Origin of the sequence: Phenylobacterium sp. (genome assembly GCF_036264965.1) — a bacterium.
Lineage (GTDB): Bacteria > Pseudomonadota > Alphaproteobacteria > Caulobacterales > Caulobacteraceae > Phenylobacterium.
On record NZ_DATAPY010000060.1, the window covers coordinates 1 to 41,130 of the forward strand.

Here is a 41,130-nt window from a genome sequence, read left to right on the forward strand (position 1 = left end):
CAGGCGAAGGCATGTTCCGCCGCGCGGGTCAGCGCATCGTGAGTCGGCTTGTCGGTCGGCATTGGGCCCCTCCAGGCGCGCGGGAGTGCGCGGCCCCGCGCGATCCGTCAACCGGCCAGGGCGCGGAAATCGGCTCTCTCGCCCGTTGCCAAGCGCGCGGCGGCATGGTCGGTGAGGGCGACGCACGATGGCCTATCGGGAGGACGGCATGGCCCACTGGCTGGGGAAATCGGAACCCAACAAATACGCGTTCGCCGACCTGCAGCGGGACGGCAAGACCGTCTGGGACGGGGTGCGCAACAACGCCGCCGCCCTGCACCTGAAGGCCATGAAGGTTGGCGACGAGGTGCTCTACTACCACTCCCGGGAGGGCCTGGAGGTGGTGGGCGTCGCCAAGGTCGTGAAGGAGTCCTTCCTCGACCCCAGCGATCCCGCCGGCCGCTTCGTGGCCGTGGAACTGGCCGCCGTGCGCCCGCTGAAACAGCCGGTCAGTCTGCAGGCCATGAAGGCCAATCCGGCGCTGGCGGGCCTGGAGATGATCCGCCAGGGCCGGCTGTCGGTCTCGCCGGTCCGCGACGCGGAATGGGCGGCGATCCTTAAGATGGCCGGCGAATAGGCCGCCGCAGTCAGGCCTCGATCGTCATCTGGGTCTGGGTGACCAGGGCTAGCAGTTTGCCTTCGTCACTGGTGATACGGGTCTGCCAGACGCTGGAGCGGCGGCCGACATGCAAGGGCGTGGCCTCGCCGGTCACCGTCGAGCCGGCCGGCGCGCCGCGCAGGAAGTTGGTCTTGCTCTCCAAGGTGGTGGTCCGCGTCCCCGGCGCCAGGTTCAGAACCCCGCCGATGGCGCCCAACGCATCGGCGAAGGCCATATAGGCGCCGCCGTGCAGGATGCCGCCGGCCGTGCAGAGGTCCTCGCGGACCAGCATCCGGCCGACCACCCGGGTCTTCTCCCGCGCGACGATCTCGACGCCCATCAGGTCGGAGAAGGGCATGCCGGTGGTTGTCGGCGCGGCGTCAGGCATTCGAGGCTCCGGTCAGGGGTGCAGCTACCGGCAAGATAAGCCAGCTTCACCCGCCCGAGCCATTGCGTCCGCGCCACGGCCACGCCATCTCAGCGCTTCTGCAAGGCTTGCCAGCTATGCTCGCCTTGCGTCGGGGCGGTTCGAAGCGTAACGGAACGCTCCCTCAAGACTAGGAGATTTGCGATGGGTTACCGGGTCGCCGTCGTCGGCGCCACGGGCAACGTGGGCCGCGAAATGCTGAATATCCTCGAGGAAGTGAACTTCCCCGTGGAGAAGATTCACGCGATCGCCTCGCGCAAATCCATCGGCATGGAAGTGAACTTCGGCGACCAGATCCTCCGCTGCGAGGACATCGCCCAGTTCGACTTCTCCCGCGTTGACCTCGTGCTCATGAGCGTGTCCGGGACCTTCTCCAAGGAGTGGTCGCCGAAGATCGCCGCGGCCGGCCCCATCGTCATCGACAACTCGTCGGCCTGGCGCATGGACCCGGACGTCCCGCTGATCGTGCCGGAGGTCAATCCGGACGATGCGGAGTGGGCGAACCGCAAGAACATCATCGCCAACCCGAACTGCTCGACCGTCCAGCTGGTAGTCGCGCTGAAGCCCCTGCACGACCGCGCGCGGATCAAGCGGGTGGTGGTCTCGACCTACCAATCGGTGTCGGGCGCCGGCAAGGAAGGCATGGACGAACTGTTCGACCAGACGAAGAACGTCTTCGTCCTGGGCGCGACGCCGCCGAAGAAGTTCCCCAAGCAGATCGCCTTCAACGTCATCCCCTTCATCGGCAAGTTCGAGGACGACGGCTACACCGACGAAGAGCAGAAGATGTGGAACGAGACCCACAAGATGCTCGACCCGGCGATCAAGCTGACGGTGACCTGCGTACGGGTGCCGGTGATGGTCGGCCACTCCGAGGCGGTGAACATCGAGTTCCACGAGCCGCTGGACGAGGACGAGGCGCGCGACATCCTGCGCGAGAGCCCCGGCCTGATCGTCATCGATCAGCACAATGACACCGGCTACATGACGCCCAAAGAATCGCAGGGCGAGTTCCCGGTGTTCGTCAGCCGCATCCGCAACGACCCGACCGTCGAGAACGGGCTGAACATGTGGGTGGTCGCCGACAACCTGCGGAAAGGCGCGGCGCTGAACGCCGTACAGATCGCCGAGCTGCTCCACGAACGCGGCCTGATTCGCCAGAAAACCCTCGCCTGACGCCATGACCACCGCGGCTCCAGGCGGAGAGTCCCGTCTGGCGCTGACCGCGGGGATCGTCTGCTACGTTATCTGGGGTATCGTCCCCTTGGTGTTCCAGGCCATGGGACGCCTCGGGATCTCGCCGCTGGAGATCCTCGCCAACCGCACCGTCTGGGCGGTTCCCATGGCGCTGCTCTTCGTGCTCGTCGCGCGCCAAGGCGGCGAGGTGCTGGCGGCGTTCCGCAATCCGCGCTCGCTCGCCTGGCTGGCGCTGTCGGCGGTACTGATCTGCGCCAACTGGTCGATCTACATCTGGGCGGTGAACTCCGGTCGGGTGCTGGAAACCGCGCTCGGCTACTACATCAACCCGCTGATCGGCATGGCGGCCGGGGCGCTGATCTTCAACGAGAAGATCGACCGGCTGGGCTATGTCGCCATCGCGCTGGCCGTCATCGGTGTGGCCGTGCAGGCGGTGGCGGTGGGCGGCCTGCCGACGGTCTCTCTGGCGTTGGCGCTCAGCTTCGGCGGCTACGGCATCGTGCGCAAACGCGTCGCGGTCTCGGCCCAGGCGGGCCTGTTGGTGGAATGCCTGCTGCTGGCGGGACCCGGGCTCGCCTACGTCCTGTTCCTGCAGAAGACCGGCGCGGGCCACCTGACTGCCAACCTGCCGTCCACGCTGTGGCTGCTCGCCTGCGGGCCGTTCACCGCCGTGCCGCTGGTGCTGTTCTCCTGGGCGGCGCGGCGCATTCCGCTGTCGTCCCTGGGTTTCCTGCAATTCCTGGGGCCGACGACGGGCTTTGCGATCGGCGTCCTGGAGGGTGAGGCCTTCACCCCGCTGCGCGGCGTCTCCTTCCTGTTCATCTGGGGCGGCGCGGTGGTCTTCGCCTATGCGGCCTGGAAGCGGTCACGGCCCGAACTGCGCGCCATCGCGCTCACCGAGCCCGCCGAATGACCAAAGCTTAACTGGGGCGCTCGGCGCGGCGGGCTTAGCTTTCGCCGCAAGGCTGGAGGATTTTCGCCGATGGAGAAGCTGTTCGCCGGAGCCGCCGCGGCAGCTGTGCTGAGCGTCGCCGTCCCGGCCTGGGCCGTCGCGCCCGACGGGGTCCAGTCCCCGCAGGCCTTCGGGCCGCCGGCTGAGACCGTGACCGCCCGGGCGCATCTGGTCTTCACAAACGCGATCGATCCGCCGGTGGTGGGCGACGTGACGGTGATCCAGGAGAGCGCCGGCTTTGCGGTGGTGAAGACCAGCTTCACGACAGCCAGTCCGCTCCAGTCGGCGCCGAGCGCCGTCGTTCCCTGTCCGCCGGCCAAGGCCGGAACCTCCACGAAGACCAAGGGCTGAGCGCCCGCCGTCATCAAGACTTCGCAAGACGGACGCAGAGGTGACGCCAGCGATTCTGCGCCGCTTGACGGGGTCCTCCCAGGTGGGCCCACTTCGTCCAGCGGCCAAGGTCTCGGCTGAACACTTCTGGAGATGACGCATGCGCCCCATCCGCCCCCTGCTGCTGGCGGGCCTGTCCACCGCGCTGGCGACCGCCGCCCTGGGGGCCGCGCCCGTCTCCAAGCCGCGGCCGATCGGCGAGGCCACGACCCAGCTTCCCGGGGCCATCCCCGGCGGTGGTTTCGACCTGCCGAACGGCTGGCGGGTCACGCCGGCCGGCAAGGCGATCGCCGACCTCGGCGACCTGGTGCTGAAGATGGTCGTCTCGCCGGACGGCAAGGTGATCGTAGCCGGCCACGGCGGCTACCTGCCCAATGGGCTCAGCGTCATCGACGCAAAGACCCATAAGCTGATCCAGGAGGTTCCGCTGAAGACCGCGTGGCTGGGCCTGGCCTGGTCGGGCGACGGCCACACCCTCTATGTCTCCGGCGGCAACGCCAACGGCGAGAAGAAGATCGAGGCCTCGCTGGCGCCGATCTATGCGCTCGCCTACCGCAACGGCCGGCTCGATCCCAAGCCCGTCGCGGAGTTCAAGGACCTCACCGTCCCGACCGAGCAGACCTGGTGGTCCGGCGTCCATTCCGACCCGAAACGCGGCCTGATCTGGGCCGCCAACCGCGGCACCTCGATGAGCGCCACCGACATCGTCGCCTTCGACGCGAAGAGCGGCGAGATCAGGAAACGCGTCCGCGTGGGCGTCAGCCCCTACGAAATCGCCCTAGCCGCCGACGGCAGGCGGCTGTTCGTCTCCAACTGGGGCGAGAAGACCGTCAGCGTCGTCGACGTGGCGAGCCAGAAGGTCATCAAGACCATCCCCGTCGGCTTCAACCCGAACGACATGCTGCTGGCGGCGGACGGGCGGCTCTTCGTCGCCTGCTCCAATGAGAACACCGTCTATGTGATCGACACCCGGACCCTTGAGGTGATGCAGGTCATCTCCACGGCCCTCTATCCCAAGGCCCCTGAAGGCTCGACGCCCAATTCCCTGGCGCTCGACGCCCAGCGAAAGCTCCTGTTCGTCGCCAACGCCGACAATAACGACGTGGCCGTCGTCGACGTCCACAAGCGCGAGACCAGCCAGGTCGTGGGCTTCATCCCGGCCGGCTGGTATCCCTCGGCGCTGGTGCTGGGCGAGGCCGGCCAGGCGCTCTACATCGGCTCGACCAAGGGCGAGTCCGGCCACCCGGACCTCAAGGGCCCCACCAGTCCGCTGGCCTCCAAATTCAACGGCGACGAGACGATCAAGACCCTGCAGCGCAGCAGCGTCGAACGGCTGCCGCTGGCAAGCCTGAAGGGGCAGCTGGCCGGCTGGACGAAGAAGGTCTTCGCCAACACGCCCTACAACGACGCCCTGCTGGCCGAGGCCCGCCCGCCGGCCGGCCCGACGATCATGCCGAGCAAGGTCGGCGAGGGCTCGCCGATCAAGCACATCGTCTACATCATCAAGGAAAACCGCACCTACGATCAGGTCTACGGCGACTTGGCCCACACCAACGGCGACCCGCGGCTGGCGATCTTCGGCCGCCAGATCACGCCCAACCAGCACGCCATGGCCGAGCAGTTCGCCGCCTTCGACAACTGCTACGCTGACGGCGACGTGAGCCAGGACGGCCACTCCTGGGCCAACGCCGCCTACGCCACCGACCAGAACGAGAAGTCCTGGCCCGCCAACTACGGCGGCCACAGCCAGGCGCAGAACCGCTCCATGGCCTACATGCCCTCCAGCGGCTATCTGTGGGACTCGGCGAAACGTAAGGGCCTGACCTACCGCAGCTATGGCGAATATGCGGGTCGCGCCTCCACGGGCGAGCCGATGAGCAGCATCCCGGGCGCCAATGGCCTGATCGGCCACGTCTCGCCCAATTACCTGCAGAACCGGGTGCGCGACACCGAGAACGCCAAGGTCTTCCTCGAAGAGTTCAGCGAATACGAGAAGAACTTCGACTCCAAGGACCCGGAGAAGCGCCTGCCGAACTACATCGTCATGTCCATGCAGGAGAACCACACCCACGGCACCGACCCGAAGTCGTTCAGCCCGCGGGCGATGGTCGCAAATCAGGACGTCGCGCTGGGCCAGATGCTGGAGCGGCTGACCCACAGCCGCTATTGGCCGCAGATGGCCGTGTTCATCATGGAGGACGACGCGCAGGACGGCCCGGATCACGTGGACGCCCGGCGCACCGCCTGCCTGGTGATCAGCCCCTACATCAAGCGCGGGACCATCGACTCGACCCTCTACACAACGAGTTCGATGGTGCGCTCGATCGAGCTGCTGCTGGGGATGCCGCCGCTTAGCCAGTACGACGCCGCGGCGACGCCCCTCTATGCGGCCTTTGGGACCACGCCGGACCTGACGCCCTTCAAAGGCCTGCCGGCGCAGTACAATGTCAACGAGATGAACCCGCCGACCGCTTATGGCGCGCGGGAGAGCGCCAAGATGAACTTCGCCGACGCCGACGAGGCGCCGATGCACCGGCTGAACGAGATTATCTGGAAGAGCGTCAAGGGCGCAGCCTCGCCGATGCCGCCGCCGGTGCACCGCTACCGGGCGGTGACGGGTCCCGGAGACTAGAGCGCCGCATAGGTCGCCTCGATCAGGCGGCGCGGCCGCCGGTCGCCCAGCAGGTCGGTCGACTGCTTGTTCATGACGTAAGCCCCGGCGAGCTTCCGCTCAGGGTCGGCGAAAGCGCAGGAGCCGCCCCAGCCGGAGTGGCCGAAGGTCTGGTCGCCGGGTCCCCACGGATGCACGGCCTCGTTGCGCATGAAGCCCGCGCCCCAGCTCATCTCGAAGGGCAGCACCAGGTCCTGGCCGCGAATGCGCTGGCGCGCCGCCTCGGCGATCAGCGCCGGCGACAGGATGGTCTCACCGTCCAGCCAGCCATCGTTGGCGAGAGCGCCCATCAGCCGGGCCAGCGCGAGCGCCGTCGCCTGGCCGGTCGCTGACGGCAGCGCCAGCCGCCGCAGCGCGTCCGGGCCCTGGCCGCCCGGTTGCGCCCAGGGCGTCAGGAAGGCGGCCTTGGTGGCCTCGTTCTGGTGACCGAAGTCCGGCAGGGCGTTGGGGCGCTGCAGCTCGGCCACCCGGCCGAACTCGCTGTCGGGGATGCCGATCCACAGGTCCAGGCCGAAGGGCTCGGCCAGGTCCTGGCGCAGGGCGACGTCCATGGTCCGGCCATCCACGCGCCGGAAGATCTCGCCCGCCAGGTAGCCGAAGGTGATCGGGTGATAACCGCTGGCCGTGCCGGGCGGCCACAGCGGGGCCATGGCGGCCAGCTTGGCGCAGATCGCGTCCCAGTCGAACCACAGGGCCGGGTCCATCTGGTCGGGGAAGCCGGACAGGCCCTCCTGGTGCGACATCACCTGCTCGACGGTGATCGCGGCCTTCCCGGCCTGGCCGAACTCCGGCCACACGGAGGCGACGGTCTGGGCGTAGTCGAGCTTTCCGGCGTCCACCAGGCGGGCGATCAGCAGGGCCGCGAGGGCCTTGGTGGTCGAGAAGATCGGCGTCAGCGTCTCCTCGTCGAAGGCCCGGGTGCGGCCGCGGTCGGCGAAGCCCGCCCAGATGTCGAGCACCGTGTCGCCGGCCTCCACCAGGGTGAAGCGGGCGCCCAGCTCCTCGCCGGTCTCGAAGCTGGCGGCGAAGGCGTCTTTGACCACGGCGAAGCGGGCGGGCGCGAAGCCGGCGATTTCGACCATCAGAGCTCCGGAAAGCGGTTCAGACCCGCTCTATACGCAACGGCGCGGTCGGGCGCACCAGCCGCTCGCCGAGCGCGATGATCGGCAGCTCCGGCGAGGCCCAATCCTGGGCGGCGATGACGGTCTCGCTGGCCGCGCGCGCGGCGCGTTCGGCGGCGGCGTAGGGCGAGAGCCCCTCCACCAGCCCGGCCCCGAAGCTGGCGGTCACCAGATCGCCGGTTCCGTGGGGCGCGCCGGCCAGGCGCGGGTGGGCGAAGAGCGTGGCGGTCTCGGCCTCCACCAGCAGCAGGCCGATCTCGTCGGGTCCGGCGGGGCTTGAGGTCACCAGGGCGGGCTTGCCCAGCCGCCGTGCGGCGGCGGCCACGGCGGCGGCGTCCGTGGGCTCCACGCCGGTCAGATGCGCCAGCTCCCACAGGTTCGGCGTGATCCAGTCGGCGAGCGGGATCAGCCGCTCGGCCACGGCCTGGGCGACCTCGGGCTTCACGTAGAGTCCTTTCGGCGCGTCGCCGAGGATAGGATCGACCACCACCACCGGCGCGCGCGACGAAGCCGCCTGGATACGCGCCAGGGCGTCGGCGGCGATCTCCACCTGCTCGGGCAATGAGAAGTGGCCGGTGATCACCAGGTCGACCAACCCGAACAGGGCATCGGCCTCGACGTCGGCCAGCATCCGGGCGAACAGCTCCGGAGGGGTCGCCTGGCCGCCCGACCCGCGCGCCGGATTGCGGCCCAGCATCACGGTCGGCACCAGCACCGGATCGATGCGGTGGGCCGCCAGGACATACTGCTGCGCCGAGCCGCCGATCCGGCTGGCCGCCACGAACGAGGAAAGAATCAGAGCCAGCGGCACCATGGGTGTCTATCGCAACCCGCAGTTGGATGCAGCCCTCGGCGATGGTGAAGCTTGATACAACCAGTACGAAAGCTTCGCCATCTGATCCGCCGCCCCGCCGGCGCCTGTCCTAGTAGCGGTAGTGGTCCGGCTTGAACGGGCCTTCGGTGGGCACGCCGATGTAGTCGGCCTGATCCTTCGACAGCTTCGTCAGCTTCGCGCCCAACTTGCCCAGGTGCAGCATGGCGACCTTCTCGTCGAGGTGCTTGGGCAGGGTGTAGACCTTCGTCTGGTACTTCGCGCCCTGGGTCCAGAGTTCGATCTGGGCCAGGGTCTGGTTGGTGAAGCTGGCGCTCATCACGAAGCTCGGGTGGCCGGTGGCGTTGCCCAGGTTCACCAGGCGGCCTTCCGACAGGACGATGATCTTCTTGCCGTCCGGGAATTCCACATGGTGGACCTGCGGCTTGATCTCGTCCCACTTGAAGTTGCGCAGGCCGGCGATCTGAATCTCCGAGTCGAAGTGGCCGATGTTGCAGACGATGGCGTTGTTCTTCATCGCCCGCATGTGGTCGACGGTCAGCACGTCCTTGTTGCCGGTGGCGGTGACGAAGATGTCGGCCTTGTCGGCGACGTCTTCCATGGTCTGGACCTCGTAGCCCTCCATGGCCGCCTGCAGGGCGCAGATCGGATCGACTTCGGTGACGATCACGCGCGCGCCGCCGTTGCGCAGCGAAGCCGCCGAGCCCTTGCCCACGTCGCCGTAGCCCAGGACCACGGCCACCTTGCCGGCCAGCATCACGTCGGTGCCGCGGCGGATGGCGTCCACCAGGCTTTCGCGACAGCCGTAGAGGTTGTCGAACTTCGACTTGGTCACGCTGTCGTTGACGTTGATCGCCGGGAACGGCAACTCGCCGCGCTCGGCCATCTGATAGAGGCGGTGCACGCCCGTGGTGGTCTCTTCCGACACGCCCTTGATGGCGTCACGGATCGCGGAATAGAAGCCGGGCTTCTCCTTCAGGTAGCGCTTCATCACCGCGTAGAGGGCTTCTTCCTCCTCGTTCTGCGGATTGTTGAGGACGCTCGGGTCCGTCTCGGCCTTGGGGCCCAGCACGCAGAGCAGGGTGGCGTCGCCGCCGTCGTCGAGGATCAGGTTCGGATAGCCGCCGTCGGACCACTCGAAGATCTTGTGGGCGTATTCCCAGTACTCGACGAGGTTCTCGCCCTTGATTGCGAAGACCGGGGTGCCCTTCACCGCGATGGCGGCGGCGGCGTGGTCCTGGGTCGAGAAGATGTTGCACGAGGCCCAGCGCACGTCGGCGCCCAGGGCCTGCAGGGTCTCGATCAGCACGCCGGTCTGGATGGTCATGTGCAGGGAGCCGGCGATGCGGGCGCCCTTCAGCGGCTGGTCCTTGCCGAACTCGGCGCGCACGGCCATCAGGCCGGGCATCTCGGTCTCGGCGATGTCCAGTTCCTTGCGGCCCCAGTAAGCGAGCGCGATGTCCTTGACGACGTAGTCGGTCATGTCCGGTCCTTCGGGAGTGTGGCGCCCGCGATGACGCCGGGCGCGGCTTTGGCGGCTCTATAGCCGCGCGCCCCGCAGGGTGCAAGAAATCATATAAGGATTTCTTTATGTGCCAGAGCGGCCTAGCCTGGGCTGAGGGCGCGACTGACCGCGCCGTGCGAGACGGCAGTGCGTGGGAGGCGCCGGGCTCGATGGAACGGCGCCAGGGCTCCTACAGTCTTGCTGCGCTCGCCGTAATACGTCATCCCGGAAGCCTATGGCGAGCAGGCTTGGAGGGTCTCCATGAAGCGGCTCAAGATCGACCGGAGCTTCCTGTTGGAGGCCGCCTGGCGCGCCCTCGTCTTCATCGTGGCCCTGCTCATACTGATCATCGTCACCACCCGATGGAACGGCTGGCAGGGCCGCGCCGGCTGGCAGAGCACCGACGACGCCTACCTGCAGGCCGATATCACGCCGATCGCCGCCAAGGTGACCGGCTATGTGCGCGCCGTACCAGTCTCCGACTTCGAGCGGGTGCGGGCAGGGCAGTTGCTCGCCGAGATCACCGACGACGACTACCGCACCGCGCTCGCCCAGGCTGAGGCGGGCGTGGCCTCGGCCAAAGCCCAGGTCGCGGCGCTGACCGCTCAAGAATCCCTGCAAGGGGCCAATGTCGCGGCGGCCAACGCCCAGGTGGCGAGCGTGGCGGCGAACCTGACCCAGAACGGGCGTGACGTAGCTCGCCAGCGCCGGCTGGTGGCGGGCGGTTCTTCCTCGGCGGAGACCGGCGAGCGGCTGGACACCACCGGCCAGCAGCTCTCCGCCCAACTCGCCCAGACCCGCGCCCAGGCTGACGCCGCGCGCAAGCAGCGCGCCGTGCTCGCCGCCCAGCGCGAGCAGGCCGAGGCCGCCGTCGCGGCCCAGACGGCGAACCTGCAGCAGGCCCGCCTCAACCTCGGCTACACCCGCATCACAGCCCCCGTGGACGGAGTGCTCGGCCAGCGCCAGGTGCGGCCCGGCCAGTTCGTGGGCGTCGGCGGCCAGGTCGACACCCTCACGCCCCTGCCACACGTCTGGGTGATCGCCAACTACCGCGAGACCCAGCTAACCCACATGGCGGTGGGCCAAAAGGCCGAGGTTCGGGTCGACACCTTCCCCGGCCACGTCCTGCGTGGCCACGTGCTGGCCTTCGCGCCCGCGTCGGGCTCGCAATTCGCCCTGCTGCCGCCGGACAACGCGACGGGCAACTTCACCAAGGTCGTGCAGCGCGTCGCGGTGAAGATCGCCCTCGACGACACGGCAGGCCTGGGCGACCGGCTGCGGCCGGGCCTGTCGGTGGTCGCCCGCATCGACGCCGAGGATAGTGTCCGGTGAGCGACGCCCTGCCCCTCGATCCGCCGCCGCCCACAGCCGCGCCGGACCCGCCGATCCCCTGGCTGGGGCTGGCCGCCGTCCTGCTGGGCACCTTCATCTCGACCCTTAACGGGCGGCTCTCGACGTTTGGTCTGGCCGACATCCGCGGAGCCCTTCATGCCGGCTTTGACGACGGGGCGTGGATCACCACCGCCCAGACCGTGGCCCAGATGCTGATCGCCCCCGTGGCGATCTGGATCGGCGGCGTCTATGGCCCCCGCCGTGCGCTGCTTGAGGCCGCCCTGGCCTTCGCGGTGATCTCAGCGATCATTCCCTTTTCGGCGAACCTGCCGATGTTCCTGGGCCTGCAGTTCATCGGCGGCTTGGCCTCGGGCTTCTTCGTGCCCCTGACCCTTGGCTTCATCCTGCGCGCCCTGCCGCCGAAGTACTGGGCCTACGGCGTGGCGATTTATGCGCTCAATCTGGAGCTCTCCCTCAATATCTCCGCGTCGCTGGAAGGCTGGTACGTGGACCACATGAGCTGGCGGTGGATCTTCTGGCAGAACGTGCCGCTGGCGCTGGGCATGGCAGCCTGCCTGCACTTCGGCATCGCGCGGACGCCGCCTGCGCCAAACGCGCCGCGCCCCGACCTCTACGGCCTGGCGGCGGGCGGCATCGGGCTGGCCCTGATCTATGCCGGACTCGACCAGGGCAACCGTCTGGACTGGCTGCATTCCGGCGAGGTCGTCGCCCTGCTGGCGGCCGGCGGAGTCCTCGTGGCGGGCTTCCTGCTGCATGAAAGCCGCGCGCACCATCCGGCGGTCGACCTCAAGGTCCTGTTCGCTGCGCCCCTGCCGCGGCTGTTGATACTGATCGCCTTCCTGCGGCTGACCATCCTGTCGACGGCCTATCTGATCCCGCAGTACCTGCAGGCGGTCCGCGGCTACCGCGCGCTGGAGGTGGGTGAGACCCTGGTCTGGATCGCCGCGCCGCAACTGGTGTTCTGCCCGCTCGCGGCGCTTTTCCTGCGCCGCACCGACCCCCGGCTGGTCGCATCGATCGGCTTCATTTTCGTGAGCGTCGCCTGCCTCCTGGTGGCCCGAAACCTGACGCCGCTCTGGGGATCGGAGCAGTTCCTGCCGAGCCAGCTCCTGCAGGCGGTCGGCCAGAGCTTCGCGCTCTCCGGCATCCTGTTCTTCGCGGTGCTGCACCTGCGGCCGGAGGACGCGCTCACCTTTGGCGGCGCCGTCCAGACCGCCCGGCTGATGGGCGGCCAGCTCGGCCAGGCCTTCGTGGTCACCCTGACCCGCGTCCGGACCCAGACGGCCTCCAACCTCATCGGCCAGCACGTTCGGATTGGCGATGGCGCGGTCATGGATCGGCTGGGCGCCTATGCGGCGGTGTTCCGGCGCACCAGCGACCCTGCCGCCGCCGCCGGTAAGGCCGCGGCCGCGCTGGCCGGGATCATCCGCAGCGCCGCGGCCACCCAGGGCGTGATCGACAGCTTCGTGGCGGTCGGCGCCTTGACCGCCATCGCCCTGATGTTGGTGGTGGCCCACAAGCCCGCGCCGATCGGGCCGGCGTCGCATCTGCCGCTCTTCGCCTCCCAAAGGAGGGCCGTCCTATGAACGCCCGGCGTCGCCTTTCGCGCGCCCTGGCGGCGACGGCGCTGGCGATGACGGCGCTCACCGGATGCGTCGTGGGGCCGAAGTACGCCGTCCCCGCGCCGCCGGCTGGCGCCGCCGCGCCGCTGGCGACCGCCGCGCCCGCCGCCGCCGATCCTGCGGCCCCGCCGGATGCGTGGTGGCGCCTCTATGCCGACCCTCACCTGGACGCCTATGTCGCCGAGGCCTTCGCCGCCAACACCGACCTGAAGGCCGCCGAGGACAATCTGTCCGGAGCCCGCGCCGTGCTCCAGGCCGCCAAAGCCGGCCGCTACCCCGGCACGACCCTGAATTCCGAGAGCGTTTACGGCCGCGACCCGGCCACCGACGAGATTCTGGAGATCGGCGGACACAAGCCCGAGAGCACCTGGCTCTATGAGGACACCTTCCAGGTCTCCTACGAAATCGATCTGTTCGGCCGGGTCCGCCGCGCCGTGGAGGCGTCGCGCGCCGACGCCCAGGCGACCGCCGCCGCGCGCGATCTGGTGAAGACCACCGTGGCCGCCGAGACGGCGCGCGCCTATGGCGAGGTCTGCGCCCTGGGCGCCCAGCTCGCCGTGGCCCGCCGCGCTTTCGATCTCACCACCCGCGAGGCGCAGATCACCCACCAACGCCGCGAGGCAGGTTCCGGGACCCAGTTCGACGTGGCCCGCTCCGAAGGCCTGGCGGCCCAGGCGCGCGCCGCCATTCCGCCGCTGGAGGGCCAGCGCCGTGCGGCGCTGTTCCAGCTCGCCGCGGTGCTGGGCCGCACGCCGGCCAACGCGCCGGAGGAGGCGCTGGCTTGCGAAACTCCGCCCAGGCTCACCGCCTTGATCCCAGTGGGCGACGGCGCGGACCTGCTGCGCCGCCGTCCGGACGTCCGCGAGGCCGAGCGGCGGCTGGCGGCGGCCACGGCGCGAGTGGGCGTGGTCACCGCCGACCTCTATCCGCGCGTCGCGCTGCGCGGCTTCTACGGCGGTGCGGCGGTCACGCTCGCCGACCTCACCCGCAACGCCGGCCTGATCTGGGGCGTGGGCCCGTCGATCAGCTGGACCTTCCCCAACCAGGCCGGGCCGCGGGCCCGTGTGCGCCAGGCGCAGGCCGGCGCCTCGGCAGCCCTCGACGGCTTCGATTCCGTGGTGCTGCGGGCGCTAAAGGAGGCCGAGCAGACCCTGGCGATCTACAGCGCCGAACTGGACCGCAGGCAGGCGCTGGGCGAGGTCCAGGCCCGGGCCCAGGAAGCCTTCCGCCTGGTGCGCGGCGACCTGGAGGCCGGCGCCGTCAGCCCCCTGGATGTGCTGGTCGCCGAACAAACCCTGATCGGGGCCAACGCCGCGGTGGCGCAATCCGACGCCGCTCTGGTGCAGGACCAGATCGCGGTCTTCAAGGCGCTGGGCGGCGGCTGGCAGCGACAAACCTGAACGCGGCGGCGCGACGACCCGGCCTCGACGATCATCGCGCTTCAAACAGCCACGAAGCAGGTGGATTCCCGGCTGGCTCGCAGGCGATTTAAGCCCAGAACGGCTCGGCGGCCTCCAGCCGGTCCAGGGCCTTCTCGGCCTGGATGACCAGCTGGGGCTTGCGGGCCGCCTTCAGGCCGACCAGTTCGCCGGCCGCGAAGGCGGCGTCGGAGGGCAGGGACAGCGCTGCGATCAGCGGCTCGGCGGTCACCAGGTCGTTCAGCGCGCCCAGAGCCTCCTGCAGGTCCTTCACGTGGCGCAGGTAACGGCTCGCGCGCTTCTCGCCGAACAGGTCGGTCAGCGCCTCGGCGGCGTAGCGCAGCTTCTTGGCCTCGATGCGCAGGTGGTGGCGGGCCACATCGTCGCCGCCGCGCGCCGCGCGCCCGAGTTTCTCCAGCTTTTTCTGGTGGCGCTTCAGCGCATGGCGGGCGAAGGGCCGGATCGGCGCCTGCGCCTCATGCTGGCCGCGCCACTCACCGGTCTCGACCCAGGCCGCGGCGTCGATCATCAGGGCGCGGAACCGCTCGCAGGCCGCGGCGTCACCGGCCTGCGCCCAGGCCGCGCGGCGGGCCAGATCGACGGCGCCGCGCAGGGCGGCGAGGCCCGCCGGCTGGACATCCGCGGCCTCCGCGACCGCCAGGATCTCATCGGCGAAGACATCGAGGCTGCGCGCCCGCTCGCAGCCACGCGACAGCCATTTCAGGTCGGTCTTCAGGGTCTCCAGGCCCTCGCCGTCGAGGATCGACTTGAAGGTGGAGAGCGCGCTGCGCAACCGGCGCACGCCGATGCGCAGCTGATGCACCGCCTCGGGGCCCGGCGCCTCGCGCAGCACCGCAGCGTTGGCCGCGATCTGGGCCAGGCCGGCGCGGGCCGTCGCCTGGAAGGCCGCCGCGGCCGACACCACGCCGGAAAGCTCCACCGGCCGGCCCTTGCGGGTCGCCGGCGCCTCGCCCGCCACCAGGGCCTGACCGCGGGCGGCCTTGCTGTCGAAGGCCAGGTAGAGGGGGGCGGCGGCCGACAGTTCGCGGGCCAGGGCGAACAGGGCCGCCGGATCGCCGGATTTCAGCTCCAGCTCGACTTCGCAGATCGGGCTCTTCTGCTCGCCGCCGGAAACCTCGCCTTGGTCCAGCGCGATCTCGATCAGAGCGCCGCGATAGCGCAGCGTCCGCTGCCGGCGGCTGACGCGGACGTTGAAGGCCGGGCGCAGGTGCGCGCCCTGCGGCAGCAGCGAAGGCAGGGGCTCCAGCGCCGGGTCGGGGGCCAGGCCGTCGATCGGCGACTCATGTTCCTCGCGCACCCAGCCGCGGCCGCGCTTCAGGGTCTGGACGCGCCGGCCCTGGTCCTCGCGCACCCGCAGCGAAGCGCCGGCCTTCTGCAGCAACAGGTCGGCGGTGTCGAAATAGACGCTGATCAGCTCGCGGGTCTCGTCGTCGCCCGCCGGCGCGGCGGCCAGCACGGCGGCCAGGTCGTCCGCCGCACAGGCGAACTTCAGCTCGATCTCGCGATCCGGCTCCTCAGCCCCGTCGCTGGTCATCACCGTCACCTGTTGCCGCCTGTCCCAACGTCAAGCTATGTCGGCGGCCCGCCATCACCAGGAGCCCGCCGTGAACGCACTCATATCCAACACCACCGGGCCCCTCCTTGATCCAGCGCAACCGCGCCATGACTGGACGGTCGCCGAGGTCGAGGCGCTGTTCGAGGTCCCGTTCACAGAACTCGTCTTCCGCGCGGCCGAGGTCCACCGGCAGTGGTTCGACCCGGCGGAACTCCAGCTCTCTCAGCTGCTGTCCGTCAAGACCGGCGGCTGTCCAGAGAACTGCGGCTACTGCAGCCAGTCGCAGCATTTCAAGACGGCGACCACCGCGTCCAAGCTGATGGAGCCCGACGCCGTCATCGCCCAGGCCGCCGAGGCCCGGGCCGGCGGCGCGCAGCGGTTCTGCATGGGCGCCGCCTGGCGCGATGTGAAGGACCGTGACCTGCCGAAGCTCACCGCCATGATCGCCGGGGTGAAGGCGCTGGGCCTCGAGACCTGCGCCACGCTCGGCATGATGACCGTCGACCAGGCCAAGGCGCTGAAGGCCGCCGGCCTCGACTACTACAACCACAACCTCGACACCGGGCCGGACTACTACGACAAGGTCGTCACCACCCGGACCTACCAGGAGCGGCTGGACACCCTGGCCGCGGTGCGCGAGTCCGGCATGGCCACCTGCTGCGGCGGCATCGTCGGCATGGGCGAGACCCGGTCCGACCGCGCTGGGCTTCTCCACCAGTTGGCGATCCTGCCCGAACATCCGCAGAGCCTGCCGATCAACGACCTGATGCCTATTCCCGGAACGCCTTTGGGCGGGTCCGAGCCGGTGGACGGGCTGGAGTTCGTCCGGATGATCGCCGTGGCGCGCCTGGTCTGCCCGAAGTCGGTGGTGCGTATCGCCGCCGGCCGCGAGCACATGAGCCGCGAATTGCAGAGCCTCTGCTTCCTGGCCGGCGCCAATTCGGTCTTCGTCGGCGCACGCCTGCTGACCACCGACAACCCCGACCAGGACCAGGACGCAGCCTTCCTGGCCGAGCTGAAGATGGGGCCGATGACCGTGCGGCCCGCGGTCGACGCCTGATCCGGCCTAGCCCCACACCACCGAGCGCACCGCGCCGGTGAGCAGCGCCAGCTCGGCGTCCGAAGTGACGAACGCCGGGGTCAGGTAGACCACCTTGCCCATAGGCCGGATCCAGGCGCCGGCCTCGGCGAAGCGTTGACACCATGCTTGCACAGGCACGGCGCGCTCGAACTCCACGACGCCGATGGCGCCCAGCACGCGCACGTCGACGACGCCCGACGCGGCGCGGCAGGGCCTGAGGCCCGTCTCCAGCGCCTGGGCGATCCGTGCGATGTCCCCGCGCCAGGCCCCCGTCTCGAACAGGTCCAGCGAGGCGTTGGCCGCCGCGCAGGCCAGGGGATTGCCCATGTAGGTCGGCCCGTGCATCAGCGCCGCCCCGGGGTCATCGGACCAGAAGGCGTCGAACACCTTGCGCGTGGCGATCGCGGCGGAGAGCGGCAGGGTTCCGCCGGTCAGCGATTTGGAGAGGGTGACGATATCCGGGACCACGCCCGCGCCCTCGCAGGCGAAGAGGTCGCCGGTGCGTCCAAAGCCCACGAAGATCTCGTCGAACACCAGCAGCACGCCGTGGGCGTCGGCCAGCCGCCGCAGCCGCCGCAGGGTCTCGTCGTCGTGGAACAGCATGCCGCCCGCGCCCTGGACGCGCGGCTCGACCAGGATGGCGGCGATCTCGCGGCCCCGTTCGCCCAGCAGCCGGTCGAGGGCGGCTTCGGAGGCCTCGTCCTTCGGCAGGTCGGCGATCACCTGGGCGGGCATCACGCCGGCGAACAGGCTGTGCATGCCCTCGTCCGGATCGCAGACCGTCATGGTGGCGAGCGTGTCGCCGTGATAGCCGCCGCGGAACGCCAGGAACCGGGTGCGGCCGGCGACGCCGCGGTTGATCCAGTACTGGATCGCCATCTTCATCGCGATCTCCACCGAGACCGAGCCGGACTCGGCGAAGAAGACGTGGTCCAGGTCGCCGGGCAGCGCCTTCGCCAGCCGCGTCGCCAGCCGATAGGCCGGCGCGTGCGCCAGGCCCCCGAACATCACGTGCGGCGCGGCCTCCAGCTGGGCGTGCACGGCGGCGCGGATGTGCGGATGGTTGTAGCCGTGGCAGGCGGTCCACCACGAGGCGACGCCGTCCACCAGCTCGCGTCCGTCCTCCAGGATCAGCCGCGCGCCCTCGGTCCGGGCCACCGCCAGCGGCGGGGCGGCGGTCTTCATCTGGCAATAGGGCCGCCAGACGTGGGGCGCGCCCTCCTCCAGCCAGGCGGGCGCGAGCGCCATTGAAAGGGTCGCAGAACCGGCGTTGTCGTCCATCGCTTCCTCAACCTGCCGCGGTGGGGCATAGGGGCCGCCGTGAACGACACCCTTACCGGCTACGCGCAAGCGAAAATCGACCAGCTGAAGGCGCAGAGCCTCGACCGGACGCTGATACCGACGCGGCGGCTGGACGGCGTGTGGGTCGAGCGCCAGGGCCGGCCGCTGATGTCGTTCTCCTGTAACGACTACCTGGGCCTGTCGCACCATCCCGCGGTCAAGGCCGCGGCGCGGGACGCGGTGGAGGCCTTCGGCGTCGGGGCCGGCGCGTCGCGGGCGGTCACCGGCGACCATCCGCTGTTCGGCGAACTGGAACAGCGGCTGGCCGCGCTGAAGGGCGCCGAGGCGGCTTGCGTGTTCGGCTCCGGCTATCTCGCCAACCTGGGGACTATCCCGACCTTCGTCGGAGCGGGCGACCTGGTGCTGGTAGACGAACTGGCCCACGCCTGCATCTGGGCCGGGGCGCGGATCTCCGGCGCCGAGGTGATCGCCTTCCGCCACAACGACGCGGGCGACCTTGCCGAGCGCCTGGCCGCCGCACGGCCCCGGGCCCAGCGCGCCCTGGTGGCGACCGACGGGGTGTTCTCCATGGACGGCGATGTCGCGCCGCTGGACGCCATCAGCCGGGCCGCCCGGGCGCATGACGCCTGGCTGCTGGTGGACGACGCCCATGGCCTGGGCGTCCTGGGCGGCGGCGCGGGCACGGCGAAGCTGTTCCCGGACGCCCGGATCGACCTGCACATGGGGACGCTCTCCAAGGCCATCGGCGGCTATGGGGCCTATGTCTGCGCCAGCGCCGCGGCCATCGCCCTGATCAAGATGCGCGCGCGGACCATCGTCTACACCACCGGCCTGCCGCCGGCCTCCGTCGCCGGCGCCATCGCCGCCCTGGACGTGATCGCCGCCGAGCCGGAGCGCGTAGCCGCCGTGCTCGCCAAGGCCCGCTGGTTCACGGACGCGCTGGGCCGCCCGAAGGCGGAGAGCGCCATCGTCCCCATCGTACTGGGCGCGGCGGAGCGGGCCCTCGCCGCCGCCGCCGACCTGGAGGCGCAGGGCTTCCTCGTCGCCCCGATCCGGCCGCCCACCGTGCCGGCCGGCACGGCGCGCCTGCGCGTGGCCTTCACCGCCGGGCATCCGGACGAGGCCATCGACCGCCTCGCCGAGGCCATCCGTCCCTGGACCCAACCATGACCACCGCCCTGTTCATCGCCGGCGGCCACACCGATGTGGGCAAGACCCACGTCGCCTGCGCCCTGATCCGGGCCGCGCGCGCCGGGGCCTTAAGCGTCGAGGCCCTGAAGCCCATCGCCAGCGGCTTCGACGCCGCCGACTGGTCCGCCAGCGATCCCGGCCGGCTGCTGGGCGCCCTGGGCCTCCAACCGACCCTCGAAGCGCTGGACCGCATCACGCCCTGGCGTTTCGCCGCCCCGCTGGCGCCGCCCATGGCCGCGCGCCTGGAGAGCCGCGACCTGCCGCTGTCCGCCGTGGCTGAGCTTTGCGCCGCCCGGCTGGCGGCGACTCGGGCCGACCTCTTCGTGCTGGAGGGCGTCGGCGGGCTGATGTCGCCCCTGACCGATGACGCCACCGGCCTCGACCTCATGCTGCGGCTCGACCTGCCGGTCGTGCTGGTCGGCGGCGGCTATCTGGGCGCGATCAGCCACACCCTGACCGCCATCGAGGTCCTGCGGACCCGCTGGCAGGCCGTGGCCGCGGTGGTGGTGAGCCAGGACGCCGATCCGGACGCCCCGGACTTCGCCGGGACCGTGGCCCTGGTCGCGGCCCATGCGGGCTGCATCCCGGTGATCGCCGCGCCTCGCGGCGGGCCGACGGACTGGGCGAATGAGCTCCTGACCGCCGTAACCACGATCTGATGTCGGCGCCGGCCTAGCCGAAGCGTCCTTCGGGCCCTATCTGCGGGGTCCGGGGGACGAATGCCGCAACCGATCATTTCCGTCGAAGACCTGTCGAAGACCTACGCCGGCGGCTTCCAGGCGCTGAAGAACGTCAGCCTGACCATCGACAAGGGCGAGATCTTCGCCCTGCTGGGCCCCAATGGCGCCGGCAAGACCACGCTGATCGGTATCACCTGCGGGCTGGTGAATCCGACGCAGGGCCGCGTCCTGGCCGATGGCCACGACGTGGTGCGCGACTACCGCGCCGCTCGCCGCCAGATCGGCCTGGTGCCGCAGGAGCTCTCCACCGACGCCTTCGAGACCGTCTGGGCGACGGTCAACTTCAGCCGCGGGCTGTTTGGCAAGTCCCAGAACCACGCCTACGTCGAGAAGGTGCTGCGCGACCTCAGCCTCTGGGACAAGAAGGACGCCAAGATCATGGCGCTCTCCGGCGGCATGAAGCGCCGGGTGATGATCGCCAAGGCGCTCAGCCACGAACCGCAGATCCTGTTCCTCGACGAGCCGACCGCCGGCGTCGACGTCGAACTGCGCCGCGACATGTGGGAGATGGTCCGGGCGCTCCGCGACACCGGCGTCACCATCATCCTGACCACCCACTACATCGAAGAGGCCGAGGAGATGGCCGATCGCATCGGGGTGATCTCCAGGGGCGAGCTGATCCTGGTCGAGGAGAAGAGCGAGCTGATGCGCAAGCTCGGCAAGAAACAGCTGACGCTGCATCTGCAGGAGCCGCTCGGGGCCGTGCCGGAGGGCCTCTCCAACTATCAGCTGGCCCTGGAGAACGACGGCGCCGACCTCGTCTACACCTTCGACGCTCAAGCGGAGACCACCGGCATCGCAGAGCTGCTGCGCGAACTCTCCAAGCGCGGCGTCGACTTCAAGGACCTGCAGACCCAGCAAAGTTCGCTGGAAGAGATCTTCGTCAGCCTGGTGAGCACGCGGTCATGATCGGTCTGAACCTCTACGCCGTGAAGGCGATCTACCGCTTCGAGATGGCGCGGACCTTTCGCACGGTGGTGCAGTCGATCGCGGCGCCCGTGCTGACCACCTCGCTCTATTTCATCGTCTTCGGGGCGGCGATCGGGCGGCGGATGGCGGCCATCGACGGGGTGACCTACGCGGCCTTCATCGTGCCGGGCCTGATCATGCTGTCGATCCTCACCGAGAGCGTCTCCAACGGCTCCTTCGGCATCTACATGCCCAAGTGGTCGGGCACGATCTACGAGATGCTGTCGGCCCCGGTTTCGGCCTTCGAGGTGCTGATGGGATACGTCGGCGCGGCGGCGTCGAAGTCGATCATGCTGGGCGTGATCATCATGGCCACGGCGCGGCTCTTCGTGCCCTACAGCATCGCCCATCCGCTCTGGGCGGTGGCCTTCCTGGTGCTGACCTCGCTGACCTTCAGCCTGTTCGGCTTCATCCTGGGCGTCTGGGCCGACGGCTTCGAGAAGCTGCAGATCGTGCCCCTGATGGTGATCATGCCGCTCACCTATCTGGGGGGCAGCTTCTATTCGATCGCCATGCTGCCGGGCCTCTGGGCCAAGATCGCGCTGTTCAACCCGGTGGTCTATCTGGTGAGCGGCTTCCGCTGGAGCTTCTACGGGGTCTCCGACGTGGGCGTCGGCGCGAGCCTGGGCATGACCCTGGTCTTCATGCTGATCTGCCTGACCGCCGTCTGGCAGATCTTCCGCACCGGCTGGCGGCTGAAGACGTAGACCCAGTTCCTCCCCCGCAGGGGGAGGCGCTAGGGCCTATTCGTCCTCGTCGAACTTGGCGGTGACCAGCTGTTCCAGGGCGGTGACGGCGGCCTCGGCGTCCTTGCCCTCGGCTTCGATGTCGATGCAGCAGCCGGGACCGGCGGCCAGCATCATCAGGCCCATGATCGAGCGCGCATCGACGGTCTGGCCGTCCTTGGAGACCCGGACCTCGGCGTCGAAGCCCGCGGCGGTCTTGACGAACTTGGCGGACGCGCGGGCGTGCAGGCCCCGCTTGTTGACGATCTCGACGGTGCGGGTCGCCCCTTCGCTCACCGCGCGCTCACTTCTCGCCGGCGAGAACGTAGGACGCGACGGAGATGTACTTGCGGCCGGCCTCCTGGGCGCAGGCGACGGCGTCTTCCAGGCTCTGGCGGGAGCGCACGCTGGCCAGCTTGATCAGCATCGGCAGGTTCAGGCCGGCGATCACCTCGGCCTTGGTCTGCTCCATCACAGAGATGGCCAGGTTGGAGGGCGTGCCGCCGAACATGTCGGTCAGCAGGATGACGCCCGAGCCGGTGTCCACCCGGCCGCAGGCGGCCAGGATGTCCTTGCGGCGACGCTCCATGTCGTCTTCCGGCCCGATACAGATGGCCTCGACCGCGGCCTGCGGTCCGACCACGTGCTCCATGGCGAAGACGAACTCTTCCGCCAGACGCCCGTGCGTCACGATCACGAGCCCGATCATGCCACGAGCCCGTACATGCAAACTTGTTCCAAGGGTATCCCCACCCGCGCGGTCAAATCCCGTCCGCGAGCCGTGCTAAATACGCCTCTTCAGGTCCCCGTCAAAGTGGCTCAGCGCGCGACTGAGTTTCGCAGGGGCCGAGGGCTCGCGCGGATCGATCGCGATCAGCGGGACCGCGACCCCCAGGATATCGGCGAATTGCGGCTCCGGGATGCGCTCCGGCGTCCCGCAACGGGCGACCAGGGCCACCTGCGCAAGCCGCAGGGCCGGAACGCGGATCACCTGCAGGCTACGCACCTCCAGGAGGCCGCTGAGCACATCGGAGGCGCGGCCGAACAGAGCGCCTTCCGACACCCAGAGGCTCACCCGGTCGTCGGCGACCAGCGAAAAGCCCTGATCGAGCGCCCGCAGGGCCAGATCGCTCTTGCCCGCTCCGGCCGGGCCCTCGATCAGCACGCCGCGCCAGAAGCCGCCCCGCCGCGCGGCGATCAGCCCCGCGTGGGCGATCACGTCTTCACCTCCGGCAGGATGAGCAGGAAGACGGCGCCGATCACCTGGCCGTCCACCACCCGGTTCTGCGCCTTGAGGGCGCCGCCATGCGCCTCGACGATCTGGCGGGCGATGGAGAGGCCGAGACCCGAGTTGCCGCCGAACGCGGCGCCCTTGGGCCGCGAGGTGTAGAAGCGCTCGAAGACGGTCTCCAGGTTCTCCTCCGGGATGCCGGGGCCCGAGTCCGAGACCGTGGCCAGCACCCGGCCCGCGCCATGTTGCACGGCCACCTCTACCACGCCGCCCGGCGGGCTGAAGGAGCGGGCGTTGTCGATCAGGTTGCGGAACACCTGCCCCAGCGAGCCCTCGCGGCCCAGGACGATCACGGACTCGGGGCCGGTGGGGCGGACGAACCGCACGCTCACCTCGCCCGGCTTGGCGGTGGCCTGGTAGAGGCCGACGATGTCGCCGATCAGCTTCTCCAGGTCGACGGGCTTGGGATTGTCGCGCGAGAGTTCGGCGTCCAGGCGCGAGGCGTTGGAGATGTCGGTGACCAGCCGGTCCAGCCGCTGGACGTCGTTCTTCAGGATGCGCAGCAATCGCTCGCGGGCCGCCGGCTCGGTGATCAGGTCCAGGGTCTCCACCGCCGAGCGCAGAGACGTGAGCGGATTCTTGATCTCGTGCGCCACATCGGCGGCGAAGCTCTCGATGGCGTCCATCCGCTCTGAAAGCGCCTGGGTCATGTCCTCCAGGCTGCGGGTCAGATCGCCCAGTTCGTCGTCGCGTTTGGCCAGATCGGGCAGCGAGATGGCGCGCGCTCCGGCCAGCCGGACCCGGTCCGCCGCCCGCGCCAGCCGGCGCACGGGCTGGGCGATCAAGCGCGTCAACAGCAGCGACGACGAGAGGCTCACCGCCATGGCGATCAGGATGAAGGGGATCAGCGCCTCGCGCTCGCGGGCGATGATCTGGTCGACGTCATTGGCCTCCAGCGTCAGGACGCCGAGGATCTGCTGCACGTTCTGGATCGGGATGGAGACCGAGACCACCCGGCGGCCATCCTCGTCGCGCCGCAGGCCGGCCACGTGCTGACCCAGCAGCGCCTTGCCCACCTCCCGGCGCAGGGCCGCGCGCGCCTCCTCGGCCACGGCGCCCTGCGGCCGGACGCGACGCGGCAGCGACAGGCCCTGGCCGCCGCGCGGCCTGGCGGGCGGCAGGGCGCGTTGCTCGACCCGGTCGGCGACCACGTCGCTGTCGGCGATGGGCTGTCCCTGGGCGTCGAACAGCCGCGCGCGCTGCGCCTTGGGGTTGGCCAGCATCTGCAGCGCCAGGCTGGCGTTGCTGGGGTCCATGGCCGGCGTCGGCTCGCCCACCGTGGCGGCCTGGTCGATGATCGCCGCCATCAGCTCGCCCTGGGTGGTCAGGCTGTCGATGCGGGCGTTGACCAGGCCCTGGCGCAGCTCGTTGAGCACCAGGGCGCCGGCGATCAGGATCGCCAGGCCCAGCACATTGAGGGCGATGATCAGCCGGCCGAGCCGCGAGCCCGGCAGCCAACGAAATCGCGAGGGCCTGGGCCCCCGCGGATCTTCCTCGCGGCCCCCGCCGCCCCGTTTAGGTTTCGCGGTAGCGGTAGCCGACGCCATAGAGGGTTTCGATTGCGTCGAACTCGGGGTCAACGTCGCGGAACTTCTTGCGCATGCGCTTGATGTGGCTGTCGATGGTGCGGTCATCGACATAGACCTGATCGTCGTAGGCCGCGTCCATCAGGTTGTCGCGGCTCTTCACGAAGCCGGGCCGCTGGGCCAGCGACTGCAGCAGCAGGAACTCCGTCACTGTCAGCTTCACCGGCTTGCCTTCCCACAGGCAGTCGTGGCGGGCCGGATCCAGGGTCAGCTTGCCGCGCTTGATCGCGCGGCTGCCCTCAGCGCCCGGCGCTGCCGGCGCAGGCTCCTCGCCCTCGACGCCGGCCCGGCGCAGCACCGCCTTCACCCGCTCGATCAGCAGGCGCTGGCTGAAGGGCTTGTGCATGTAGTCGTCGGCGCCCAGATTGAAGCCGAGGATCTCGTCGATCTCCTCGTCCTTGGACGTCAGGATGATCACCGGCATATCCGATGTCCGGCGCAGGCGCCGCAGCACCTCCATCCCGTCCATGCGCGGCATCTTCACATCGAGGATGGCCAGGTCCGGCGGCTCATTCTCCAGGGCGGCGAGGCCCGCGGCGCCGTCGTAGTAGGCCTTCACGGTGTGGCCGTGGCTCTCCAGCGCGAGGCTGACGGAGGTGACGATATTTTCGTCGTCATCCACCAGGGTGATCTTGGCCATGGTGTTGTGAATATCTCCTTGAACGTCCGTGAAGCTAGTTATCCCGCACCGTGGCCTCAATGGGGCGGCCGACTGCCGCACCGGAACGGGGTCAACGTGACCTTAAAGCTTCGCGCCTAGTCTCCGGTTCACTGGAGAGAGCTGAATGCCTGTCGCGAACGTCCATTTCGAGGTCTTTGTCCGCCGTTATCCGGACTCCTCCTGGGCCTTGAAGACCGCCACAGACACCCGCGCCGTCGCTCTCGATGAAGCCAAGGAACTGGTCGATCGCGGCCACGTGGCGGCGGCCCGGGTGATGCGCGAGACCCTGGACCCGGAAACCGGCGAGTTCCAGTCCCTCACCATACTGACGCTGGGCCAGCCCGAGAAGCCGCGCAAGGTCCGCGCGCCGGAGCCGACGGAACCCCTCTGCATTTCGCCGCAGGATCTCTACACCTGCCACGCCCGCGAGCGGATCGGCCGGCTGTTCGAGACCTGGCTGGAACGTCACGAGGTGACGCCCTTCGAACTGCTGCACCGCCCCGACCTGGTCGAGCAGCTGGAGGCCAGCGGTGTGGAGATCACCCAGGCCATCCAGAAGGTCGCCACACCGGAGGCGCACTCGCGCGGCACGACGCTGGCCGAGATGATCGCGACGTTCAAATCGCTGAGCGACCGCGCCATCGAGCGCCTGATGCGCGACCGCAAGAAGGGCCTGCCCGAAGCCACGCCGGAGACCTTCGCCAAGGTCGCCGGGGCCATGTCCAAGGACCCTGAGGGCGGCTATCGGCTCGGCTGCGCGGTGGCGGGCTACCTCGCCGCTGCCCAGGGCTGGAGCGAAAAGGTCGCCCTGCTGCTCGACCTGGCCGACAACGCCCCGCCCGAAGGCGCCGGCCGTGCGCTGGCGCTGTCGGTGATCGCCGAGCCGCTGGAAGAGATCGTCCGCCACGAGAAGGGCCTCGACAACATCGTCGGCGGGTCACTGGACCTGGGCGCGCGCCTGGCGGCCATGAGCCGGCTGGCCGCCGCCAGCGTCGTCGACCAGCTGGTCAAGGTCGAGCCGTCGGTCGCTAAGGTCACCCCGGAGCTCTCCGACCGCGCCAAGCGCCTGGCCAAGTGGCTGATGGCCGAGGACTTCACCGGCGTTCGCGCCGCCATCGGCCAGCGCATCCTGCGCGACCTGGGCGGCGGCCGCCGCCTGCGCCCCTCCGATCCGGAGGGCGAGATCGACGTCACCCGGGGGCTCGCCATGTCGCTGACGGCGGCGTCCGGCAAGCTGCTGCCGCTGGACGACGTCCAGGCCGCCTTCACGGCGCGGTCCAAGACGCTGGTCGCCCGCGAGTTCGTGGAATCCTACCTGGGCGAAGACGCCACGGTGATGGAGGAAGCCGAGGCCCTGGTCTGGCTGATCGAGAACATCATCGGCGGCGGCAACAAGCGCGAGGCGGGCCGCTGGCTCTCCTCGCTGATCTTCAGCCTGCGCTTCGAGCGCGAGGCGAGCCAGGGCCACTTCGCGCCCCAGCGGCTGGCGGAACTGGCCAAGCTGCAGCGCGGCGTCGCCCGCTGCGGCCTGGTGGAGGAGGTCTTCAAGCCCATCCAGGTCAAGCTCGGTGAGGTCGGCGGCGTGGTGGAGGCCGAAGCCAAGCTGATCGCCGCCACGGTGCGGGCGTCGAAGCCGGCGCTGGAGCGGCTGACCATGTTGTTGAAGATGGCCTGCGGCGAGACCGCCCCGCTCGGCGCCTGCGCCGACCGCGCCCGCGCCGAAGCGTTGAAGCTCGCCCGCGCCGACGACACCCGCGCCGAACTGACCACCGCCCCCGACCAGGTGGACGCCATCCGGGATCTGCTGAAGCACGCGGCGTTGGCGGCGTAGGCGGCGGCCCAGCCACCCCCCACATTCGTCATCCTCCGGTCGCCCGAAGAGGCGATCCGGGGGACCCATGATCTCGATCGGCGCGGATCACCCCAAACGGCGACGCTGCGCTCCCTGGTCTCACCACCGAGATCATGGGTCCCCCGGATCAGCCCGCGGCTGACCGGAGGATGACGAAGAAGGAGTAGTGGGCGCGCTGTGGCTCAAATCTCATGCCGGCCAGTTTGCCTTGGAGCCCCAAGGCTCGCATCATCCATGAGGTTTAAGGCTGGGTGGCATCTGGGAGATGCGCACCTCCGCGGGGACCGGATTGGATATGCGCCTTAGACCGTCGGCCCGTGTTCTCGTTATCGACCCCGATGGGAGGGTCTTGCTGTTCAAGTTCGTGTTCGAGCGTGGCGCCCTGGCCGGGACGCAGTTTTGGGCCACGCCGGGCGGGGGAGTCGATGAGGGAGAGACGTTCGAACAGGCGGCCATTCGGGAGCTTGCGGAGGAGACAGGGCTGACGATCTCGCACCCTGGCCCGCAAGTGGCGCGGCGCGAGGCGGTGTTTCGCTCGCCAGAGGGCCAAACCATCAAGGCCGACGAGCGCTTCTTCCTGGTCAGGACCGGCGAGGCCGCGCTCAGCCGCGAAGGTTGGACTTCGCTGGAGCGAGAGGTGATGGCGGAGCATCGCTGGTGGTCTCTTGATGAAATCCGTCTGACCAGCGAGCAAATCTGGCCCGAAAACTTGGCCGACCTCATCTCGGGGGCCTGAGCGCGGTCAACCCCCCAACACCGCCCCCAACGCCTCGGCCACCCGCCCAACATCCTTATCCGCCATACCCGGATAGAGCGGAAGCGACAGGCACCGATCATACCAATCCTGCGCCCCCGGCAGGTCTAGCTCGCCATACCGTTCCCGGTAATAGGGCTGGGTGTGGACCGGGATGTAGTGGACCTGGGTCCCAACCCCGCGCTCCCGCAACGCGTCCACCACCGCACGGCGCGTCACCCCCGCGGCTTCGAAGTCGATCAGCACGCACATCAGGTGCAGGACCGGGTCGCTCCAGGCGGGGCGCTCGGCGATCCGCACCACCGGCGCCAGGGGCGCGAGGGCTGCCTCATAGGCCTTGGCCAGGGCGCGGCGCCTCGCGGCGAACCTCGGGAGCTTCTTCAGTTGCGACAGGCCGAGCGCGCAGAGGATGTCGGGCAGGCGGTAGTTGAAGCCCGGTTCGGCCATTTCGTAGACCCACGGATCGGCGCCGGCCGGCCGCGTCATGCCGTGGCTGCGCATCACCCGCAGGCGTTCGGCGAGAACCGCGTCGTTGGTGGTGATCATGCCGCCCTCGCCGGTGGCGATGGTCTTGACCGGGTGGAAGGAGAAGGTGGCCATGGCCGAGTGGCGCGCGTCGCCGGCCCGCTCGGCGACGTTGCCGAAGCTCATGGTCGAGCCCAGCGCATGGGGCGCATCCTCCACGAGCACTGCGCCCGCCCCGCCGGCCAGGGCCGCAAGCTCCGGCAGGTTCACGGTGTCGCCGCGCAGATGCACCGGCAGGACGGCGCGCAGCTTGCGGCCGCCGACCCGCGTCAGGGCTTCGGACAGGGTCTCCGGCGTCATCAGGCCGCTCAGCGGGTCGACGTCGGCGAACACCACCTCGGCGCCAACGTAGCGGGCGCAGTTGGCGGTGGCCAGGAAGGTGATCGAGGGCGCGATGACCACCTCGCCCGGCTCTACGTCCAGGGCCAGCATGGCCAGGTGGAGCGCCGCGGTGCCGTTGGCGCAGGCCACGGCGTGGCGGGCGCCCACCGTCTCAGCGAAGGCGGTCTCGAAAGCCTCGACGGTGGGGCCGGTGGTCAGGAAATCGGCCTTCAACGCCTCGACAACGGCCGAAATGTCGTCGTCCTCGATGGTCTGGCGGCCGTAGGGGAGGACCGGACGCGGCATGCTAGTCGGCCGCGCGCCGCCGGCGCTGCTGGGGAGCGTAGTCATTGAGGATGGCCAACAGCTGCGGGCCGCTCAGCCAATCGTCGTTGGTGTCGCTGGCGTAGCTGAAGTCCTCGGCCAGCCTGGCGCCCTCCAGCGGCTCGCGGCTGTACTCCACGAAGGCCGGCTCGATGGCGTAGCGGTCGCCCAGGTCGACGCTGGAGCGCGCGTCGTCGGCGTTGATCATGATCTCGTGCAGCTTCTCGCCCGGGCGGATGCCGACCACTTTGATCGGCAGGCCCGGCGCCATCGCCTCGGCCAGATCGGTCATCTTCATCGAAGGAATCTTCGGCACGAAAATCTCGCCGCCATGCATCGCGCCCAGCGATGAGAGCACGAATTCGACGCCCTCGTTCAGGGTGATCCAGAACCGTGTCATCCGCACATCGGTGATCGGCAGCTCCGTCGCGCCCTTGGCGAGCAGTCGCTGGAAGAAGGGCGCCACCGACCCGCGGCTGCCCACCACATTGCCGTAGCGCACCACCGAGAACCGCGTGCCGATGTCGCCGGAGAGGTTGTTGGCGGCCACGAAGGTCTTGTCGGAGGCCAGCTTGGTCGCGCCGTAAAGGTTGATCGGGTTGCAGGCCTTGTCGGTGGAGAGCGCGATGACCTGCTTCACCCGGTTGGTCAGGCAGGCCCAGACCACGTTCTCGGCGCCCATGCTGTTGGTGTGGATGCATTCCGACGGGTTGTATTCCGCCGCCGGCACCTGCTTCAGGGCCGCGGCGTGGATCACGATGTCGACGCCCCGGAAGGCCAGGATCAGCCGCTCGCGATCGCGCACGTCGCCCAGGAAGAAGCGCATCTTCGCCATCTTCTCCGGGCCGAAGCGCTCGGCCAGGTCGATCTGCATCTCGCTCTGCTTCAGCTCGTCGCGGGAATAGACGATCAGCTTGCGCGGGTCGGCGCGGGTCAGCACGGTCTCGATGAAGCGCCGCCCGAACGAGCCCGTGCCGCCGGTGACGATGATGACCTTGCCGTCGAGGTCGAGACTGGTCGGCGCAAATCGGCTCAAGGCGCGCTCCGCAGATGCCCGGAGCGGATTCCCGGGCGTTCGCCCCCTTGTGGCAGCGCCGCGTAAAGAAGCCGCTAACCATGATCGAGATAGGTTGCGGCATGCGACGCCGCGATCTCCTGGTCCTTTGCGCCCTGGCCGGCCTGCCACCTTCGGCCGTGTTCGCCGACGAAAAGCAGAAGAAGAAATCCGGCGGCGAGAACTACATCCCGCTCAACCCGATCACCGCCACCACCAACAAGGGCGGCGGGCGGCGCGGCGTGCTCAGCGTCGACTGCGGCCTGCAGGTCGACGACCCCAAGCTTCGCGAGTTCGCCGACAAGTCGCTGCCCCGCCTGCGCGCGGCCTACGTCCAGGCCATGCAGATCTATGCGGCCGGCCTGCCGCCCGGCGCGGAGCCCAACGCGGATCTGATCGTCAAGGAACTGCAGCGCCAGACCGACCTGATCCTCAAGCGGCCGGGCGGGAAGCTGCTGATCGGCGCGGTCGTCGCGAACTGAACGGCCAGCTATGCGAGAGGCGACTCCGTCTTTTGAACCACGGAAAACGCGGAAAGAGCACGGAAGGCGGGCCGCATCGGAGCGCTCTGCCCGAGTTGATTCGCGCGCCTGGCGCGCACTCGAAGCGACCTACTGTCCTAGGAGGATTGAATCTCCTTCCGTGCTCTTTCCGTGTTTTCCGTGGTTCGTCTTCCTTAGGCCGTCACATCGCCGAGATGCCGCCATCGAGCTTGAGCTCGGCGCCGGTCATGAACTTCGACTCATCGGAGGCCAGGTAGAGGCAGGCGTTGGCGATGTCCTCCGGCGCGCCGATGTGGCCGAGCGGGACCTGGCGGCCGAGCTTGGCCTCCGCTTCCTCCTTGCCGAACCGCTGGCGCAGCGGGTCGAGGATCGGGGTGTCGATGAAGGTCGGGTGGATGGAGTTCGAGCGGATATCCAGCCCCTGCTTGGCGCAGTGTAGGGCGATGCCCTTCGACAGCAGCCAGACCGCGGCCTTGGAGGCGTTGTAGCTGGGCGAATTATGGGCCGCGATCAGGCCGGCGATCGAGGAGATGTTGACGATCGAGCCGGGCTGGTGGCCCCGCATGTACTTCAGCGCATGCTTGGTCCCCAGGAACACCGAGTCGACGTTGACGCTCATCACCGTCTTCCAGTCCTCGATGCTCAGGCTCTCGATGTCGCCGCCGCGGCTGATGCCGGCGTTGTTCACCAGCACCGAGATGCCGCCCATGGCGTGATCGGCCTCCTCAAGCGCGAAGACCCACTGCTCCTCCTTGGTGACGTCCAGCGGGAAGGCGAATGCGGTCCCCTCGCCGTGGGCGGCGTTGATCTCGGCGGCGACCTTCCGGGCTCCATCGATGTTGATGTCGGCCACCGTCACCTTGGCGCCCTCATCGGCGAGCTTGCGGGCCATGGCCGCGCCGAGGCCCTGCGCCCCGCCTGAGATGAAGGCCTTCTTGCCCGCGACCCGTCCTGGCATACCGTAACTCCCCTTCTCTGACTTGTCGCAGCCCAGCCGCGGCGCTCTACCCCTAACCCGTCATCCTCCGGTCAGCCACAGGCTGATCCGGGGGACCCAAGCTGATTTGCAGAAGGCGGCGAGGCCGCTTGGGTCCCCCGGATCGCGTCTTCGCGCGACCGGAGGATGACGAGAAAAGGGTGGTCTACTCGCCCGTCGCGCCCGCGCTCTTCGCCGCCATGTCCATGAAGGTCGCGAGCTTCACGTCCAGCTCGGTCACCCCGCCGGCGTCGTGGGTCGTCAGCGTGACATCCACGCGATTGTAGACGTTGAACCACTCCGGATGGTGGTCGAGCTTCTCGGCCGTCAGGGCTGTGCGGGTCATGAAGGCGAACGCGGCGGTAAAATCGGCGAAGCGGTAGGTGCGCTGGATGGCGTCGCGGTCGCCCTCGGCCACGCGCCACAGGGGCCGCTGCTTCACCGCCGCCGCGGCGCCGATCTTGGTGGGCCGGCTCATGCCACACTCTCCGCCCCGAACGTCAGCCCCGTCGCATCCGCCAGCTCCGCCAGGGTCTGGTCGACGTCCACCACCTTGATCGCCCGCATGCCCAGCGCCGCGGCCGGCTTGCAGTTGATGCCCAGGTCGTCGAGGTAGACGCAACGACCGGGCTCCACGGCCAGGAGCTCGCACATCATCAGATAAATCCTCGGGTCCGGCTTACGCACGCCAGCCTTGGAACTTTCGATGATCGCGTCGAACAGCGGCATGACCTGGCCCATGGCGCCGGCGGCGCGCTGGACCTCGTCCTGGCCGGGCGAATGCATCGAGACGACGTTGTTGGTGATGCAGCCTACCTTGAAGTGCTGCTTGCAGGTCTTCAGCGCCACCACCATCCGCGGCCGCAGCTCGCCCGAGAGCAGCGGCAGCACTTCGCCGCCCCGCACCGGATGCCCAAGCGCCGTGGATTCCTCCAGGAACAGGGCGTCAAAGCGCGCGGTGTCGATCTCGTTGCGCTCGAACAGCGCCCAGGCGTTGTCGTGGTGGTTGGCGGCGTTGATCCGCCGGATCAGGTCTTTCGGCAGGCCGCGGGAGGCCTCGAAGCGGTTGAAGGCCTCGAACGGCGAGGAGGTGAACACCCCGCCGAAGTCCCAGATCACCGCCGCAATCTCCGGTCTGGCCGCCATGTCCGCTCCGCGCTCCGAGACCCTTCCCGGTTCAGGGGGATCACCTGAACCGGGCAAGAAGGGTCGATCTTTTCAAGTTTGGAGCGCGTCGGACGGGTGAACCGGCGTCCACTTCACCCTGACGCGCTCCGGCAGGCGGCGGACGCTAGAGAGCCGGGCGCGGACGTGCAAGTAAGGGCCCATGCCGCCGTTCGAGCTTCTGCGCCGCCAGCCCCGTCCGCTTCGCCTGGCGATCTACGCCCTGGCCTGCGCGATCCTGCTCTATCTCACCCTGGCGCCCGGCAAGGACGTGCCCGGTGTGGGCCTGATCTGGGACAAGGCCGAGCACGCCATCTCCTGGGCGGTGCTGACCGGCGCGGGGTTGCTGCTGTCGACCAAGCGGCGGTGGGCGATCCTGCTGTTCGCCCTCGTGTTCGGGGCGGCCGTCGAGGTGCTGCAGGCGGTTCTGCCTTTCGGACGCGACGGTGACATCCTCGATCTGACGGCCGACACGGTGGGCATCGCCGTGGCCTATGGGGTCTGGCTGATCTGGCGGCGGCTGGGCTGGGTCAGGTGAGCCCGCGCCATCGCCCCTGGGAAGAGGCCGCCGACTTCCAGATCGGGCTTCGGCCCATCCCGCTTGCCGACTGGCTGGAAGGCGGTGAGGCCGATCCGGCAGCGCGCAAGGACCCGCTGTTCGAACGTGTGCGAGACTTGGTGTGGGCCGAGACGCCGGGCTCGCAGGCCGGCCAGGCGGAAGCGGCGGCGATGGTCGAGGCCGCGCTGGGCCCCGCGCCCGCGCAGCGCGGCCTGCCCGCGCTCTACGCCGCCGCCCGCCGTGTGCCCGACGACCTCTGTCTCATGGAGAAGCGCGACGGCCAGTGGCGGCTGGCGGCGCTGTCGCTGTCCGCGGGCGGGTTCTTCACCGCCGCCGAGGCGATCGGCAAGTCGCTGGAAGAGCTGCACGGCCCGGTGACCGGCTTCGGCGAGCGGTTCCTGGTGCGCGTGCAGCGCGTCTTCGAGGGGCTGCGCCCGGAGCTGGTGCTGGAGCGGCGCAACTGGACGGTGCTGAATTCCGCGGACCTGCACACGCCCTCCTCCGCGCCGATCCGCGCCCAGATACCCGACATCGACCCGCGCGAAGCCGGCCGCGTCCTTTGCCTGCGCGTCGAGCGCCAGACCCTGCGCCGCCTGCCGCAGACCGGCGGCGCCCTGTTCACGATCCGCGTCTGGCTGGCGCCCTTGAGCGACCTCGCCGCCGATCCCGAGCGCCTGGCCGCCTTCGCGAACGCCTGGCGCGCGGCCACGCCGGACTTGCGCGCCTACAAACGCTTCGACCTCTATGACGATCTGGTGGAGGCTTTCCTCCGCGATCCGCAACCGGCCTGACCGCGGTCCTCGGAGTTTCCATGCCGTCTGAAACTGACGCCAAACCCTTCGTCTACCTGGCCACGCCCTGCTATGGCGGCCAGCTGATGCTGCAGTTCATGCACTCGGTGCTCGCCCTGCAGAAGGCCTGCCGCGAGCGTGGAATCGGGCTGGAGATCGACCTGATGGGCGGCGACGCCCTGATCACCCGGGCCCGCAGCCGGCTCACCGCCCGCTTCCTCGCGCATAAGGAAGCCACCCACATTCTGTTCTGCGACGCCGACATCGGCTTCGCGCCGGAGAACGTCTTTCGCCTGCTGGACGCCGACAAGCCGGTGATCGCCGCGGTCTGTCCGATGAAATACGTCGACTGGGAGCGCGCCCGGGCCGCGGGCAAGGCCGATGCGCCGGACATGATGGCCGCCTCGCTGGGCTATGTGGTGCGCTTCCTGCCGACGCCGGACCACTCGGTGGAGATCGAGAACGGCATCGCCAAGGTGGCCTATGGCGGCACCGGCTTCCTGATGATCCACCGGGAGGCCATGCAGCAGATCGTCGACGCCCATCCCGAGCTGCACGCCAAGATGGGCGACATGGGCGACCGCCTGGCCGACGAGGCGCCGATGGTCTTCGAGACCATGATCGAGCCGGAAACCGGCCAGTACCTGTCGGAGGACTACGCCTTCTGCCGCCGCTGGCGCGATCTGGGCGGGGAAATCTGGGCCGATATGGAGGCGCGGCTGAGCCACACGGGCGTCATGACCTTCACCGGCAGCCTGCTGCAGGCGATGAAGCTGAACCCACCGTCTAGCGATGGTGCAGGATAATCTCGGTGGAGGTGCGCTCGACCCGCACCGGGGCGTAGGCCGAAAGCCGGCGCAGCACGTCGGCCTCGTTGTCGGTCACCAGCACGCCGGAGAAGCGCAGGGCCGCGGTGCGCGCGTCCGCCGTCCGCACCGGGGTGCCGAAGCGGCGCGACAGGTCGGCCGCGACGTCCGACAGCGGCTGATCGCGGTAGATCAGCTGGCCGTTGGTCCAGGCGAAGGTGGCGTCCGGATCGGAGACCTTCAGCACCTGGACAGACTGGCCGACCGTATGGGTCAGTTCCTGCCCGACCGTCACTCGGGTGGGCGCGGACTGCAGGGCGTCGGCGGGACGCACTTCGACGGCGCCGCGGCGGACGGTGAGGTCCACCAGCCCCTGGCGGTTGCGCAGGTTGAATTCGGTGCCGACGACGCGGACCTGGCGGTCGCCGACCCCGATCAGGAACGGCCGCTTGGCGTCATGGGCCACATCGAACACCGCCTCGGCGTCGGCCATTTCCACCCGGCGCGCGTCGCGCTCGAAGCGCACGGTGATCCTGGAGGCCGCGTTCAGGCGGATATGGGTGCCGTCCGCCAGCGCGATGTCACGGGTCTGGCCGGCCGGCGTGGCAAAGGTCTGCGCAGCGACGCCCGGCGATTGCAGGCCAACGCCCACAGCGACCACAAGGCCGGCGGCGATCGCTGCGCCCGCGCCCCATAGGGCCCGGCGGCGAAGCTGGTCGCGCGGCGCGTTACGCGCCGGTCGCTGGCGGCGCGTGGCCAGCAGCGGACGGCCGCCGAGCTCCTTGGCCACCGGCGCATATTCGAGATCGATCCAGAGGTTCTCCAGGCGCTCATAGGCCTGGGCGTGCGCCGGCGACGACTGCAGCCAGCGTTCGAACGCCAGCCAGTCGTCGCCGGTCGCAGCCTCCCCTTGGAGACGGGCGAACCAGCGCGCCGCCTCCTCAGCCGCGCGACCGTCGTTGAACTGTTCGTCGGTCTTCCGCATCAATCCCTAGCCCGCAAGGCGGCGAGCCACCTGCTTTCGATGAGATGACGCCGCCATCCGGCAAGCTCCTCCAAATAACGCATTTCGCCGATCACGGGAGTCTCGCGGAAAGGTGCTTAAGCGCGGCCATCATGTGCTTCTCCACGGCGCTTCGCGAGATGCCGAGCTTGGCGGCGACCTCGGGGTGGCTGAGGCCTTCGAACTTGTGCATCCGGAAGACACGCTGTGTCTGCGGACTGAGCTCCGTCAGGGCTTCAGTGAGCAGGGCCAGGCGCTGGCGCGCCGCCACCGCGGTTTCCGCGTCCGGCTCGGCGGAGACCTCGTGGATGCCGACGCGGGTGGTCTGGCTGTCCAGCCAGGCGCCGTCGCGATGCGCCGTGCGCCGCTCGCCCCGCAGCCGGTCGAGCATCAGGTTGGACCCCAGCCGGTAGAGATAGGCCATCGGATTCTGGATCTCGACGGGCTGGTCGATTCCCGAAAGGCGCACATAGATGTCCTGAACCAGGTCCTCGGCGGCGGCGGCCGAGCGCAGGCGCACGGTGAAGAACCGCACGAGGTCCGTGCGGCGCTCCAGATAGAGCCCGATCAGCGCCGATCTTCCGTCGTCCCGCAAGTCCAAGCGCTCTTCGCCTCGCCCTCGTTCCTATCCCTTACACGCCGCATTCCCCACGTGACAGCCCGCGGCCCGCTGCGGACAGTTCCCAGGCCACGGCGCGGCGGCTATGAGGGCGGATGCGCGCACCGTCCGGGGCCAAATTGCGTCTCCAAACCGCCCCCGCCGCCCAGCCGCTCGAGCTCGGCGTCATCGTCCCGACCTTCAAGGAGGCGCCCAATGTGCGCCCCCTGCTGCAGAAGCTTGAGGCGGCGCTGCAAGGCATCGTCTGGCAGGTGATCTTCGTCGACGACGACAGCCCCGACGGTACGGCGGCGGCGGTCAAGGCGATCGCCGCCACCGATCCGCGGGTGATGTGCCTGCACCGTATCGGCCGCCGCGGCCTGGCCGGCGCGGTGATCGAGGGCGCCATGGCTTCCGCAGCGCCCTTCGTGGCCGTGATCGACGGCGACCTGCAGCACGACGAGACCCTGCTGCCGCAGATGCTGAAGGCGCTGCAGGAGGACCGCGCCGACGTGGTGGTCGGCAGCCGCTACCTGGGCGTCGCCGGAGCCGACGCCTCCGCCCTGGGGGCGACGCGCGAGGCCGGCAGCCGGCTCGCCAACTGGCTGGGCCGGCGCGTGCTGCGCGCCGACGTCACCGACCCGATGAGCGGCTTCTTCATGCTCCGGCGCGAGATGGTCGAGGCGGTCGCGCCGGCGCTCACCACCTCGGGCTTCAAGGTGCTGTTCGATATCCTGGCCTCCCAGAAGACCCCGCCGCGTTATCTGGAGCTGCCCTACGAGTTCCGCGCCCGGCATGCTGGCGACTCTAAGCTCGATAACGGCGTGGTCATCCAATACCTGGGTCTGCTGGTGGCCAAACTCACCCGCGACCTGATCTCGCCGCGCTTCATCATGTTCGCCATGGTCGGCGCGAGCGGCGTGGGCGTGCACCTGCTGATCCTGCGATCCCTGTTGCACCTCGGCTTCGCCGAGGCCCAGCTGGTCGCCGCGCTGGGGGCTATGACCTCCAACTACCTGATCAACAATGCGGTGACCTATCGCGACCGGCGCAAACGCGGCGCGGCGCTGCTGGTCGGCTATTTCAAGTTCGTGGTGCTCTGCAGCGTGCCCCTGGCCGCCAATGTGGCGGTGGCGACCATGGTCTATGAGCGCGGACCCTCCTGGTGGGTCGCCGGCGTCGCCGGGGCCGTCGTCGCGGCGGTCTGGAACTATGTGACCACGTCGCGGGCCGTCTGGTGACCGAGGCCGCGGCCCGTCCGTCGCTCATCGATTCCGGGCGGGGCGTCCTGCTGCTGGCGCTGGGCCTGACCGTCATACGGCTGGCAGCCGCCGGCGCCGTCCACCTGACCGAAGACGAGGCCTACTACCGCTTCTGGGCCCTGCACCTGCAGCTGGGCTACCTCGACCACCCACCGATGATCGGCTGGTGGATCCGCGGCGGCATGAACCTGTTCGGCGACACGCCGCTGGGCGTGCGGCTGCTGCCGGCGCTGAGCTGCGGGCTGAACACCTGGCTGATCGCCGACCTGACGCGGCGGCTGGGCGCCAGCCCGCGCGCGGCCTTCCGCGCGGCGCTTTGGTACAACGCGACCCTGACGGTGTGCCTGGGCGGCATGCTGGCGATTCCGGATTCGCCCGCCAGCCTGTTCTGGACCCTTACGCTCTGGGCCCTGGCGCGGTTCTGGGAGCATCGGCGGGCCGGCTGGTGGCTGGTCGCCGGGCTCGCCGCGGGCCTGGCGGTGATGTCGAAATATTCGGGCCTGTTCCTGGCCCCCGGCGTCCTGCTCTGGCTGCTGGCGGTCCCCGGCGGGGTCGCGGAGCTCAAGAAGCCCGGCCCGTGGGCCGCCTGCATCGTCGCGGCGGCGGTGTTCGCCGCGAACGTCGTCTGGAACGCCCAGCACCAGTGGATCACCTTCATCAAGCAGTTCGGTCGCGTCGCGCCGCACGGCGTCACCCTGGCCCACCTCGGCGAGCTGGCGGTCACCCAGATCCTGCTCTTCACCCCGATCCTCGCCGCCTATGCGACGCTGGGCGCGCGGCAGGCCTGGCGCGAGCGCGGCCAGGCTGGAGCCGTGCAGCTGATGTTGCCCGTGGCCACGTCCGCCCCCTTCGCGGCCTACCTCCTGCTGCACAGCCTGCACGACCGGGTGCAGGGCCATTGGCCGGCCCCGATCTTCGGCGCCATGGCAATCTGCGCCGCCGTCGCGGCCGAGCGGTTGGCGGCCACGCCCTGGCGGCAGTGGCTGCGCCGCCTGGCGCCGGTCCCGGGTTACGCCGTCGCCGTGGCGACCTTCGCGGCCATGGCCCTTCCGACGCCCAGCCCGTTGGGGCGGCTCGACCCGACCCTGCCGCTGCGGGGCTGGAGCCAGTTCGCCGGCGACGTCGACGATCTGCGCGCCAGGACCGGCGCGGCCTGGGTCGGGACCCTGAGCTACGGTGTCTACTCCCAACTGCAGGACGAGCACCGCATCTCAGGGCCCCTGCTGGAGCTTGTGGAGCGCGACCGCTACTGGGCCACCGACCCCGGGCGCCCCGACTTCGGCCGGCCCGGCCTGGTGGTCGACCTGTCGCGGCGGATGAAGGTCCCCGACGTTCAGCGCTGTTTCACCCAGGTCGCACCGGCGGGCGAGCTGAAGCGGGCCGGCGGGCCGGCGCACAACCAGCGCTACACCGCCTTCCTGGTCTCGGGTCCCCGCCGCGACGTCTGGATCCAAGGCTGCCCCGACGAGATCTCGCCCGGGGTCTGGCGCTAGACCTTAGAAACTGCGCGCCAGGCCGAGGCCCACGGTGCGCGGCCGCAGCGGCGTCGCCTGGGTGGCGCGCGCGCGGCTGAAGGGGTTGCCGTAGGCGAAGGTGTTGCCGCGCTCGTCGGCGACGTTGTCGACAAAGGCGGTCGCCCGCCAGACCGCCGCGCGCAACGTCGCGGCGACCCGGCCGGACGCATAGCCGCCCATGGCGTTGCCCAGCCCGCCGTCGAAGGTCAGGTAGGAACGGCCGACATAGGCCACCTGCGCCGCGGTCTCCGCCTCGAACCGTCCGATCCGCCAGTGGTAGCGCACGTCGGCCGCGCCCATGGCGTAGGGCACGCCGGGCAGGCCGATGTCGCGCCGCGCGGGAAACACGTCTGTGGCGCGGGTGATGGAAGGATCCTCGAGCAGCAGATTGGCGCGCACCTGCAGGTGGTCGTCCGGCCGCCAGACCGCCTCGCCCTCGACCCCGGTGTTGGAGCCGTCTCCGATGTTGACGGTCATCGGCAGGCCGGAGGCCAGGCGCTGATCGGTCTGCAGACCGACCCAGTCGGCGTGGAAGACGTCGGCGCGCAGGGTCAGCCGATGGTCGAACAACGGCAGCCCCGCGCCGATCTCATAGTTCCACAGGTGGTCAGGCCTGAACTGCGGAGAAAGCCGTTCGATGGTCGCGCCGCCGGCCGCGGCCGGGATGTTGAAGCCGCCGGCGCGGTAGCCCTCCTGGACCTGGGCGTAGAACACCACGTCCGGGGTCGCCGCGAAGCTGACCCGAAGCTTGGGCGCGACGCCCGTATCGGTCAGGTGTTCACGCAGGGGCGCGATGGGGGTCAGCGCGATGTCGAAATTGCCGGCCCGGGTGTCGACCCGGGTGGCGAACCAGCGGGCGCCGGCCGTCACGGTAAGCCGGGCGGTGATATCGTAGGCCACCTCGCCATAGACCGCCGCCTCCGACAGCTGGTCGCGCCGCTGGTAGATCGAGCGGGCGGGTCCGGCCGGTCTCACGTCCTGCAGGGCGGCCGCGTCCATCTCGTTGGAGAACGAGACGAAGCCGCCCGCCAGCCAGCGCAGGGGCCCAGGCGCGTTGGACGACATCAGCCCTTCGGCCTCCCAGAGGCGGATGTGCTTGTCCTCGTCGAACGCCTGGCCATGGGGCGAGCCGCCAGCCGCAGGGAACGCGCCGGTGGCGTCGTAACGGGTGACCAGCGAATGATCGATGTAGGCGCCCGACATCTTCAGGTCGACCAGGGCGCCGCTGTGCTGCGCCGTGACGCCACCCTCCGAGAAGTCGTTGTCGAAGGGCTCGCGGACGCTCGCGTCGCGACTGAGGGGGCCAGTCAGGCCCTGGGTGTACTGGCTGTCGGCGGTGCCGATCGACTGATGGGCGAAGCCGGCCTCCACCTCCCAGTTGTCCGGCAGTTCGGCCAGGCCGGAGATCCGCCCGCCCGAGCGCCGGCTGAAGTTCACGTCGTTCAGCCCCAGGACGGGGTTGCTGATATAGCCGCCGCTCTCGTCGGTATAGAGCACCGCCCGGACCGCCGCGCGCCCGCCGGCTATGGGCAGGTTGACCATGCCCTCCAGGCCCTCGGACGGGCCGCCATGCTGCGTCGCCATGGCTTCGGCCGAGACCGAGCCCAGGGCCGCCGTGGGGTCCGGCCGGGCCGGGACGATCCGTACGATGCCGCCCATGGAGCCCGAACCGTAGAGCGTCCCCTGGGGCCCGCGCAGCACTTCGACGCGGTCGATGTCGGCCAGGCGCAGGTCCGGATCCGGCGCATTGTAGGTGATCGGCACGTCGCCGAGGTAGAGACCGACGGTCGATTGCGTCTTGCCAGTGAAGGAGCCGTCGGAGAGGCCGCGCACGAAGATCTTGTTGCGCCCGGAGCCCAGGTTGGTCACCGCCACGCC

Annotated in this window: 40 protein-coding genes; 21 read left to right on the top strand and 19 right to left on the bottom strand. The window is 69.6% G+C overall.

The genetic code is table 11. The features are described from left to right. The first annotated feature begins 187 nt into the window (after positions 1 to 187). Positions 188 to 616, top strand: coding sequence for an EVE domain-containing protein (locus tag VHS75_RS08295; RefSeq protein WP_329638137.1), 429 nt, complete (start codon positions 188 to 190; stop codon positions 614 to 616). Between the two features lie 10 nt (positions 617 to 626). On the opposite strand, the gene VHS75_RS08300 is transcribed toward VHS75_RS08295, so the two are convergent. Further along, entirely contained in the window at positions 627 to 1,025 is a 399-nt protein-coding gene (locus VHS75_RS08300) for a PaaI family thioesterase (RefSeq protein ID WP_329638138.1), read from the bottom strand. Positions 1,026 to 1,208: 183 nt separating this feature from the next. Here VHS75_RS08300 and VHS75_RS08305 point away from each other — a divergent pair, with 183 nt between their 5' ends. From VHS75_RS08305 to VHS75_RS08320, 4 genes are all read left to right on the top strand, one after another. Then, positions 1,209 to 2,240 carry an aspartate-semialdehyde dehydrogenase gene (locus VHS75_RS08305; protein ID WP_329638139.1) on the top strand — a complete coding sequence of 344 codons (1,032 nt, stop codon included), beginning with the start codon at positions 1,209 to 1,211 and terminating at the stop codon, positions 2,238 to 2,240. A gap of 4 nt (positions 2,241 to 2,244) precedes the next feature. Further along, positions 2,245 to 3,174, top strand: a complete 930-nt coding sequence (gene rarD / locus VHS75_RS08310) for an EamA family transporter RarD (RefSeq protein ID WP_329638140.1) — start codon at positions 2,245 to 2,247, stop codon at positions 3,172 to 3,174. A 69-nt stretch (positions 3,175 to 3,243) separates the two neighbouring features. Further along, positions 3,244 to 3,564 (top strand): hypothetical protein, encoded by a 321-nt coding sequence (locus VHS75_RS08315; protein WP_329638141.1) that lies wholly within the window; start codon positions 3,244 to 3,246, stop codon positions 3,562 to 3,564. A gap of 139 nt (positions 3,565 to 3,703) precedes the next feature. Further along, a complete protein-coding gene (locus tag VHS75_RS08320; RefSeq protein ID WP_329638142.1) occupies positions 3,704 to 6,235 on the top strand; it encodes an alkaline phosphatase family protein in 2,532 nt (843 codons plus the stop codon). Here VHS75_RS08320 and VHS75_RS08325 read toward each other — a convergent pair. From VHS75_RS08325 to ahcY, 3 genes are all read right to left on the bottom strand, one after another. Then, complete coding sequence (locus VHS75_RS08325; protein ID WP_329638143.1) at positions 6,232 to 7,356, bottom strand: serine hydrolase domain-containing protein; 1,125 nt, start codon at positions 7,354 to 7,356, stop codon at positions 6,232 to 6,234. The two genes, VHS75_RS08320 and VHS75_RS08325, sit on opposite strands and share 4 nt — an antisense overlap. Before the next feature lie 19 nt (positions 7,357 to 7,375). Further along, positions 7,376 to 8,209, bottom strand: a complete 834-nt coding sequence (locus VHS75_RS08330; RefSeq protein ID WP_329638144.1) for a PfkB family carbohydrate kinase — start codon at positions 8,207 to 8,209, stop codon at positions 7,376 to 7,378. Between the two features lie 109 nt (positions 8,210 to 8,318). Beyond that, entirely contained in the window at positions 8,319 to 9,710 is a 1,392-nt protein-coding gene (gene ahcY / locus VHS75_RS08335; RefSeq protein ID WP_329638145.1) for an adenosylhomocysteinase, read from the bottom strand. 282 nt (positions 9,711 to 9,992) lie between these two features. Between ahcY and VHS75_RS08340 the strand changes: the two genes are divergently transcribed. Genes VHS75_RS08340 through VHS75_RS08350 form a run of 3 tightly spaced genes read left to right on the top strand, consistent with a single transcriptional unit; the run spans position 9,993 to position 14,106 of the window. Then, the gene (locus VHS75_RS08340) at positions 9,993 to 11,063 is read left to right on the top strand and encodes an HlyD family secretion protein (protein WP_329638146.1); all 1,071 of its coding nucleotides are present in this window, start codon (positions 9,993 to 9,995) and stop codon (positions 11,061 to 11,063) included. After that, entirely contained in the window at positions 11,060 to 12,670 is a 1,611-nt protein-coding gene (locus VHS75_RS08345; protein ID WP_329638147.1) for an MFS transporter, read from the top strand. The genes VHS75_RS08340 and VHS75_RS08345 overlap by 4 nt, the downstream gene beginning before the upstream one ends. Then, complete coding sequence (locus VHS75_RS08350; RefSeq protein WP_329638148.1) at positions 12,667 to 14,106, top strand: efflux transporter outer membrane subunit; 1,440 nt, start codon at positions 12,667 to 12,669, stop codon at positions 14,104 to 14,106. The genes VHS75_RS08345 and VHS75_RS08350 overlap by 4 nt, the downstream gene beginning before the upstream one ends. Positions 14,107 to 14,194: 88 nt before the next feature. Here the strand turns inward: VHS75_RS08350 and VHS75_RS08355 are convergent, their stop codons facing one another. Continuing rightward, the gene (locus tag VHS75_RS08355) at positions 14,195 to 15,679 is read right to left on the bottom strand and encodes a CHAD domain-containing protein (protein WP_329638172.1); all 1,485 of its coding nucleotides are present in this window, start codon (positions 15,677 to 15,679) and stop codon (positions 14,195 to 14,197) included. 70 nt (positions 15,680 to 15,749) lie between these two features. On the opposite strand from VHS75_RS08355, the gene bioB reads away from it, so the two are divergent. Then, entirely contained in the window at positions 15,750 to 16,760 is a 1,011-nt protein-coding gene (gene bioB, locus VHS75_RS08360; RefSeq protein ID WP_414694261.1) for a biotin synthase BioB, read from the top strand. Positions 16,761 to 16,766: 6 nt separating this feature from the next. Here bioB and VHS75_RS08365 read toward each other — a convergent pair whose 3' ends face one another. Beyond that, the gene (locus VHS75_RS08365) at positions 16,767 to 18,029 is read right to left on the bottom strand and encodes an adenosylmethionine--8-amino-7-oxononanoate transaminase (RefSeq protein ID WP_329638174.1); all 1,263 of its coding nucleotides are present in this window, start codon (positions 18,027 to 18,029) and stop codon (positions 16,767 to 16,769) included. A 72-nt stretch (positions 18,030 to 18,101) separates the two neighbouring features. Between VHS75_RS08365 and bioF the strand changes: the two genes are divergently transcribed. Genes bioF through VHS75_RS08385 form a run of 4 tightly spaced genes read left to right on the top strand, consistent with a single transcriptional unit; the run spans position 18,102 to position 21,690 of the window. Beyond that, positions 18,102 to 19,253 (top strand): 8-amino-7-oxononanoate synthase, encoded by a 1,152-nt coding sequence (bioF, locus tag VHS75_RS08370; RefSeq protein ID WP_329638149.1) that lies wholly within the window; start codon positions 18,102 to 18,104, stop codon positions 19,251 to 19,253. Continuing rightward, on the top strand, positions 19,250 to 19,933 hold the full coding sequence (gene bioD / locus VHS75_RS08375; RefSeq protein ID WP_329638150.1) for a dethiobiotin synthase: 684 nt from the start codon (positions 19,250 to 19,252) through the stop codon (positions 19,931 to 19,933). Before bioF ends, bioD begins: the two co-directional genes overlap by 4 nt. A 60-nt stretch (positions 19,934 to 19,993) precedes the next feature. After that, on the top strand, positions 19,994 to 20,923 hold the full coding sequence (locus VHS75_RS08380) for an ABC transporter ATP-binding protein (protein ID WP_329638151.1): 930 nt from the start codon (positions 19,994 to 19,996) through the stop codon (positions 20,921 to 20,923). Between the two features lie 5 nt (positions 20,924 to 20,928). Further along, a complete protein-coding gene (locus VHS75_RS08385) occupies positions 20,929 to 21,690 on the top strand; it encodes an ABC transporter permease (protein WP_329638175.1) in 762 nt (253 codons plus the stop codon). A 36-nt stretch (positions 21,691 to 21,726) separates the two neighbouring features. On the opposite strand, the gene VHS75_RS08390 is transcribed toward VHS75_RS08385, so the two are convergent. From VHS75_RS08390 to VHS75_RS08410, 5 genes are all read right to left on the bottom strand, one after another. Next, on the bottom strand, positions 21,727 to 22,005 hold the full coding sequence (locus VHS75_RS08390; RefSeq protein WP_329638152.1) for an HPr family phosphocarrier protein: 279 nt from the start codon (positions 22,003 to 22,005) through the stop codon (positions 21,727 to 21,729). Positions 22,006 to 22,012: 7 nt separating this feature from the next. Beyond that, positions 22,013 to 22,417: a PTS sugar transporter subunit IIA gene (locus VHS75_RS08395; RefSeq protein WP_329638153.1), complete on the bottom strand. Its 405-nt coding sequence runs from the start codon at positions 22,415 to 22,417 to the stop codon at positions 22,013 to 22,015. A 75-nt stretch (positions 22,418 to 22,492) separates the two neighbouring features. Then, on the bottom strand, positions 22,493 to 22,927 hold the full coding sequence (locus VHS75_RS08400; RefSeq protein ID WP_329638154.1) for an HPr kinase/phosphorylase: 435 nt from the start codon (positions 22,925 to 22,927) through the stop codon (positions 22,493 to 22,495). Further along, positions 22,924 to 24,546, bottom strand: coding sequence for an ATP-binding protein (locus tag VHS75_RS08405; protein WP_329638155.1), 1,623 nt, complete (start codon positions 24,544 to 24,546; stop codon positions 22,924 to 22,926). The genes VHS75_RS08400 and VHS75_RS08405 overlap by 4 nt, the downstream gene beginning before the upstream one ends. Further along, on the bottom strand, positions 24,515 to 25,225 hold the full coding sequence (locus VHS75_RS08410; RefSeq protein ID WP_329638156.1) for a response regulator transcription factor: 711 nt from the start codon (positions 25,223 to 25,225) through the stop codon (positions 24,515 to 24,517). Before VHS75_RS08410 ends, VHS75_RS08405 begins: the two co-directional genes overlap by 32 nt. Positions 25,226 to 25,370: 145 nt before the next feature. On the opposite strand from VHS75_RS08410, the gene VHS75_RS08415 reads away from it, so the two are divergent. Continuing rightward, positions 25,371 to 27,077 (top strand): hypothetical protein, encoded by a 1,707-nt coding sequence (locus VHS75_RS08415; RefSeq protein ID WP_329638157.1) that lies wholly within the window; start codon positions 25,371 to 25,373, stop codon positions 27,075 to 27,077. Between the two features lie 316 nt (positions 27,078 to 27,393). Further along, positions 27,394 to 27,834 (top strand): NUDIX hydrolase, encoded by a 441-nt coding sequence (locus tag VHS75_RS08420; protein WP_329638176.1) that lies wholly within the window; start codon positions 27,394 to 27,396, stop codon positions 27,832 to 27,834. Positions 27,835 to 27,840: 6 nt separating this feature from the next. Here VHS75_RS08420 and pseC read toward each other — a convergent pair whose 3' ends face one another. Further along, positions 27,841 to 29,004, bottom strand: coding sequence for a UDP-4-amino-4,6-dideoxy-N-acetyl-beta-L-altrosamine transaminase (gene pseC, locus VHS75_RS08425; RefSeq protein ID WP_329638158.1), 1,164 nt, complete (start codon positions 29,002 to 29,004; stop codon positions 27,841 to 27,843). A 1-nt stretch (position 29,005) separates the two neighbouring features. Next, positions 29,006 to 30,058, bottom strand: coding sequence for a UDP-N-acetylglucosamine 4,6-dehydratase (inverting) (gene pseB, locus VHS75_RS08430; protein WP_329638159.1), 1,053 nt, complete (start codon positions 30,056 to 30,058; stop codon positions 29,006 to 29,008). An 80-nt stretch (positions 30,059 to 30,138) separates the two neighbouring features. Here pseB and VHS75_RS08435 point away from each other — a divergent pair, with 80 nt between their 5' ends. Then, a complete protein-coding gene (locus VHS75_RS08435; protein WP_329638160.1) occupies positions 30,139 to 30,558 on the top strand; it encodes a hypothetical protein in 420 nt (139 codons plus the stop codon). Positions 30,559 to 30,760: 202 nt separating this feature from the next. Here VHS75_RS08435 and VHS75_RS08440 read toward each other — a convergent pair whose 3' ends face one another. The 3 genes from VHS75_RS08440 to VHS75_RS08450 form a co-directional block, all read right to left on the bottom strand. Then, positions 30,761 to 31,537: an SDR family oxidoreductase gene (locus tag VHS75_RS08440; RefSeq protein ID WP_329638161.1), complete on the bottom strand. Its 777-nt coding sequence runs from the start codon at positions 31,535 to 31,537 to the stop codon at positions 30,761 to 30,763. Between the two features lie 184 nt (positions 31,538 to 31,721). Beyond that, positions 31,722 to 32,033 carry a 4a-hydroxytetrahydrobiopterin dehydratase gene (locus tag VHS75_RS08445; RefSeq protein WP_329638162.1) on the bottom strand — a complete coding sequence of 104 codons (312 nt, stop codon included), beginning with the start codon at positions 32,031 to 32,033 and terminating at the stop codon, positions 31,722 to 31,724. Further along, complete coding sequence (locus tag VHS75_RS08450; RefSeq protein ID WP_329638163.1) at positions 32,030 to 32,701, bottom strand: HAD-IA family hydrolase; 672 nt, start codon at positions 32,699 to 32,701, stop codon at positions 32,030 to 32,032. The genes VHS75_RS08445 and VHS75_RS08450 overlap by 4 nt, the downstream gene beginning before the upstream one ends. A 181-nt stretch (positions 32,702 to 32,882) precedes the next feature. Between VHS75_RS08450 and VHS75_RS08455 the strand changes: the two genes are divergently transcribed. Genes VHS75_RS08455 through VHS75_RS08465 form a run of 3 tightly spaced genes read left to right on the top strand, consistent with a single transcriptional unit; the run spans position 32,883 to position 34,875 of the window. Beyond that, complete coding sequence (locus VHS75_RS08455; protein WP_329638164.1) at positions 32,883 to 33,257, top strand: VanZ family protein; 375 nt, start codon at positions 32,883 to 32,885, stop codon at positions 33,255 to 33,257. Further along, positions 33,254 to 34,069 (top strand): heme-dependent oxidative N-demethylase subunit alpha family protein, encoded by an 816-nt coding sequence (locus tag VHS75_RS08460; protein WP_329638165.1) that lies wholly within the window; start codon positions 33,254 to 33,256, stop codon positions 34,067 to 34,069. The genes VHS75_RS08455 and VHS75_RS08460 overlap by 4 nt, the downstream gene beginning before the upstream one ends. Before the next feature lie 20 nt (positions 34,070 to 34,089). Further along, on the top strand, positions 34,090 to 34,875 hold the full coding sequence (locus tag VHS75_RS08465; RefSeq protein WP_329638166.1) for a hypothetical protein: 786 nt from the start codon (positions 34,090 to 34,092) through the stop codon (positions 34,873 to 34,875). Here VHS75_RS08465 and VHS75_RS08470 read toward each other — a convergent pair. Both VHS75_RS08470 and VHS75_RS08475 read right to left on the bottom strand, forming a co-directional pair. Continuing rightward, positions 34,856 to 35,860, bottom strand: coding sequence for a FecR family protein (locus VHS75_RS08470; protein ID WP_329638167.1), 1,005 nt, complete (start codon positions 35,858 to 35,860; stop codon positions 34,856 to 34,858). The two genes, VHS75_RS08465 and VHS75_RS08470, sit on opposite strands and share 20 nt — an antisense overlap. A 91-nt stretch (positions 35,861 to 35,951) precedes the next feature. Further along, positions 35,952 to 36,473 (bottom strand): sigma-70 family RNA polymerase sigma factor, encoded by a 522-nt coding sequence (locus VHS75_RS08475; protein ID WP_329638168.1) that lies wholly within the window; start codon positions 36,471 to 36,473, stop codon positions 35,952 to 35,954. 143 nt (positions 36,474 to 36,616) lie between these two features. On the opposite strand from VHS75_RS08475, the gene VHS75_RS08480 reads away from it, so the two are divergent. Continuing rightward, a complete protein-coding gene (locus tag VHS75_RS08480) occupies positions 36,617 to 37,717 on the top strand; it encodes a glycosyltransferase (protein ID WP_329638169.1) in 1,101 nt (366 codons plus the stop codon). Continuing rightward, on the top strand, positions 37,714 to 39,231 hold the full coding sequence (locus VHS75_RS08485; RefSeq protein WP_329638170.1) for a glycosyltransferase family 39 protein: 1,518 nt from the start codon (positions 37,714 to 37,716) through the stop codon (positions 39,229 to 39,231). Before VHS75_RS08480 ends, VHS75_RS08485 begins: the two co-directional genes overlap by 4 nt. Positions 39,232 to 39,234: 3 nt before the next feature. Here the strand turns inward: VHS75_RS08485 and VHS75_RS08490 are convergent. Beyond that, positions 39,235 to 41,130: TonB-dependent receptor (locus VHS75_RS08490; RefSeq protein WP_329638171.1), on the bottom strand; the 1,896-nt coding region annotated here is incomplete at its 5' end.

Coding starts and splice junctions, on each gene's coding strand:
- VHS75_RS08355 (WP_329638172.1), bottom strand. CDS start 15,679: ATGACCAGCGACGGGGCTGAGGAGCCGGATCGCGAGATCGAGCTGAAG.
- VHS75_RS08410 (WP_329638156.1), bottom strand. CDS start 25,225: ATGGCCAAGATCACCCTGGTGGATGACGACGAAAATATCGTCACCTCC.
- VHS75_RS08405 (WP_329638155.1), bottom strand. CDS start 24,546: ATGGCGTCGGCTACCGCTACCGCGAAACCTAAACGGGGCGGCGGGGGC.
- VHS75_RS08365 (WP_329638174.1), bottom strand. CDS start 18,029: ATGGCGCTCGCGCCCGCCTGGCTGGAGGAGGGCGCGCCCCACGTCTGG.
- VHS75_RS08395 (WP_329638153.1), bottom strand. CDS start 22,417: ATGATCGGGCTCGTGATCGTGACGCACGGGCGTCTGGCGGAAGAGTTC.
- VHS75_RS08330 (WP_329638144.1), bottom strand. CDS start 8,209: ATGGTGCCGCTGGCTCTGATTCTTTCCTCGTTCGTGGCGGCCAGCCGG.
- VHS75_RS08415 (WP_329638157.1), top strand. CDS start 25,371: ATGCCTGTCGCGAACGTCCATTTCGAGGTCTTTGTCCGCCGTTATCCG.
- VHS75_RS08420 (WP_329638176.1), top strand. CDS start 27,394: ATGCGCCTTAGACCGTCGGCCCGTGTTCTCGTTATCGACCCCGATGGG.
- VHS75_RS08305 (WP_329638139.1), top strand. CDS start 1,209: ATGGGTTACCGGGTCGCCGTCGTCGGCGCCACGGGCAACGTGGGCCGC.
- VHS75_RS08300 (WP_329638138.1), bottom strand. CDS start 1,025: ATGCCTGACGCCGCGCCGACAACCACCGGCATGCCCTTCTCCGACCTG.
- VHS75_RS08470 (WP_329638167.1), bottom strand. CDS start 35,860: ATGCGGAAGACCGACGAACAGTTCAACGACGGTCGCGCGGCTGAGGAG.
- VHS75_RS08435 (WP_329638160.1), top strand. CDS start 30,139: ATGATCGAGATAGGTTGCGGCATGCGACGCCGCGATCTCCTGGTCCTT.
- VHS75_RS08465 (WP_329638166.1), top strand. CDS start 34,090: ATGCCGTCTGAAACTGACGCCAAACCCTTCGTCTACCTGGCCACGCCC.
- VHS75_RS08440 (WP_329638161.1), bottom strand. CDS start 31,537: ATGCCAGGACGGGTCGCGGGCAAGAAGGCCTTCATCTCAGGCGGGGCG.
- pseC (WP_329638158.1), bottom strand. CDS start 29,004: ATGCCGCGTCCGGTCCTCCCCTACGGCCGCCAGACCATCGAGGACGAC.
- VHS75_RS08455 (WP_329638164.1), top strand. CDS start 32,883: ATGCCGCCGTTCGAGCTTCTGCGCCGCCAGCCCCGTCCGCTTCGCCTG.
- VHS75_RS08380 (WP_329638151.1), top strand. CDS start 19,994: ATGCCGCAACCGATCATTTCCGTCGAAGACCTGTCGAAGACCTACGCC.
- VHS75_RS08340 (WP_329638146.1), top strand. CDS start 9,993: ATGAAGCGGCTCAAGATCGACCGGAGCTTCCTGTTGGAGGCCGCCTGG.
- rarD (WP_329638140.1), top strand. CDS start 2,245: ATGACCACCGCGGCTCCAGGCGGAGAGTCCCGTCTGGCGCTGACCGCG.
- VHS75_RS08315 (WP_329638141.1), top strand. CDS start 3,244: ATGGAGAAGCTGTTCGCCGGAGCCGCCGCGGCAGCTGTGCTGAGCGTC.
- VHS75_RS08450 (WP_329638163.1), bottom strand. CDS start 32,701: ATGGCGGCCAGACCGGAGATTGCGGCGGTGATCTGGGACTTCGGCGGG.
- ahcY (WP_329638145.1), bottom strand. CDS start 9,710: ATGACCGACTACGTCGTCAAGGACATCGCGCTCGCTTACTGGGGCCGC.
- VHS75_RS08320 (WP_329638142.1), top strand. CDS start 3,704: ATGCGCCCCATCCGCCCCCTGCTGCTGGCGGGCCTGTCCACCGCGCTG.
- VHS75_RS08350 (WP_329638148.1), top strand. CDS start 12,667: ATGAACGCCCGGCGTCGCCTTTCGCGCGCCCTGGCGGCGACGGCGCTG.
- bioD (WP_329638150.1), top strand. CDS start 19,250: ATGACCACCGCCCTGTTCATCGCCGGCGGCCACACCGATGTGGGCAAG.
- VHS75_RS08325 (WP_329638143.1), bottom strand. CDS start 7,356: ATGGTCGAAATCGCCGGCTTCGCGCCCGCCCGCTTCGCCGTGGTCAAA.
- VHS75_RS08445 (WP_329638162.1), bottom strand. CDS start 32,033: ATGAGCCGGCCCACCAAGATCGGCGCCGCGGCGGCGGTGAAGCAGCGG.
- VHS75_RS08295 (WP_329638137.1), top strand. CDS start 188: ATGGCCTATCGGGAGGACGGCATGGCCCACTGGCTGGGGAAATCGGAA.